Consider the following 56,632-nt stretch of genomic DNA (forward strand, 5'->3'; position numbering starts at 1 on the left):
CCTCGTAGCAGCTCACCACACCTGGCGCCCACCCCAGCTTCTCGGCCGCCCGAGCCCTGACCTTCTCGATCAGGCCCAGTAGCCCGGCGTGATCGCCTCCCTCCAGCTTGTGGCGCGAGAGCCGGTCGCGATCCGGACTGTGCAGCGTCACCAACCAGGTCTTCTGACTCAGTTCGATCGCAACAAAAATTGTGCCACTATGCCCGGCGGTGGGCGTGCTCTCGGTCGATGCTTGCATCAGACTCTCCGATGGTTCGAGTGTGGTAACCCAAACCTACCGGATAGGGCTCGCTCACCGCCCCATGGAATCTACAAGACTATGCCTCGGTGAGGCGTCTCAGTAATTAATCCGCAAGCCGACGCCGCCGTGGATGGTGTTGCCGACGGGCTGCGGGCCGAGCGTGCCGTTGGCGAAGAGGTCGACGATCCACCCTTGCGCGAAGCGGAAGCCGAGGCGGCCGCCATATTCGAACCAGCCTTGATTGCCCATGGTCGGCACCACCGTGCCATTGCCGGTGACGGTGGCGACGATGCCGGAATGGGCGCCGAACGACTGCACCCAGCCGCCGTTGACGTTGGCCTCGACCGTGCTGCCAAACAGATGCGTCCATTGTCCGCCGAGCTTGACGAGGCTGGTGCGGTCGGTGCCGCCCGCGATCGTCGCATCGAACGGATTGATCGCGACGGTCGGATCGCTGTAGCCGGACACCCGCTGCCACAATTGCCAGAACTCGACGGAGGCGGCGACCTCGTCGCGCGGCGACAGCCGGCTCATCCAGCCGGCCCGGCCGTAGACGGCGTAGTTCGAGCTGTCGGTCGAGCCGGTCACGGTGACCGCGCCGAGGCTCGATTGATAGCTGCGGGTGTAGCGTGCCTTCTCCCAGGGCGTGAGCACCGTGCCGATGTCGAAGAAGGGGCGTGACGAGCCCCAGTCGGTGAAATCGTAGCGCAGCGCAAAGGCGCCGATCGGCGCGCTGGTGATGTGGTAGCCACCCTCATTGTATTGCGTATAGGCGAGGCCCGCGAGCAGCGACAGGTTGCTCGTGAGCTCCTTGCGGCCATGGACTCCGGCGGAGAACGAGCCGGCCGAGCCGAAGGCGCTGATGCAGTCGCTGCAATTGACCTGCTCGTTGACACCAAGCAGCACCGAGCCGAGCACCCGGTTGGTGATCATCTGGTTGAAGCGCTGGTTGGCGAGGTCGCCGATCGAGCCGGCGCTGGAGTCGGCTCCGGTCGGCCCATTGCCCGGACTGTTCGTCGTCGTCGGCGGCGTAGGCGACGGAGACGGAGACGGCGTTGGCGTTGGCGTCGATGTCGTCGTCACGCACTCGCCGTCGCAGCTCGCCGCTGCGGCCGGGCGCGCGTCCGCGCAGAGCAGCGCAAGAGTGGCGCTTGCGGCCAGCGCGACGGCGAGAAGCAGGCGATGTGGCCGGAATATCGCCATGGTCACCGTCCGCACAGCATGCCGTCATCATGGACGGCGGGCGTGATGGTGGGAGAGGCGTCGGCATATTGGTTGACCGAGCAGAGGCCGGCCGCCGCGGTGCAGGTCGCGGCAAAGGTCCAGGGCGGCGTGCTTGTCTTGGTGATCCTGGTCTTGCCGCCGGTCGAGGTAATGATCGCGGTATCGCCCGGCTGGGTAAGCTGGATGCACTGGAAGCCTAGCGTGCAGACGCTGGCAGCGCCTTCCTGCAGCACCACGACCGAGCGGCCGCGCTGGGAGAGGATGTCGAGCGTGGTGCCGCGTACGCCGATGGTCGCCAGCGGCGTCGTGATCTTGTAGGCGGCCTTCTCCGAATGCCCGGTCACGAATCGGAAGGCGCCGGTCGTCATCTGGATCGCGACGTCGCGATAGCTGTGCTCGTCGTTGAAGACGGTGCGGTCGAGCTTGAGCGTGGCGCTCGGTCCGAGTGACAGGTTGGTGCTGTCGGCCATGACGAAGCGCGCCGCGCTGCCTGCGCCGGTGCGCACGGTCTCGTCGCGTAGCATGCTGTCGCCGACGTTGATCTGCGTCGCCGTCGCCGCGACGCGAACGACTTCCTTCTGGATCACCACGGCTTCGCCGACGCGCGTCTGCGCTTGTGCGGCGGACGCCGTGCAAGAGAGAGCCGCAAGCAATAAGGGAAGAACAACGCGAAGTCGCAAATTCATATCATAGCCGATCGATCTGTCCCGTATCGTACCGGATCGCGCTCGTCTGCGATGTGGTATAGTTATCACACGTACCGCATCACGAGCGTCATGGTTAGTGACAGTTGCGCCAGAATACGTTCAATGCGCTGAGCAAAGATATTTTTCTTCGCGGTGAAGCAGATTTGCCACGCAAAACAGCCGTACAACGACAGCACCAAGTGACTTCTGCGTCGCCGATGTCGCGGAGCGCAGTGATCTCTGTCGTTATTTTCCTGGTCGCGCATCTCGTGCTTCTGATTGGCGTCTCGACGCCGGACAAATTCGTGTTCGACGAGGTGCATTACGTGCCGGCCGCACGGCAGATGCTCGAGCCGGTCATGCCGAAACCCGTGCTCAATCCGATGCATCCGCCGCTGGCAAAGGAGCTTATCGCGCTGTCGATCGCGGCCTTCGGCGACAATTCGCTGGGCTGGCGCTATCCGGCAACGCTGTTCGGCGCGCTCGCGGTCGTCGCCGTCTATCTTTGCGGCCTCGCGCTGTTTTCGGCCGAAGGCCCCGCGATCGCGGCGGCGCTGATCGCTTTCTTCAACCAGATGTTGTTCGTACAGTCGCGCATCGCGATGCTCGACATCTTTGCGCTTGCCTTCGGCCTGCTGGCGTCGGCGGCCTTCATGCATGGCTTTCGGAGAGAGCGACCGCACCGGTTGTTTGCGCTGGCCGGCGGATTGTTCGGTTTTGCCGCCGCCTGCAAATGGAGCGGTCTGTTTCCGCTGGCGGCCTGCATCGTCATCGTCGCGGCGATCCGCTTGATGCAGAGCTGGCGCACACTGTTTGCCGACGCGAAGCCGACCGACTGGTATCGGCCCGACCTCTGGCCGGATTTCAGGGCGCAGCATTTCGCGCTCTGCTTCGTCCTGTTGCCGGCGGTGTTCTATCTCGCCGCGTTCCTGCCGCTCTATGGACTATCGCCATCCGATCTGATCGAGGCCCAGCGGCGCATCTTCGCCGACAACACCACGACCGCGATTGCCGGGCATACCTATATGAGCTCATGGCCGTCCTGGCCGTTTCTCGTACGTCCGGTGTGGTTCCTGTTCGACAAGGTCGGCGACAACAGCATCTCCGCAGTCGTTTTCCTCGGCAATCCCCTGGTGCTGTGGCCGGCGCTGCTCGCGCTGGCGGTCGTGTTGCGCGACTTCGTCGTCACGCGGCGCTGGGATGCGTTCCTGATCTCGGCATTTTATTTCGGGCCGTATCTTGCATGGGCGCTGCTGCCGCGCACGCTCGGCTTCATCTACTACTATTTGCCGGCCGCGACCGCGTCCTCGCTCGCACTGGTCTATGTGCTGCGACGTGACAAGCTTCCGCCTTGGGTGCTGTGGGCCTATGTCGCGATCGCAGCCATCGGCTTCGCCGTCATGCTGCCGATCTCCGCCGCCTTCGTCGGCACCTCGATGCAGACCTTCAACCGGCTGATGATCTTCCAGAACTGGATATGAAACTCGCCCGCCGCGGGCGCGGCGGGCGAGTTTTCGGATCGGACGCCGCAATCACTTCGAGGCTGTCGTCTTGGTTTCCATGTTCACGACCTGGACGCGACGGTTGACCGGGTCGGTGCCGTTCGCGGTGTCCTTCAGCTTGGTCTTGCCGTAGCCGACGGTGACGAGGTCACCGGAGCTGAGGCCGTAATTCTGGACCAGATACTTCTTGATGGTATCGGCGCGCTTCTCGGAGAGATCCTGGTTGAAGGGATCGCTGCCGATCGCATCGGTGTGGCCGGCGACCACGAAGGTCGAGCCCTTCAGCGCCGGGTCGGACAGCGCCTTGCCGAGCGCCTGCACCGACCCCATTGAGGTCTTGGCGATGTTGGCCGAGTTGTAGTCGAACTGGATCTCCAGATCGATCTTCGGCTTGCTCGCCGCGAGCTCGGCGATCTGCTCACGCTCGCCCATCGACAGCGACCGGGTCTGCCGGTTGCGCACGGTGTTGAGGAAGCTCGCCTCCTTGGCCTGATTCGGGGTGTCGGTCTGTGGACCGGTGGACAGCCCGCGGGTCAGGGGCTTCGACTTCAGCGCATCCAGGATCTGGTTGGCGGTGACGTTGTTGTCGCCGGCGAGTGCCAGGCCCGCCGTCAGGGACAGCGCGGCCGAGATGGTAATCGCCTTCAATCCGAAAAATGTGTTGAAACGGGTCATTGTCGTAAATCCTCGCTATGACGCCTGATGGCGATTTGATGCTGCGAGCCTAGGTCAGGTTCAAACACCCTGATGTGATGCGGATCACATTCAGAAAGGATTGATCTCGATGCTTATTCTAGCGCCGGAGCCGGTCAGCATCCAATCGCATGTAGGTCCACGGCAGCGGCCGACCACCGACAAGACAGGGACGTTTGCGTTGGTCGGGAAGCACGCCTGTCTATTCGAGCTTCGAAAGAGCGCTGCGGATCGACCGTCGACTTTTCCCGGCGGCCTCTTCGGCGGCATATGGGCGGATCGTTCGGCCGCCGCTGACGAGCAAACAGGCGAAGCAAAGGCGGCCCGATCCGGGCCGCCCTTCGTTTTGGACACCCTCGCTCGACGATGGTCGCAAAGCGGTCGTCGCGCGGCCCGGCTGCGAACAAGAAATCGGCCAGATGGGCGCCTAGCAAACCCCTTCACCCCGGAAGAAACGCTAGCCCCGCGAAGGGAGCCGGTTCGGAACAGTGCCAAGGCCGAGTGACTATCAGTTCAATCGTGGCGGCCCGCCGGATCGGACGACTTCGCAGAGTTCAATGCCGATCTATATCGGCGCGGCGATGATCGCGGTCGCGATCCTGCTGTCGACATTGGTCACGGGTCTCACCAATCGCTATGTCGGCCTGGAAGGCGTGACCGAGGACAATATGTGGCTGGTCGATCGCCTGACCGGCAGCGTCTATCGCTGCCAGGCGACCGACCGCGGCAAGGCCGCCTGCGAGCCTGATGTTGCGACCGGCAGCATTGGGGACCGTCCCAAGGGGGCGAAGCGCGGGCCTTGAGCCGGGCCCTCCTTGCACTGCAGCAATGAAAGTGTCCTTCTCCGCGAAACGCTCCTCGCAGACAATACGTAGTTGCGAAGGCCGGCACGACGCCGGTTTCGTTTTACTTGAGGAGACTTTTCGATGAAGACTTTGCTGACCGCCGCCGCCTTTGTCGCACTAGCGCTTTCGCCCGCTTCGGCGAAGATGATGGCCTGCACGAGCGCCAATATGGGCGCCACGCTGACGACAGTGGCTGCCATGCCCGATGGTTCGTCCAAGATGGGCATGAACAAGGAAATGGCGATGGCCAACACCGACATGAGCAACGGCAAGATGCCCAGTGCCTGCAAGCACTACATGAAGGCGCAGATGATGAAGTAGCACCGGCCTTCGTGCCGGGGCCGGCCGCGCTGTCAGCAGGTGGCAGCGCGGCTTTTTCGTTGCCGTTGTTTCTTTGCTTGCTTGCGAATCCCGCTACATTGCCGCTCGCAATGTCCCGCACGCCCAAACCACTCCCGCTTCAGACGTCACAGGCGCGACAGATCTGGCTGCGCGCGCAACGGCTCGATACCCGCGAGCCCTTTGGCGCGGGCGCGCAAGCGGTTGCCGATGCCATCGCCCATCTCGGCTATGTGCAGATCGACACCATCAACGTCATCGAGCGCTGCCATCACCACATTCTCTACAGCCGCATCCCGTCCTATCGCCGAGCCGACCTGAGCCACGCCCAGAGCGTCGACAGGAGCGTATTCGAATACTGGACGCATGCGCTGTCCTACGTGCCGTCGAGCGACTTCCGTTTCTTCCTGCCGGCGATGCGCGAGCACCGCCGCGAGGGGCACAAATGGTTCGCGTCGGTGACGGCGGCCGACATGCGCAAGGTAATGCGGCTGGTGCGGGCTGGCCCGCTGACGATCCGCGACATCGAGGATGACGTCCTCACCGAGAAAGAGCATCTGTGGCAGAGCCGCAAGCCCTCGAAGCGGGCGTTGCAACTCGCCTTCTACACCGGCGTCGTCACAATCAGCGAACGCCAGGGCATGCTCAAGACCTATGAGCTGATGACGCGCCATTTCGGCTGGGACAAGCTGCCGAAGCCGGCCTCAGCGAAGGACGGTATCACCTACCTGCTCGACCGCGCGCTGCGCGCTCAGGGCGTCGTGAGCCTCGATTCGATCTGCCATCTCGACGCGCCGAGCAAGAAGGCGGTGGCGCGCCTGATCGCATCACGGGTCCGACGCGGCGAACTCGTGTCGCTTGCTTTGGAAGGCGCGGCCAAGCAGGAGCATTGGGCGCCGCCGTCGGCGCTGGAGCCGGGCGAGGGGGCACCGCCCGATCTCGTGCACATCCTCTCGCCCTTCGATCCCCTGATCATCCAGCGCAAGCGCACCAATCTCATCTTCGGCTACAATCACCTCTTTGAAGCCTATGTGCCGAAGGCCAAGCGAAAGCTCGGCTATTTCGCGCTGCCGGTGCTCGTCGGCGACGAGATCGTGGCCGCGCTGGACCTCAAGACCGATCGGCAAAACAAGAAACTCCTGATGCAGAAATGGACCTGGGTCGGCAACGGCAAGAAGACGGCCGGCCGCAAGGAGCTGAAGCGCAGGATCGAGGACGAGCTCGATCGCTTCGAGCGGTTTCAATTGGCTGAGGAAGTCGCGGCTTCGTAGGGTGGGCAAAGCGAAGCGTGCCCACCGCTTATGTTTCGTTGAGGCAAGATGGTGGGCACGGCGCTAGCGCGCCTTTGCCCACCCTGCGATCTGATCGAGCCAGGCGCCGACAACAATACCCACGACATAGGCCAAAACATTCCACAGCGAAAAGATCCGCCCCAGGAGCAGCGCGCCGGCGGTCGTGAGGCGGAACGCATCGAGCCACGGTGTATGCACCAGCCGGGACAACTCGACCAGAACCGCAATCGCCGTCGCAATGGCCGCAATCTTCGTCCGTGTCAGGTGTGGCAGCACGGCGCCGACCAGCAAAAACACCATGGTCGCCCATAGCAGCGAGCCGCCATACTTCACGGCGAAAGCGGGCAGCCCAAGCGGAAAGCCATACCAGCGCAGGGTGAGGCCGCAGGCGATCACGACGAGAGCGAGGGCGGCGCGGACCAGCGATACCTGCAAAGGCGCAACAGGGGTGGTCGATTGCGTTCCGTGCATTGCTCGCTCCATTGACTCTTTCGCCGCGATGCTCAAAACCGCCCTCGGACCTGAGAAAAGCAACAACCAAGGGGGACGCCATGAGCCAGACCACTACCTTTGCCGGTTCCGCAGGCACTGCCAAGAACCCTAACAAGAGCGCGGTCGAGACCTCGACCATCCGCGCCATCTCCTGGCGCCTGATTCCTTTCCTGGTGCTGGCCTACTTCTTTTCCTATCTCGACCGCGTCAATCTCGGCTTCGCGGCGCTGACCATGAATGCGGAGTTGAAGTTCACGCCGCTGATCTTCTCCTGGGGCGCCGGCATCTTCTTCATCGGCTATTTCATCTTCGAGGTGCCGAGCAACCTGGCGCTGGAGAGATTCGGCGCGAGCCGCTGGATCGCCCGCATCATGGTGACCTGGGGCGTGATCTCGGCGCTGATGGCGACGGTCAACGGCGTCACCAGCTTCTACGTCCTGCGCTTCTTGCTCGGTGTCGCCGAAGCCGGCTTCTTCCCCGGCATCATCCTTTATCTCACCTATTGGTACCCTGCCGAATATCGCGCGCGCTTCCTCGCGGCCTTTGCCATTGCGGTGCCGGTCTCGACTGTGATCGGCGCGCCGATCTCGGGCCTGCTGCTCGGGCTCGACGGTGTGCTGGGCCTGCAGGGCTGGCAGTGGCTGTTCATCATCGAGGGCGTGCCGTCGGTGCTGCTTGGCATCGTCACCTGGTTCTATCTCACCGACAAGCCGGAGAAGGCGGATTGGCTGTCGGCCGAGCAGAAGGCGTGGCTCAAGGCCAGGCTTGATTCGGAAGTCGCAGCCAAGCAGGCGGTGAAGCACCTCTCGCTCGGCGAAGCCTTGTCGTCGCCGAAGGTGATAGCGCTGAGCCTGATCTATTTCGGCTTCGTCGGTGCGCTCTACGGCATGCAGTTCTGGCTGCCGCAGATCGTGAAGGCTTTTGGGCTCACAAATGCGCAGACCGGCTTCGTCACCGCGATTCCGTACCTGTTCGGCACCATCGCCATGATCCTGTGGGCGCGGCATTCCGATGCCACGCGCGAGCGTGTGATGCATGTCGGTGCGCCGCTGCTGCTCACTGCCGTCGCGCTCGGCGTCTCCTCATATCTCACCGATCCCACCCTGACGATGGTGGCGCTGACGGTGGCCGCGATCGGCGTATTCTGCTGCTTCGGCGTGTTCTGGACCCTGCCGACCGCCTGGCTCTCCGGTATGGCGGCCGCCGGTGCCATCGCCCTGATCAACTCGATCGGCAATCTCGCCGGCTTCGCCGGGCCCTATTTGATCGGCTGGGTCAAGGAAGCCACCGGCCAGACCTCGACCGGCCTCCTGGTTCTCGCGATCCTGCCCCTGATCGCCGGCATCCTGGTGTTCGTCGGCGGCCACGAGAGCAAGCACGAATTCGCCGAAGAGGGGCGGTGAGGGGCCGCTAACGAAGTCATTCCGGGGCGGTGCGCAGCACCGAACCCGGAATCTCGAGATTCTCAGGTACGCAAGTGCGCACCGTAGTTCGCGCTTCGCGCGCCCCGGAATGGCTCCCGACGTGACGGGGCTCCTCGCGCCCCGCTTACGTGACCAGACGTCACACCCAAGCTAACCCTTTGACCGATTTTACCTCCTTACCTTCCCTTAACGCTCACGTTTTTCTGATGACTGACGATTATTGACTTTTATCAGTGATTAGTCGACATTTCTCCGGAACACAGCCGCAGGAGTGTCCGATGTTCGTCCGGTCGATTTTGTCGAGCTATTCCAGGCTCTTGGCAGGTGCTTCGCTGGCCCTGATGGCCGTGGCGCTGGCCGGATGCAATGACACTGTAGCGCAAAAGGCCGAGCCACCGCGGCCGGTTCTGGTCGCAACCGCCCATTACGAGGCCGACACGCCGGAGCGCAGCTTCGTCGGCACCATCCGGCCCCGCATCGAGAGCGATCTCGGTTTCCGGGTCGCCGGCAAGGTGGCCAAGCGCCTGGTCGAGGTCGGCCAGACCGTCGAGGAGGGCCAGCCGCTCGCGACCCTCGATGAAGTCGATCTGAAGCTTCAGGCCGAGCAGGCCGTGGCCGAGCAGACTGCAGCGACCGGCGTGCTGGCCCAGGCTGCCGCCGCAGAGCAACGTGCCAAGGACCTCAAGGCCAAGGGCTGGACCACCGACGCGCAGATGGATACGAGCCGCGCGGCCGCCGACGAGGCCCGCGCGCGGTTGAATCGCGCCGAGCGCTCGGTCGAGCTGACCAAGAATTCCCTTTCCTACGCGACGCTCAATGCCGACGCCCGCGGCGTCGTCACCGCAACGCTGATCGAGCCCGGCCAGGTGGTCGCCGCGGGCCAGGCTTCGATCCGCGTCGCCCGCTTTGCCGAGAAGGAAGCGGTCGTCGCGATCCCTGAGACGCTGGTCGGACGCGCCAAGTCGGGCGTCGCCAGCGTCACTCTTTGGTCGGAGCCGAACAAGAAGTACGCCGCCAAGCTGCGCGAGATCGCGCCTGCCGCCGATCCGGCCACGCGCACCTATCTTGCGAAATTCTCGCTGCCGGAAGCCGACGACAAGGTCGCGCTTGGCATGACCGCGACGCTGACGCTGTCGGATGCCGCCACCGAGCGCGTCGCGCGGCTGCCGCTGTCGGCGCTGTTCAACGAAGGCGGCAAGCCCTCCTTCTACGTCGTCGACGACAACGGCGCCGTCGCGCTGAAGCCGGTCACGGTGAAATCCTACGAGAGCAACGACGTCGTCATCGCCAGTGGCGTGGAAGAGGGCGCGAAGATCGTCGCGCTCGGCGTGCAGAAGCTCGATCCGAACCAGAAGGTCCGGATCGTGTCCTCGCTGTCGTTCTAATACGGTCCCGTCATTGCGAGGTGAGTTTCGGCCGTCGCGCGAATGCGATGGAAGAAGCGGCGAAGTGATCCAGAACCTGCCCAGCCCCCTGGATCGCTTCGCTACCTCGCAATGACGGGTTGAACAGGGTTGGTTGTTTTGTTCTTGGCAATTGGGTCATCTCTGGAGAGAGTGCGATGAAGCGCTTCAACCTTTCAGCCTGGGCCGTCAGCCATCCGACGCTGGTCCTGTTCCTGATGATCGTGCTCGGCGCCGCCGGCTTCTTCTCCTATCAGAAGCTCGGCCGCGCCGAAGATCCGTTCTTCACGGTGAAAGTGGTCAACGTCTCGGTGATGTGGCCGGGTGCGACGGCGCAGGAGATGCAGACCCAGGTCGCCGATCCCATCGAGAAGAAGCTTCAGGAGCTGCCCTATTTCGAGAAGGTGCAGACCTACTCGAAGCCCGCCTTCACCGCGATGCAGGTGACCTTCCGCGACAACACGCCGCCGAAGGACGTGCCGTATCTTTTCTATCTCCTGCGCAAGAAGCTCGTCGACGTGCAGGGCCAGCTGCCGTCGGGCATTCTCGGCCCCGTCGTCAATGACGAGTTCTCCGACGTCGATTCGATTCTCTACATGATGACCGGCGACGGCGCTGATTATGCGCAGCTCAAGAAGACCGCCGAAGGTTTCCGCCAGCGCCTCCTCAAAGTTCCGGGCGTGACCAAGGTCGACGTCTACGGCACACAGGACGAGCGCATCTATGTCGAGTTCTCGCATGCGAAACTCGCGACTCTCGGCATCACGCCGCAGGCGCTGTTCGATTCGCTGGCCAAGCAGAATAACGTGACCCCCGCCGGCACGGTCGAAACGTCCTCGCAGCGCGTGCCGCTGCGCGTGACCGGCGCGCTCGACGGCGCCAAGGCTGTTGCCGAGACGCCGGTCGAAAGCAATGGCCGCGTCTTCCGCCTCGGCGACATCGCAACCGTCACCCACGGTTACGTCGATCCGCCCAGTTTCGTCGTGCGCCAGGAAGGCAAGCCCGCGATCGGTATCGGCGTCGTCACTGCCAAGGGCGCCAACATCCTCGAGCTTGGCAAGGAGGTCGAAAAGGCGACCAGCGAATTCATGAAGGCGGTGCCGCAGGGCATCGACGTCGAGCTGATCGCCGACCAGCCCCACGTGGTCGAGCATGCGGTGGGCGAGTTCGTGCACTCCTTCGTGGAAGCGCTTGCGATCGTGCTGTTCGTGTCCTTTGTTGCACTCGGCTGGCGCACCGGCATCGTGGTCGCCCTCTCGGTGCCGTTGGTGCTCGGCATCGTGTTCATCGTCATGAACTCGATGTCGCTCGACCTGCACCGCATCTCGCTTGGCGCGCTGATCATCGCGCTCGGCCTTTTGGTCGACGACGCCATCATCGCAGTCGAGATGATGGTGGTGAAGATGGAGCAGGGCTGGGACCGCATCCGCGCGGCATCCTTTGCCTGGGAATCCACTGCCTTTCCGATGCTCACGGGAACGCTGGTCACGGCTGCCGGTTTCCTGCCCATCGGCTTTGCCAATTCGGCGGTCGGCGAATATGCCGGCAGCATCTTCTGGATCGTGGCGATCGCGCTGGTCGCGTCCTGGTTCGTCGCGGTGATCTTCACGCCCTATATCGGCGTCAAGCTGTTGCCCAACATCAAGCTGCACCACAACCACGATCCGCACGCGGTCTATGAGACCCGCATGTACCGCGGCCTTCGCGCCATCGTGCAATGGTGCGTCAACCACCGCATCACGGTGGTGGTCGCGACCGTCGGCGTCTTCGTCGCCTCGATCGTCGGCTTCGGCCATGTGCAGCAACAGTTCTTCCCGCTGTCCGAGCGGCCCGAGCTGTTCCTCCAGCTCCGCCTGCCGGAAGGCACCGCCTTCAACGTCACCGAAAAGGCGGTGAAGGATGCCGAGAAGCTGTTGAAGGATGACCAGGACATCGCGACCTACACGGCATATGTCGGGCAGGGCTCGCCGCGCTTCTGGCTCGGCCTCAATCCGCAGCTGCCGAACGAGGCCTTTGCCGAGATCGTCATCGTCGCCAAGGGTGTCGAGGCGCGCGAGCGCATCAAGGCGAAGCTCGAGAACGCCGTTTCCGACGGCGCGCTCAACGAAGCCCGCGTCCGCGTCGACCGCTTCAATTTCGGTCCCCCGGTCGGCTTCCCCGTGCAGTTCCGCGTGATCGGCCCCGATCCCAACAAGGTGCGCGAGATCGCCTACCAGGTCCGCGACGTCATGCGTCAGAACAAGAACGTCAAGGACGTCCAGCTCGACTGGAACGAGCAGTCGCCGTATCTCAAGCTCGTCGTCGACCAGGACCGCGCGCGTGCGATGGGCCTCACCCCGCAGGAGGTCTCACAGTCACTTGCGATGCTGATCTCCGGAGCGCAGGTCACGACCGTGCGCGACGGCATCGAGAAGGTCGGCGTGGTCGCCCGTGCGATCCCCTCCGAGCGGCTCGACCTCGCCCATGTCGGCGATCTCACCATCACCTCGCGCAATGGCGTTGCCGTGCCGCTCCAGCAGATTGCCAAGATCGAGTATTCCCACGAGGAGCCGATCCTGTGGCGGCGCAACCGCGACATGGCGATCACCGTGCGCTCCGACGTCGTCGACGGCGTCCAGGCGCCCGACGTCACCAGCCAGATCACGCCGAAGCTGCAACAGATCAAGGACTACCTCGAGCCGGCCTACCGCATCGAGCCGGGTGGCGCGTTCGAGGAATCCGCCAAGGGCAATGCCTCGATCTTCATCCTCTTCCCGGTGATGGTCATGGTGATGCTGACGCTGTTGATGATCCAGCTCCAGAGCTTCTCACGCCTGATCCTGGTGTTCCTCACCGCGCCGCTCGGCATCGTCGGTGCGTCCCTCGGGCTCAACGTCGCCAACCAGCCGTTCGGCTTCGTGGCGCTGCTCGGCCTGATCGCGCTCGCCGGTATGATCATGCGCAACGCAGTCATCCTGGTCGACCAGATCGAGACCGACGTCTCCCATGGCCTGACCCGGCGCGAGGCGATCGTGGAGGCGACCGTCCGGCGCGCGCGTCCGGTGGTGCTGACCGCGCTCGCCGCGATCCTCGCCATGATCCCGCTGTCGCGCTCGGCGTTCTGGGGCCCGATGGCGATCACCATCATGGGCGGATTGTTCGTTGCGACCTTCCTGACGCTCCTGTATCTGCCGGGCCTCTACGCCCTGTGGTTCCGCAAGAGCCTCGACGAGGCTGGAACGGCCGAGCAGCCGGAGGTTGCGCCGCAGCATGGCAGCGATGCCGAGCCCGCATTTCCGCTTGCTGAAGCGGCTGAATAAATGAAGAGTGAGTTTTGACGAGTCCTGACAGATGACACTGGTTTCGGAACATATCGAAGGCGACACCCGGGAACGCATCCTCGAGGTGGCCGAGCGGCTGTTCCGCCAGATCGGCTACCAGAAGACCACTGTCGGCGACATCGCCAAAGAGCTCCGGATGAGCCCGGCCAACGTCTATCGCTTCTTCGAATCGAAGAAGGCGATCCATCAGTCGGTGGCCCGGGCGTTGATGGGCGAGGTCGAACTCGAAGCGCAGCGGATCGTGGCCCAGCCCGGTCCGGTGCGCGACCGCTTCCGGCAGCTTCTGACCACCATCCATCGCATGAACACCGAGCGCTATGTCGGTGATTCCAAGCTGCATGAGATGGTCGAGATCGCGATGCAGGAGGATTGGGACGTCTGCGTCGCCCATATGGAGTGCATCGCCTCGATCATCGGCCAGATGATCGCGCAAGGTGCCGCCTCCGGCGAATTCGAGGCGCCGGACCTGCAACTGGCCTCGCTCTGCGCCTGCACAGCGATGATGCGCTTCTTCCATCCCCAGATGATCGCTCAATGCGCCACCAAGCCGGGCCCCACGATCGATCAGATGATCGATTTCGTCATCGCAGGCCTGTCGCCGCGTCACTGACGCGTGGTGCAATTGCCCCTATAAGCAAGCTGGACGTCAGTCTGGGATCGGTCTTGCGGACCTACCCCGGAATGACCGGGCGATTGGCGCGCAACACGGACCAACAAACTCCGTCATTGCGAGCGCAGCGAAGCAATCCAGGATCCCGCCGCGGAGACAGTCTGGATTGCTTTGCTGCGCTCGCAATGACGATCAGGGAAAAAGCAACGTGACCGAGAAAGACCTGCACTTCTACGAGCCCGCCAAGGGCCATGGCCTCAAGCACGATCCTTTCAATGCCATCATCGCGCCGCGGCCGATCGGCTGGATCTCCTCGCGTGACGCCACGGGCCACGTCAACCTCGCGCCCTACAGCTTCTTCAACGCCTTCTGCTACACCCCGCCGATCATCGGCTTCTCCTCCACCAACTGGAAGGACACCGTCGGCAATATCGAGACGACGAAGGAGTTCGTCTGGAATCTCGCCACCATGGACCTGGCGAAGCAGATGAATGCGACCGCCGCCCACGTCGCGCCCGAGGTCGACGAGTTCAAGATCGCGGGGCTGTCAGCCGTGCCTGGCAGGCTCGTCAACGTGCCGCGCGTCGGCGAGAGCCCGGTCGCCTTCGAATGCAGGGTGTCCGACATCGTGCGCCTCAAGGGCGCCGATGGCCGGCAGGCCGATGCCTGGCTGACGCTCGGCGAGGTCGTCGCCGTCCACATCGACAAGGCCTTCATCAAGGACGGCGTCTACCAGACGGCTGCGACTCGTCCGATCGTCCGGGCGGGACGGCGCGGCGACTATTTCGAGATCAAGCCGGAAAACATGTTCGAGATGGTCAGGCCGGATTAGGTCTTCCGTCATTCCGGGATGCACCGACAGGCGCAGGCCCGGAATCCATTCATCTACAATCTCTGCGGTTCAATGGATTCCGGGCTCGCGCTTTGCTGCGCTCCGGAATGACGGTGTTGATATTTGCGCTTTCGGCTAAGCTAGGCACCCATCAATACCTGGAAATTTTCAAACGAGAGAGGCATGACCGAACAGACCAGCACCGAACCCCGCGGCGATCTCTGCATCCGCACGCTTGCGATGCCCGCCGACACCAACGCCAATGGCGACATATTCGGCGGCTGGCTGCTCAGCCAGATGGACGTCGGTGGCGGCGTGTTCGCCTCGAAAGTCGCGAAGTCGCGCACCGTGACGGTCGCGATCGAAGCGATGAATTTTCGCAAAGCGGTCTACGTCGGCGATCTCGTCTCGGTCTACGCCACGCTCGTGCGCGTTGGGCGCACCTCGCTCACGGTGCGTCTCGAAGCCTGGGCGCTGCGCCGCGGCGAACAGCATCCGTTCCTCGTCACCGACGGCAACTTCACCTATGTCTCGATCGATGATCACGGTCGCCCGCAGACCGTCAACCGCACCGCGCCGCCGATTGCGACGTAAGCGCGCGGAGCCTTAACGCATGTGTTGCCTTAACGCATGTGGTGATCGTGCGCCGCGGATGTCGCGGCTTCGCCAAGAACAAGTCACAAAACGGATGAGGTCGCAGCGTACTCCATTGCGTGTCGATTCGGGGTGGAAACGGCCGCATGCCCATAGGAACCATTGGGCAGGAGCACCGTTATTTGCCCGCACTCGAGGAATCACGGGCAATGCCGGACAGCTACATCATTGAAGTCGATTCACAGACAGCAGGTATCGTCGTACGCAACCCGGAAGGATACCGCTTCTTCGCTTCCTCCCACCGCTTCAACCGCCTCGAAGGCCAGATCTTCCGCAACGCACGCGAAGCGGAACGCGCCGCGCGGAGGTTGGTGAATGGAGATTTGAAGGAAGCGGCGTGATTGGAATTTATGCCGTGGAATCCGCGCGCCCGTTGCAGGGCGATGCAGCATCCTCAGGTCATTCCGGGCTCGCGCCTTACGGCGCGCCCCGGAATGAAGTGAATTACATCAAAGCTTCGTCGCGGCGCGCGACAGCAGCTTCCAGTCGTCGCCCTGCTTCTGCCAGTTCATCAGGATGTGAAGGTTGGTCGGCACTTTTTTCCCATCGGCCGCCATCTCCTGCTCGGCGATCCAGTGGAAGCGCACGATCGCGGCGGGGCCGACGACCTTGATGGTCGGGTCCTTGTACTCGATCGACAGGAATTTCGATTTTCCATCCGTGGCGTTGGCGATGAAGGTCGCCTTGTCCTCGACCTTGCCGCTGGAATGGCTGTAGCTGAGATCGTCCCAGCAGAGCGCGCCGAGCGCCTTTGGATCCGCCGCAATCTGGGCGAGACGAAAAGCCTCGACCTTTTTCGCAACCGCCTCATCGTCCACTGAGGCGGCCAGCGCGGGAGCCGCGCCGAGAGCGGCAAGTGCCAGGGCCGAGACGGCCAGTTCGCGCCGATTGATGGTCATCGTTTTCTCCTTTTTGCTCTTGCAGGTAGTGTTGCAGCCGCGCGCCGATTTGTCGAGTGTGCTCACTCGTCATTCGGGCCGCAGCGTGTGCGATTGGATGGATTCCGGGCCCGCGCCTTGCGGCACGTCCCGGAATGACGGACGAGAAATTCTCGGCTATTAGTGCGCCCCGGCGAAGAGGAATCATTTGAAATGTCGCAAACCACGGGCCAGGCTCTGCTGTTCGACATCGACGGCACGCTCGCCGATACCGACGCGCTGCATCGCGAGGCGTTCAACCAGGTGTTTGGCCCGCGCGGTCACGTGTTCGATCATGCACGGTTTTCGAAGGAGTTGCAGGGCTTCTCCAATGTGTCGATAGGGGAGCGATTCTTGAGCGACGTGTTGCCGGAGCGGCGCGCAGCCATTCTCGACGAGAAAGAGCACATCTTCCGCACGCTGGTGGCCGGACAGATCAAGCCGGTACCGGGCCTGATGGCGCTGCTCGACAAGGCGGACGCGACGGGCATTCCCATGGTCGCCGTCACCAATGCACCGCGACTGAATGCGGAGATGCTGCTGTCGGGGCTCGGCATCATGGACCGCTTCAAGGCGATCGTGATCGGCGACGAACTGCCGCACGGCAAGCCGCATCCGCTGCCTTATCTGGAAGGGCTGCGCTTCGCCGGTGCCGCCGCCCATGCCTCGATCGCGTTCGAGGATTCCCGCTCCGGAATTCAATCGGCCTCGGCCGCGGGCATACCGACGATCGGCATGCGAACCTCGCTCAGTCACGACGATCTGGTGGCCGCCGGTGCCGTCGCCTCGGCCGGCACTTACGATGATGACGCCCTGATGAAGCTGGTCGCGGCCGCCATGAAGTGGTGAGGGCAGGGCGCCGGCACGCTGTTCGTTAACTTTACCGTGCTCTCTCGTTGACCTCGGCGTCGAACCGCCGCACCATGCAGAACTCTGATTGAGGTTGCCGCCCGTGACTGGATTGACCCATCGCCAGGCCGAAATCCTCAACATCGCCCGCGCCTCGGGCCGGGTGATGGTCGAGGAACTCGCGCGCCGCTTCGAGGTTTCGGCGCAGACCATCCGGAAAGATCTCAACGATCTCTGCGAGCGCCGCTCGCTGACCCGCATCCATGGCGGCGCCATCATCGCCTCGGGCGTCGAAAACCTCGCCTACGAGGCGCGGCGCTTCGTCGCCGCCGACGAGAAGAAGGCGATCGGCGCTGCGGCCGCCTCGCTGATCCCGAACGGCTGCTCGCTCTTCATCAACATCGGCACCACGACGGAAGAGGTGGCAAGCGCGCTGACCTCGCACGAGGACCTGCTCGTCATCACCAACAACCTGAACGTCGCGATGCTGCTCTATCGCCATCCCCGCATCGAGGTGGTGGTCGCCGGCGGCACGGTGCGGCGCGCCGACGGTGCGGTGGTCGGCTCGACCGCGACGCAGCTGATTGGCCAGTTCAAGGTCGACTACGCCATCATCGGTGCGTCCGCGATCGATGAAGAAGGCGCGCTGCTCGATTTCGACTATCGCGAGGTGCAGGTGGCGCAGGCGATCATCGCGAATGCGCGCAGCGTGATGCTGGTCGCCGATTCAACGAAGCTTCGCCGCAGCGCGCCGGTGCGCATCGCCCATATCAGCCAGATCCAGACCTTCGTCACCGACCAGGAACTGCCCGAGCGCCTCGCCACGATCTGCCACAGCAAGGGCATCGAGGTGGTCGAGGCGATGCCGAAAGGCTCCCCCGACGACGACGCTGCAACGGAGCCCACTCAGGATTCCGCGCCCGAAGCGGCGCCGGTGGTGCGGTTGAGGTAGTCGCCTCAGCCTCGGCCCACCCCGGAGGGTGAGGGTGGGGGCGATGCCCACCGTTTCATCCTGTTGCCCAGGAAAAATCATCGGTTTGCCCACGAAAAAAGTTCCATTTTCGCTTTCTTTCGCCTTGCTTTCGTTTTCGGTTCTGATCTAATCGAAACCGAAAGCAAAATCGCCTAAGCGAATGGGCGATCGCCGGGGGATGCGTCAGTTGGAGCGTGTTTTCGACCTCGCCATCATTGGAGGCGGTGTTAACGGTTGCGGCATCGCGCGCGATGCGGTCGGCCGGGGCAACACGGTTTTCCTGTGCGAAATGAACGACCTCGCTAGCGGGACGTCGTCCTGGTCGACCAAGCTCGTGCACGGCGGCCTGCGCTATCTCGAATATTACGAATTCCGCCTTGTCCGCGAAGCGTTGATCGAGCGCGAAATCCTCTGGGGCGTCGCGCCCCACATCATCCGTCCCCTTCGTTTCGTTTTGCCGCATCACGCCGGCCTGCGCCCGGCCTGGCTGCTCCGCCTGGGCCTTTTCCTCTACGATCATATCGGTGGCCGCCATCTGTTGCCGGCAACCCGTTCGGTCGATCTGACCAAGGACGAAGTCGGCCGTCCGCTGATCCCGAACCGCTATTCGCGCGCTTTCGAATATTCCGACTGCTTCGTCGATGACGCCCGCCTCGTCGTGCTCAATGCACGCGATGCCGCCGACAAGGGCGCCGACATCCGCACCCGCACCCGCGCCACCGAGATCCGCCAGTCCGACGGCGTATGGACCGTCGGCCTGGTCGACACCATTACCGGCGCACGCTCGACGATCCGCGCCCGCGCGCTGGTCAATGCCGGCGGTCCCTGGGTCGAGGACGTGCTCGGGCGCGGCGCCGGCGTGAACGCGAAGGCAAAAGTCCGCCTGGTGCAGGGCTCGCACATCGTCGTCAAAAAACTCTACGACCACGACCGCGCCTACATGTTCCAGAACGCGGACGGTCGCATCATCTTCGTCATTCCCTACCAGGACGATTTCACGCTGATCGGCACCACCGACCGCGATTATGATGGCGACCCCGCCAAGGTGAAGGCGACGGCCGAAGAGATCCAGTATCTCTGCACCGCCGCGAGCGAATATCTCGCCAAGCCCGTGAAGCCTGAGGACGTCGTCTGGACCTATTCCGGCGTGCGCCCGCTCTATGACGATGGCGCCAGCGAAGCCAAGGCTGCGACCCGCGATTACGTGTTCGAGCTCGACACGCCCGGCGGCGCGCCGCTGCTGTCGATCTATGGCGGCAAGATCACGACCTACCGGCGTCTTGCCGAGGAGGCGCTCGAGCGTCTCGCGCCCTATTTGCGCAGCGCCAAGGCGCGCGAGGGCTGGACCGGCAAATGGCCGCTGCCCGGCGGCGACATGGACGTGTCGGCGGTCGACGCGCTGATCGCGGACCTCCAGCGCGGCTATCCCTTCCTCTCCGTCGAGCATGCCCGCCGCCTGGCGCGGGCCTATGGAACCCGCGCCATCAAGCTCCTCGGCGACGCCAAGTCGGCGGCCGATCTCGGCCAGTCCTTCGGCGCCACGCTGACGGAACGCGAGGTGCGCTATCTCATGAACAACGAATGGGCGGTGACCGCCGAGGATATTGTCTGGCGGCGCTCCAAGCTTGGCCTGCGACTAAGTGCCGATCAGATCGCGGCACTTGACGACTGGATCGCCAGCCATGCCGTGCCGCAAAGTCCCCTGCTCGAAGCGGGAGGACGCTCATGACCGTCACACTGGATCACGTCAGCCGTTCCGTGGACGGCGTTCCGCACATCAGCGACGTCTCGCTGACGCTCGACGGCGGCACGCTTAACGTGCTGCTCGGGCCGACGCTGTCGGGCAAGACCTCGATCATGCGGCTGCTCGCAGGGCTCGACAAGCCGACCACGGGCAGGGTGCTCGTCAACGGCAAGGACGTCACCGGCATCGATGTGCGCCAGCGCTCGGTGGCGATGGTCTACCAGCAGTTCATCAACTACCCCTCGCTCACGGTCTATGAGAACATTGCCTCGCCGCTGCGTGTGCAGGGCAAGCCGCGCGAGGAAATCGAGAAGCGCGTTGCGGAGGCCGCAAGGCTGTTGCGGCTCGAGCCGTTCCTGAAGCGCACGCCGCTCCAGCTCTCCGGCGGCCAGCAGCAGCGCACCGCGATCGCGCGCGCGCTTGTGAAGGGCGCCGATCTCGTGCTGCTCGACGAGCCGCTCGCCAATCTCGACTACAAGCTCCGCGAGGAGCTGCGCGCCGAGCTGCCGCGCATCTTCGAGGCCTCGGGTGCGATCTTCGTCTATGCGACGACGGAGCCGTCCGAAGCGCTGCTGCTCGGTGGCAACACCGTCTGCATGTGGGAGGGCCGTGCGCTCCAGATGGGCGAGACCTCCAACGTCTACCGCCGCCCGCAGACGCTCCGCGTCGCGCAGGTATTTTCGGACCCGCCGCTCAATCTGGTCGGCATCGAGAAGAAGAACGGGCAGGTCGCATATGCCGGCGGCAGCTTGGCGCCGGCCTCCGGCCTCTATGCCGGACTTGCCGACGGACCCTATCGCGTTGGCTTCCGCGCCCATCAGCTCGGGCTCGCCAATGGCCAGACCGATCGCCACGCCTTCCACGCCACAGTGACGGTGACCGAGATCACCGGTTCGGAGAGTTTCGTGCATCTGACCCGCGACGGATCGAACTGGGTTGCGGTGCTGCACGGCGTGCACGAGTTCGAGCCGGGCCAGACGCTCGACGCGGTGCTCGATCCGCAGAATGTCTTCGTGTTCGACGCGGCCGACCGCCTGGTCGCCGCGCCCAGCTCCATAAATACGTGAGGGAGGTGCGCCATGGCCCGCATTGACCTCGTCGATCTCGCTCACTCCTACGGCGGCAATGATGCGCCGGCCGAAAGCTTTGCGCTGAAGCCGGTGACCATGACCTGGCGGCAGGGCGGCGCCTATGCGCTGCTCGGGCCATCGGGCTGCGGCAAGACCACGCTGCTCAACGTCATCTCCGGCATCATCACTCCTTCGCGCGGAAAAATCCTGTTCGACGGCAAGGACATCACACCGCTGTCAACCCAGAAGCGCAACATCGCCCAGGTGTTCCAGTTTCCGGTGATCTACGACACCATGACGGTGGGGGAGAACCTGGCGTTTCCGCTGAAGAACCGCGGCGTGCCGAAGGCCGATATCGACAAGCGCGTGACCCAGATCGGCCGGCTGCTCGACCTCGAGCCGTATTTGAACCGCAAGGCGACGCGGCTCACGGCCGACGCCAAGCAGAAGATCTCGCTCGGCCGGGGCCTCGTGCGCAACGACGTCGCCGCCGTGCTGTTCGACGAGCCACTGACGGTGATCGATCCCGAGCTGAAGTGGCAGCTGCGCTCGAAGCTGAAGGCGCTGCATCGTGAGCTCGATCTCACGATGATCTACGTCACCCACGACCAGACTGAAGCCCTGACCTTTGCCGACACCGTGGTGGTGATGCATGACGGCCGCGTGGTGCAGAGCGGTACGCCGGCGGAGCTGTTCGACAAGCCCGCGCATACCTTCGTCGGCTACTTCATCGGCTCGCCCGGCATGAACATCATGCCGGCGGAGGTGAAGGGCCGCGAGGCGCGGATCGATGGCCACATCATCGCGCTCAACCGCAGCTACGACCATCTGCCTGCTGGGGCCAAGATCGAGATCGGGGTGCGGCCGGAATTCGTCGACGTGGTCGCGCCGGCTCCCGGGCTGCTCACCTCGAAGATCGACCGGATCGATGATCTCGGCCGCATCCGCTTCGCCCGCGTGCGCGTCGGCGATGCCAAGCTCGCTGCCCGCGCGCCGGGCGGCTTCACCAGCCCCGACGGCTCCGCCGGACTGAAATTCGATCCGTCGCATGTCCACGTCTATGCGGACAGCCTTCTGGTGGAAGGAGCCGCTTGATGGACAAGACCATTAATCAAAAAGCCTGGTTCCTGGTCCTGCCGGTGTTCCTGGTCGTCGCCTTCTCAGCGGTGATCCCGCTGATGACGGTGGTGAACTATTCGATGCAGGACACCTTCGGCAACAACCAGTTCTTCTGGAACGGCGTCGGCTGGTTCAAGGAGCTGCTCGATCCCTCGACCGACCTCGGCGGCCGCTTCCTGGCCTCGCTCGGCCGCAACCTGTTCTTCTCGCTCGTCATCCTCGCGATCGAGGTGCCGCTCGGCATCGTCATCGCGCTGTCGATGCCGCGCGAGGGCTGGACGGTGGCCGCCTGCCTCGTGATCCTGGCGCTGCCGCTGCTGATTCCCTGGAACGTCGTCGGCACGATCTGGCAGATCTTCGGTCGTCCCGACATCGGCCTGCTCGGCTATGTCCTGAACTCGATCGGCATCAACTACAACTACGTCTCCAACGCCGTCGATGCCTGGATCACCGTCATCGTCATGGACGTGTGGCACTGGACCAGCCTGGTTGCGCTGCTTTGCTACGCCGGCCTGAAGTCTATTCCTGACGCCTATTACCAGGCGGCTCAGATCGACGGCGCCTCGCGCTGGGCGGTGTTCACCGCGATCCAGCTTCCGAAGATGAATCGTGTGCTGCTGATAGCGGTGCTGCTGCGCTTCATGGACAGCTTCATGATCTACACCGAGCCGTTCGTCGTCACCGGCGGCGGCCCCGGCAACTCCACGACCTTCATCTCGATCGAGCTCGTCAAGATCGCGCTCGGCCAGTTCGACCTCGGCAAGGCCGCGGCCCTGTCGCTGGTCTACAATCTGATCATCCTGATCGTCTGCTGGGTGTTCTACACCGTGATGACCAATGCCGGCGTCGAGCGCAAGACGCAGGCCGAGAAAGAACCCGCGGCGGAGCGCAAGCCCGCCGGTGCGCTCCAGCCAGCGCATGCGCTTCAGCCCAAGGAAGGAGTGGCCTGATGCACTCGATCCCCGGCCGTCGCGTCATCATGGCGCTGTTCCTCATCTTCCTCTTGTTGCCGATCTACTGGCTCGTCAACATGAGCTTCAAGACCAACAGCGAGATCGTCTCGACGATGACGCTGTGGCCGCACGCGCCGACGCTTCAGCACTACAAGCGCATCTTCACCGACGAGAGCTGGTATTCCGGCTACATCAACTCGCTGGAATACGTCGTTCTCAACACCATCATCTCGATCTCGGTGGCGCTGCCTGCGGCCTACGCCTTCTCGCGCTACCGTTTCCTCGGCGACAAGCACTTGTTCTTCTGGCTGTTGTCGAACCGCATGGCGCCGGCCGCAGTCTACGCGCTGCCGTTCTTCAACCTCTATTCGGCGATCGGCCTGTTCGATACGCCGTGGGCGGTTGCGCTCGCGCACTGCATCTTCAATGTGCCGCTCGCGGTGTGGATCCTCGAAGGCTTCGTCTCCGGCGTGCCGCGCGAGATCGACGAAACCGCGTTTCTTGATGGTTATTCCTTCCCGCGCTTCTTCGTGAAGATCCTGATCCCGCTGATCGCAAGCGGCATCGGCGTCGCAGCCTTCTTCTGCTTCATGTTCTCCTGGGTCGAGCTCTTGCTCGCGCGTACCCTGACCTCGGTGCAGGCCAAGCCCATCGCCGCGATCATGACGCGCACGGTGTCCGCCGCCGGCATGGACTGGGGGCTGCTGGCTGCCGCCGGCGTGCTCACCATCATTCCGGGCGCGCTCGTGATCTGGTTCGTCCGCAACTATATCGCGCGCGGTTTCGCGCTCGGCCGGGTGTAAGGAGGCGACCATGGAATCCATCGCATGGATGGCCTGGACGATACCAACCGCGATCTTCTTCGGCGCGCTCGCCTGCACGCTCGCGGTGATGACGTGTCTCGCGGCGGTCTATCCCGAGGCGGAGCGCGTCGGGGTCCTGCGCATTCCGACCACGCGCGGCGATCGCCTGTTCATCTCGCTGATCGCGGCCGCCGTCATCCATCTCGCGTGGATCGGCCTCGTCGGGACCGACACGATCGGCACGCTGCCGGTTGGCGAGGAGGGGGTTGAGTTGTCGAGCCTGTGGCTCGCATCAGGAATTTCGCTTGTCACGGCCGCGCTCATATTCCGCACGGTCTGAAGCTCGCGAAGAAGACCAGATCCGGGGTCAACCCGGGCCTGTTAGAGTTTGTCGCTGCAACGGAGGAACAACATGCGACAGTTTAGGAGAAGGAAAGGTCCATTGACCAAGATCAGCTTTCTGACGGTATCTAGTGCCGCAGCTATCATTGCGGCTGCATTCGCGACATCGGCGCCGGTTCGCGCCGCCGATGACGCCACGATCCAGAAGTGGATCGCGGAATTCCAGCCCTCGACCCTGTCGAAGGACGACCAGAAGAAGGAGCTCGAGTGGTTCGCCAAGGCTGCCGAACCCTTCAAGGGCATGGAGATCAACGTCGTCTCGGAGACGATCGCGACTCACTCCTATGAGTCGGAGACGCTGGCCAAGGCGTTCTCCGAGCTCACGGGCATCAAGCTCAAGCACGACACCATTCAGGAAGGTGACGTGGTCGAGAAGCTGCAGACCCAGATGCAGTCGGGCAAGAACGTGTACGACGGCTGGATCAACGACTCCGACCTGATCGGCACGCATTTCCGCTACGGCCAGACCATCGTGCTGTCGGATTACATGACCGGCGAGGGCAAGGACGTCACCGACCCCATGCTCGACGTCAACGACTTCATCGGCAAGTCCTTCGGCACGGCGCCGGACGGCAAGCTCTATCAGCTGCCCGACCAGCAGTTCGCGAACCTCTACTGGTTCCGCTACGACTGGTTCACCAACCCCGACTACAAGGCCAAGTTCAAGGCCAAGTATGGCTACGAACTCGGCGTGCCCGTGAACTGGTCCGCCTATGAAGACATCGCCGAGTTCTTCACCAACGACATTAAGGAGATCAACGGCGTCAAGGTCTATGGCCATATGGACTATGGCAAGAAGGACCCCTCGCTCGGATGGCGTTTCACCGACGCCTGGCTCTCGATGGCCGGCAATGGTGACAAGGGCATTCCGAACGGTCTGCCGGTCGACGAATGGGGCATCCGCATGGAAGGCTGCCGTCCGGTCGGCTCGAGCGTCGATCGCGGTGGCGACACCAACGGTCCGGCCTCGGTCTACGCCATCACCAAGTACCTCGAGTGGCTGAAGAAGTATGCCCCGCCGCAGGCCCAGGGCATGACCTTCTCGGAGTCGGGTCCGGTGCCGGCGCAGGGCAACATCGCCCAGCAGATCTTCTGGTACACGGCCTTCACCGCCAACATGGTGGAGCCCGGCATCGCCGTGATGAACGCGGACGGTACGCCGAAGTGGCGTATGGCTCCGTCGCCGCACGGCTCGTACTGGAAGGAAGGCATGAAGCTCGGCTACCAGGACGCCGGCTCGCTCACGCTGTTGAAGTCGACCCCGGCTGACCGCCGCAAGGCGGCCTGGCTCTATCTCCAGTTCATCGTCTCCAAGACGGTGTCGCTGAAGAAGAGCCATGTCGGTCTCACCTTCATCCGTGAATCCGACATCTGGGACAAGTCGTTCACCGAGCGTGCGCCGAAGCTCGGCGGCCTGATCGAGTTCTACCGCTCGCCCGCTCGCGTGCAGTGGACCCCGACCGGCAACAACGTGCCCGACTATCCGAAGCTCGCGCAGCTCTGGTGGCAGAACATCGGCGATGCGTCGTCGGGTGCCAAGACGCCGCAAGCCGCGATGGACTCGCTCGCTGCTGCCCAGGACGCCGTCATGGAGCGTCTTGAGAAGTCCGGCGTGCAGGGCGCCTGCGGTCCGAAGCTGCACAAGAAGGAGTCGGCCGAGTTCTGGTTCGCGAAGGCCGAGAAGGACGGCACCATCGCGCCCCAGCGCAAGCTTGCCAACGAGAAGCCGAAGGGCGAAACGATCGACTACGACACGCTGATCAAGTCGTGGCCGGCCACCCCGCCCAAGCGCGCGGAAGTGAAGTAAGCCTCGCGCATCACGTCATCCAACATGAAAGGCCGGGAGCGATCCCGGCCTTTTTCTTTTGCGGCGTGCGCTGCGCTCGCGATGCGGTGTGCGCATTGAAGCGCATTGCCTCCCCATCGTCGTCCTGGCGAAAGCCAGGACCCATTACCCCGACCGCCGGTGTGGCGCGATGCTCGGACCACGCGCCTGCCCATTTCCACAACCGGTGGTTATGGGTCCTGGCTTTCGCCAGGACGACCCCGGGAGACACCCGCTTGACTCCGCCCGGCCTCAAATCCATGATCAGCATAATGCGATTGAAGTAATCGCATAGCAATTAAGATCAAACAGGCGGTCGGGGCCACTGGCGGTCCCATCCGGGAGGCCGGTTGATGGCATTGATCGAGGCGTTCAAGCGCTTGCTGGGCGACACGGCCGTGCTTGTTCGCGAGGAGGATCTTGCTGCTGTCACCGAGGATTGGCGCGGTCGTTATCGTGCGCCGGCGCTCTGCGCCGTTCTGCCGTCCACGACCGAGCAGGTCGCTTCCATCGTTCGCCTCTGCGTCGAGAGCGGCACGCCCGTGCTGCCACAGGGCGGCAACACCAGCCTGTGCGGTGCCGCGACGCCGACCGGGCAGGGCAAGCCGCCGGTCATCATCGCGCTGACGCGCATGCGGCGGATCAGGTCGATCGATTCCGTCAACAACACCATGGTGGTCGATGCCGGCTGCGTACTGGCCACGATCCAGGAGGCCGCGGCAGCCAGCGGGCGGCTCTATCCGGTGAGCCTCGGCGCCGAGGGCTCCTGCCAGATCGGCGGCAACATCGCCACCAATGCCGGCGGCACCGGCGTGCTGCGCTATGGCAATACGCGCGACAACGTGCTCGGTCTCGAAGTCGTGCTGCCGGACGGCGCGATCTGGGACGGCCTCTATGCGCTGCGCAAGAACAACACCGGCTACGACCTCAAGCATCTCTTCATCGGCTCCGAAGGCACGCTCGGCATTATCACCGGCGCGGTGCTGAAGCTGCATCCGCTGCCGACCGCCGAAGCCGTCGCCTGGCTCGCGGTCGACAGCCCGCAGCAGGCGCTCGACGTGCTCGGCCTGTTCCAGGCTTCTTGCAATTCGCGGCTTTCCGCCTTCGAACTGATGAACGCCAAACAGATCCAGCTTGTCCTTGAACAAGTGCCGGGCCGCCGTTGCCCGGTCGCGCAAGTCGATAGCTGGCATGTCCTCGTCGAACTGTCCGACACCGGCGATGCCGGGGCGCTCAACGCCACCATGCAGGCGGTGCTCGAGCGCGCGTTCGAGGCCGGCTTGATCAGCAACGGCGTCGTCGCCGCGAGTGAAGCCCAGCGCAAGGCGATGTGGCTGGTGCGTCACAGCGTGTCGGAAGCCAACAAGAAGGCGGGCGTTGGGCTGACGTCGGACAGCGCCGTTCCGGTGTCAGCGGTGCCCACCTTCATCGCGAAGGCGATGCAAGCGGTGCACGCGATCATTCCGGATCTGCCGTTCGTGATCGTCGGCCATATGGGCGATGGCAACATCCACCTCATTCCCTTCTTTGGCTTTGCCGAATGGGATGCCCTGCCGGACCGCGACGCGGTCGGGGAACACATCCGCCATGCGGTCAACGATGTTGCGGCATCGCTCCGTGGCACTTTCAGTGCCGAGCACGGCGTCGGCCGCACGTTGATGGAGCAGATGACCCGCTACAAGCCGCCTGTCGAACTCGCGCTGATGCGTGCCGTGAAGCAGGCCTTCGACCCGAGTGGGCTCTTCAATCCCGGCCAGGTTCTGCCGCCGCCATCTGCGGACGCGCACGTTTCTTCACCATCCATCGCAACATCGCATAGAGGGGACTGACCATGACGCATCTTCCGAAGATCATCACCTCCCGCCGCCGCCTGCTGCTCGGTGCCGGCACCGCAGCCGTCGCGCTCGCTGCGCCGGCCGTCTGGTCCCCGTCACGCGCCGCAGGAAAGCGCATCGTGGTGCGCGACGACGGCGGCATCTACACCAAGGCTTATGGTGCGGTGTTCTACCGTCCGTTCACCGAGGCAACCGGCATCGAGGTGGTCGGGGTGCAGGCCAATGCCGAGCCGGTCGCGCAGATCAAGACCATGGTCGACACCAAGAACTACACCTGGGACATGGCCAAGATTAGCTGGCCCGCGATCCTGCTCTTGACCACCGGCAGCAAGCAATATCTCGAAAAGCACGGCCTCGAATCCGAGCCCGTCATCAAGTCGATCCCCGCCGAATTCATGTCGCCCTACGGCGTCGGCACCAACGTCTACACCACCGTGCTGGCCTACCGCACGGACGCCTTCAAGGGCCGCAAGGCGCCGCAGTCCTGGGCCGACTTCTGGAACGTGGCGGAGTTTCCGGGACGCCGCGCCGTGCGCAAGCATCCGTTCGACACCATCGAGGAGGCCTTGATGGGCGCCGGCGTGCCGACCGCGCAGGTCTATCCGTGCGACCTGAACAAGGCGTTCGCCTCGCTCGACAAGATCAAGTCTTCCGTCGCGGTGTGGTGGACCAGCGGCGCGCAGGTCGAGCAGATGCTGACCTCGGGCGAGATCGATCTGCTGCCGACCTGGGTGTCGCGTCCCCAGGCCGCGCAGGCGGCCGGCGCACCGGTCGAGATCGTCTGGAATCAGGGCATCTGGGGCGGCGATAACTGGTCGATCCTCGCCGGCACGCCGAACGCGGATGCCTGCCGCGAGTTCATCAAGTTCGCCTCCGATCCGAAGCGCCAGGCGGCGCTGATGGAGTATTTCCCCGCCGGCCTCACGCAGCCGGAGGCCTTCAATTACGTCAAGCCGGAGCTCGCCAAGAACTGTCCGACCTATCCGGACAACATCAAGGCGGGCCTGAAGATCGATGCGAAGTTCTGGTACGACAACCAGGCCGCTGTCATCGAGCGCTTCAATAGCTGGATCCTGGCTTGAGCCTCGCGATTGGAGCAGGGCATGACCTCGTCGAGCTTGCGCGTCAAAGGCCTTACCAAGCGTTATGGCGACTTCGTTGCGCTGGCGCCGACCAGTCTCGATGTCGCGAAGGGGGAATTCCTCACGCTGCTCGGCCCTTCGGGGTCGGGCAAGACGACGCTGCTCAGCCTGATCGCGGGGCTCGCGCATCCGGACGAAGGTCAGATCCTGGTCGACGATGCCGATGTGACGCACAGCCCGGCCTATGACCGGGACATCGGCGTCGTGTTCCAGAACTACGCGCTGTTTCCTCACATGACGGTGGAGGACAACATCGCGTTTCCGCTGAAGATGCGGAAGGTCGCCGACGCCGACGCGCGCCGGCGCACGGCGGAGGCGCTGGAGACGGTTCGCCTGCCGCATGTCGCAAAACGCTATCCGCGCGAGCTCTCGGGCGGCCAGCAGCAGCGCATTGCGCTCGCGCGCTGTATCGTTTACCGGCCGGCGATCATCCTGATGGACGAGCCGCTCGGCGCGCTCGACAAGAAGCTGCGCGACCAGATGCAGCTCGAGATCAAGCGCATCCATCGCGAGCTCCGCACCATGATCATCTACGTCACCCACGACCAGGAGGAGGCGATGACGATGTCCGATCGCATCTGCCTGATGAACGCAGGCGCAATCGAGCAGCTCGGCACGCCGGAGGATCTCTACTTCCGGCCGCAATCGGTCTTCGTCGCGGACTTTCTCGGCGAGTCCAACCTGCTCAGCGCAACGGTGCGGCATGTCGATGCGCAGGGGCTCGACATCGTGCTGGCCGACCAGACGGCGCCGTCGCGCGCGGTCGGCAACGGCGCGAGCTTCACGGCCGGCGAGCCGATCAAGCTCATGGTCCGGCCCCAGAACCTTCATGTCGCGGACGCGGCGGACGGCAAGCTCACCGGCAGGCTGGTCGACGTGATGATCAGCGGCAGCATGACGCGGCTCTACATCGCGCCTGAAAAGGCCGACATGCCGCAGCTCGTCGCGGCCTATCCGACGCGAGCGAGCGCAGCGCCTTACGAGATCGGCCAACGCGTTTCGCTCGGCTGGAATTCCGCGGATGCCGTGGCGATCCGCGACGGCAGGGGACGGTGACGCCATGGCATTGGCCAAAGCGCCTGCGATCGAGTCGGGACAGATCCGGACCGCGACGCGCTCTCGCGCCCGGTCGCAGGCCTGGACCTGGGCCGCGATGGGGGGCCCGCTCGTCCTGCTGCTCGTCCTCTTCCTGGTCTACCCCGTCGGCCAGTTGCTGCTGCTCAGCATCCACAACGACAGCGGATTCACGCTTGCGCCGTACCGCCAGCTCTTCGCCTCATCGGTCTATATCGATGTCCTCCTCATCACGCTGAAGATCTCGCTGGTGACGACGCTGGTGTGCGTCGTCACCGGCTACCCGATCGCCTATCTGATTTCCGTCGTCGGCAAGGAACGTAAGGCGACGCTGCTGTTCTGGGTGCTGCTGTCGTTCTGGACCAGTTTTCTGGTGCGCGCCTTTGCCTGGATCGTGCTGCTCGGGCGCAACGGCGTCATCAACAAGCTCCTGCTGTCGCTCGGCATCATCTCGAGCCCGGCGAGCCTGCTCTATAATTTCGGCAGCGTCCTCGTCGGCATGGTGAACGCGCTGCTGCCGCTTGCCGTGCTGACCATGCTCTCTGTGATGGAGAACATCGACCGCAACCTGCCGCGCGCGGCGGCGACGCTCGGGGCGCGGCCGGGCATGGCGTTCTGGAAGATCTATTTTCCGCTCTCGCTGCCCGGGGTCGCCGCGGCTGGCATCATGGTGTTCGTCACCGCGATCGGCTTCTTCATCGTCCCGGCGCTGCTCGGCGGACGCCGCGAGACCATGATCACGCAATTGATCATCGACCAGGTCCAGCAGACCCTGAACTTGGGATTTGCCGGCGCAATCTCCGTGCTTCTCCTGATCGTCGTGCTCATCGTCTTTGCGGCCTACGACCGGCTGCTCGGCCTGTCGACGATGACGGGCGCGGCAGCGCCGCGCAGCGTGGCGCCCTCGCGCCTCGCCGGGCCTGTCCAGAGGATCGGCGATGCCGTGCTGACGCTGCTCGGCATGATCTCCGATCGCATCATTCTCGCGCTGCCGTCGCGCCGTCGCGACCGCAATCCGGATCAGGCGGGCCTCGGCTTGCAGGCCTTCGTCTGGACCATGCTAATCATCATCAGCGCGCCGACGCTCCTGATGATCCCGCTGTCGTTCGGCACCGGCGGCCTGAACTGGCCGCCGCAGGGATTTACGCTGCATTGGTATGAAACCGTGCTGCATTCGCCGGTATGGACCCAGGCGTTCCTGCGCTCGCTGCTGGTTGGTCTGGGGACGGGTGCGCTCGCCATGCTGATTGGAACGCCGGCGGCGTTTCTGCTGGTGAGGAGCAACATCCCCGGCAAGGCCGCCTGGCTCGCCTTCATCCTGTCGCCGATCGTCGTGCCGCGCATGATCATTGCGGTCGGCATGTTCTACGTGTTCGCGAGCATGGGCCTCGTCGGCAGCGCCTTTGGCCTCATTCTCGGACATACCGTCGTCGCGGTGCCCTACGTCGTCATGACCATGATGGCCGTGCTGCGCAACTACGACACGCGGCTCGACCATGCCGCGCAAAGCCTTGGCGCGCGCCCCTTTGCGACGCTGCGCCACATCACCTTTCCGATCCTCGGCGCGGGCATGTTCTCCTCGTTCCTGTTCGCCTTCGCGACCTCGTTCGACGAGCTCACCATCGCGTTGTTCGCGACCGGCGGGCTTAACGCCACGCTGCCGAAGCAGTTCTGGGAGGAGGTGACGCTTCAGGTCTCGCCCGTGATCGCCGCCGTCTCAACCTGCCTGTTCATCTTCATGGGTCTCTTGATCTTCGTCGCCGAACGCCTGCGTCGGCGCGCTGCCGCAAGGTAGTCATCCCGCGTTCTAACCAGAGGTTCTCGTCATGCTCACTGCAAATCGTCTTCGCGGCCTGCTCCCCGCCATTCCGACCCCGGTGAAGGCCGACGACACGATCGACGCCCAGGCGGTCTCGGCGCTGTTTGCCTGGCTGCTCAAGCAGGGCATCGACGGCGTGGTGCCGCTCGGCGGCACCGGCGAATATGGTGCACTCGCGCGCGCCGAGCGCATCCGGATGGCGGGCCTGTCGGTGAAGGCCATGGCGGGCAGGGGGCCTGTGATCGCCGGCGTGCTCGACACCGGCTTCCACGACGCTCTTCAGGCGGGCAAGGAATTCGCCGCCGAGGGCGTGGACGGCCTCCTGGTCCTTACGCCATATTATACCAATCCGACTCAGACCGGCATTCGCGACTATTTCCTGCGCTATGCCGATGCCTCGCCGGTGCCTGTCCTGATCTACGAGATTCCCTACCGCACCCGGATCGCGATCGAGCCCAGGATTTTGCATGAGCTGTCGAAGCATCCCAACATCATCGGCATGAAGGCCTGTAATCTCGACATGTACCATTTCCTTCAGGTCGTGGCCGGCGTCGACGACAGCTTTGCAGTGCTCAGCGGCGAGGACAGCCTGTTCCCGCTGCATCTTGCGGGGGGCGCGACGGGCGGCATCGTCGTCACCGCCTGCCTGTTGCCGCGCGCCTGGCGACAGATTTACGAGACGGCGATTGCTGGCCGGACGGCGGAGGCACTGAGCCTGCATCGCCGTCTGATCCCGTTCATGAACATGGCGTTTGCCGAGACCAATCCGGGGCCGATGAAGGCGGTGATGGACATGGTCGGCGTCGACGCGCCGCGGATGCTGGCTCCGCTGGTGCAGCCGGCGCCCGCGCTGGTCTCGGCATTCCGGTCAGAGCTCGGCAAGCAATTGGCGATCTCGGAAGGGATTGCGTGAGGCAAGGGAATGGCAGATGACGCGTAGCGGCGAGGGCGGCACGAAGAAGGTGCGCAAGGCCAGGAGCACTCGGAAAAGCGCCGGAAAGAGCGCCGAGCTGGCGCGCTCGTCGCTGTTCGTCGGCTCGACCGAGAAGGCCTTTCAGGTCCTGCACGCCTTCGATGGCCCGCGACGCTTCATGACGCTCGCCGACATCGCGCGCGCGGCCAATCTCGACCGCAGCGCCACCCAGCGCCTGGTCTATACGCTGGAGACGCTCGGCTATCTCAAGCGCATCGAGGGCACGCGCAATTACGGGCTGACCTCGAAGGTGCTGCAGTTCTCTCACAGCTATCTCAAGGCCAACGAACTTATCGACAAGGCCTCGCCCTATCTTCTCGACATGAGCCGTAATCTCGGCGAGACCTGCAACCTGCACGAGCTCGACGGCCACGAGGTCGTGTTCGTGGCACGCTTTCCCGGCCGGCACCTCATCCACATCGATTTCGTGATCGGAAGCCGGTTGCCGGCCTATTTCACGGCGTCCGGCATAGCCATCCTGTCGGCTCTTCCTGAGGAGATGCGGCAGGATCTGTTGAAGCGTACGCAACTCGAGCCCCTTACGCCGTATACGATTACAGATCCAGATAAGCTTCTGGAGCAGGTGCGCGTCGCCGCCACGCGCGGCTACTCGATCCAGATCAACCAAAGCGTCATGGGTGACATTTCCGTCGCGGCGCCGATCATCGACGAGCACGGCCGCGCGGTCGCCGCGGTCAACATCTCCGTGCCGACCACGCGCTGGACCAAGGAGCGCGCCGAGGCCGAGCTCGTGCAGCATGTCCATGTCGCCGCGACCTCGATCTCGAAGTCGAAATTCAACCGCTACGCCGCCTGATGCGGATGCTGCTGAATGCCGACGACTACCGCAGCCGTGCGCAAAAGTTCCTGCCGCGCGGCTTGTTCGACTATATCGATCGCGGCACGGAGGATGAGGTCGCGCTGAGGCGCCTGCGCGCCTCGCTCGACGAGATCACGCTCATGCCGTCGGTGCTGACCGGGCACGACGGGCGATCGTTCGACGCGACGCTTCTTGGACAGCACCTCGCAGCACCCCTGGTCGTGGCGCCGACCGCGCTCGCCGGTCTTGTAGCGCATGATGGCGAGACCAAACTGGCGCGCGCGGCCTCGCGCGTCGGCATCCCCGTCTGTATCTCGACGCAATCGGTGACGACGGTCGAAACCATCCGGCGCGGCGCGCCCGATGCGACGCTGTGGTTTCAGCTCTATGTCTGGCGCGACCGGGCACTGACGGCAAGACTTCTGGAGCGCGCCCGCGCCTGCGGCTGCGAGACCCTGGTCGTCACGGCCGATACGTCGGTCTCACCCAACCGCGAGTACAACAAGCGCAACGGCTTCGGCATTCCGTTGGTGCCCAGCCTGCGCAGCACGGTCGACGTCGCACTGCATCCGCGCTGGCTCGTCGGTGTTCTCGCGCGCTATCTCCTGAGCGAAGGCATGCCGACCTATGGACATTATCCGGACGAGTACCGCACGGCGATTACCCGGCCAAGCATTGCTGAGGCCGTGTGGCTCGACCATCGTCTCAACTGGGACGACGTGCGCTGGCTGCGCCAGATCTGGCCGGGCAAGCTGATCATCAAGGGCGTCTTGGCCGTCAAGGATGCGGAGACCGCGGCCGGACTCGGTTGTGAGGCAATCGTGGTTTCCGCCCATGGCGGACGCAATCTCGATTGCCTGCCTGCACCGGCGGAGTGCATTCAGGCTATCGCGGATGCCGTGAAGGGACGACTGACGGTGCTCGCCGACAGCGGCGTCCGCCGCGGCACGGACGTGTTGAAATATCTCGCGCTCGGCGCCGAGGCCGTTCTCCTCGGCCGCTTGCCGCTCTGGGGCCTCGCCGCCGGCGGCGAGGAGGGTGCGGAAGCGGTCTTGCGGATGATCATCGGCGAGATGGACACGGCGATGGCGTTTTTGGGCGCGGAGCGCGTGGCAGAATTACGGGCGATGCTTCGATAAGACAAAAGGCCGGGCGCGATCCCGGCCTTCCGCACTTGTTGCGCTCACGGTTTTCTCGGAAGTCATCGTCCGCGAAGGCGGACGATCCAGCACGCCGCGGCCTATCGGTTGAATCTCGCCGCCGGTGGCTACTGGATGCCCCGCCTTCGCGGGGCATGACGAGCTGAGATGCGGATCTACTCCGCCGCGTCGGCAGCCTCCAGCGTCGGATAGTCCGTGTAGCCCCTGGCGCCGCCGCCGTAGAAGGTGTTCTTGTCCCATTCGTTGAGTGGCGCGCCTTTCTGCAAGCGCTCGACCAGGTCGGGGTTGGAGATGAAGGGCTTGCCGAACGCGATGAGGTCAGCAGCGCCGGCATCGAGCACCTTCGTCGCCAGCTCGAAATCGTAGCCATTGTTGGCGATGTAGGCGCCGGAGAAGCGCTTGCGCAGGTCAGCATAGTCGAACGGCGCGAAATCGCGCGGGCCGCCGGTCGCGCCTTCCACGACATGCAGATAGACGAGCTTGAGCGCATTGAGCCCGTCGACGATGTGGTCGAACAGCGCTTGCGGATTCGAGTCGGAGATGTCGTTCGCCGGCGTCACCGGCGAGATCCGGATGCCGGTACGGTCGGCGCCCGCTTCGGCGGCAACCGCCTTTGACACCTCCAGCATCAGCCTGGCACGGTTCTCGATCGAGCCGCCGTAGGCATCGGTGCGCTTGTTGGCGCCGTCTTTCGCAAACTGGTCGAGCAGATAGCCGTTGGCGCCGTGGATCTCGACACCGTCAAAGCCGGCCTCGAGCGCGTTGCGCGTGACGCGCTTGAAATCGTCGATGATCCCTGGAATTTCGGCAAGCTCGAGTGCGCGCGGCTCGGAGACGTCGGCGAAGGTGCCGTTGACGAAGGTCTTGCCCTTGGCGCGGATCGCGCTGGGAGCGACCGGCGCGCCGCCATTGGCCTGAAGCGCGTTGTGCGAGATGCGCCCGACATGCCAGAGCTGGATGAAGATGCGCCCGCCGCGCTCATGCACGCGATCGGTGACCTTGCGCCAGCCGGCGACCTGGTCTTTCGAGTAGATGCCAGGCGTATCCTGATAGCCCTGGCCCTGCTGGGAGATCTGGCTTGCTTCGGTGACGAGGAGTCCGGCGGAGGCGCGCTGCGCGTAGTAGTCGGCCGCAAGCGGGCTCGGCACGAAAGTCCCGGGCGCTGCGCGATTGCGCGTCAGGGGCGCCATCACGAAGCGGTTGGCCAGCGAGATCGGGCCAAGCTGATAGGGCTCATACAATTTGGTCGGACGGCTCATGGGAATGTTTTCCAGCGGTGACAGGTAGGGCACACTTGTGCATCGCCACACACCGCGCAAGGCCGGAGTCATTCCGAAAGTGCAGGTGAGCTGCGCGACGGGACGGCGGGGAAGCTGAAAGAGGATCGTTTTTCTTCAATGTCATCCGCGGCAGCGGAGTTGATCTCCGTGCCGCGGAAAATATGGATCACAAATCTCAGGTCATGCCGAGGAAATCGCGCTTGCCGATCTCGACACCGTTGTGACGCAGAATCCCGTGCGCGGTCGCGGCATGGAAATAGAAGTTCGGCAGCGAGACCGAGCTGAAGAATTGCTGCCCCTTCAATGTAACGGTCCGGTCGGGGCCGGCCGGGAATGTGACGTCCTTGGCATCGGCGCCCTCGAACTGCTCGGACTTGAACGACTTCACGAAGTCGATCGTCTTTGCCAGCCGCTGCTTCAATTCCGCGAACGTCGTCTCGGTGTCCGGCATCGACGGCAGCTCCGTGTGCGTGAGCCGTGCACAGCCCTTGGCTGCGAAGTCGCTGACGAGCTGGATTTGCTTGCTGAACGGCAGCATGTCCGGGAAGAGCCGAGATCCGATCAGCACGCTTGGCTCGATCTTCCTGGCCGCGCAATGGGCCTCCGCCTTGGTGAGCAGGCCGGTCAGGCTGTTCAGCATCTGCAAATAGGCGGGGACGACGGCGTCATAAAAGGACATGTGATGCTCTCTTCTCGTTGGGATGTCAGGAGGTATCCTGGTCCCAAGAGATGGGAGCACCGCAGGAAAATACAACCGCCGAAGTGGCGTTCGCGGGTTAAAAATTCTACCGCACGATCGCTTGCGGCTGCGCCTGCGCGGTGCCGCCGCGCATGCGCGCGAGCAGTTCCGCCGTCGGCCAGGAATCCGCGGGCAGGCCGTACTTGATCTGCATCGCCTTCACCGCGCTGCGGCTCTGCTGGCCCAGCACGCCGTCGACCTTGCCGACGTTGAAGCCTGCGCGCACCAGCAGCTGCTGCAACTCCTTCAGCTCATTGAACGGCAGTTGCGCCACCGGCTGCGCCGGCTTGCGCATGGGAGCTGCGCCCGCAATGCGCGAGGCGAGGTAACCGGCGGTGGTGGAATAGATCAGCGAATTATTCCACTCAGTGTAGGCCGCGAAATTCGGATAGGCCATGAAGGCCGGCCCCGACCGCCCCATCGGCAGGAGCACGGAGGCGGCGAGATTGTCGTTCGGCAGCGGCCGGCCGTCGGGGTAGGTCACGCCCAGCTGCGCCCATTTCGAGCGCGGCTGCTGCACCGAGAGATCAGTCTGCTCCCAGGGCAAATTTGCGGGCACCTTGATCTCTTCCAGCCACGGCTCGCCGCGCCGCCATTTCAATCCGTTGGCGATATAGTTCGCGGTCGAGCCGATCACGTCGGGCCCGCTGCGGAGCAGATCGCGCCGGCCGTCGCCGTCATAGTCGACGGCGTAGTTGACGTAATGCGTCGGCAGAAATTGCGTCTGCCCGAGCTCGCCGGCCCAGGAGCCGATCATCTCGGCAGGGCTGAGATCGCCGCGGTCGATCACCTTGAGCGCCGCGATGGTTTCGCCCACGAACATCTCCGAGCGTCGGCAGTCATAGGCCAGCGACACCAGCGATTTCAGCGTCGGCAGATTGCCCATGTTGGCGCCGAAATCGCTCTCCAGCCCCCAGAATGCGGCGATCACCGCCGGCGGCACACCGTATTCCTTCTCGGCGCGCGCGAACGCCGCCGCGTATTGCTTGATGTGCTGCTGGCCGTTCTGCATGCGATAGGTCGCGGCCATGCGGCCGGCGAATTCGGTGAAGAGCTGGCCGAACACGCGCTGGCCGCGGTCGCGGTTGACGATGCCCTGGTCGTAGACGAGGTAGGGCGAGGCCTCACTGATCGCGCGCTGCGACACGCCCGCGGCGATGGCCTGCTGTTTCACCTCAGTGAGGAAGCGGTCGAAGCTCGCGCCATTGTGGCACGAGGCTGCGCGCGGCGCGGCCGGCCTCGGCGCGGCCTGTGGTTTTACGGGCGGCGGCAGCAACTGGGCGGAAGCGGTGGCGGAGAGTGCGAGCAGTGTGACGGCCGCGATCGCGAATCGGGTCTGGAGCATAGGGTTTCCGGCAGCGGGAAGGGCGAGAGGAATCTCCCGAAGTTTAGGTGAAGAACCGGCCTCACGCCACCCCGTTGCCGCTAGCCGAACAACCGCAGCATCAGGGCTTTCCCGACTGGCAGCGCCTTGATGCCGCGATAGGCGCGCACATATTCGCCGGCATAGAACGCCCGGACCGCGTGCACGCGCGTGTCCATGCCCTCTTCGAACCGCACGGCAAAGCCGTTCGTGGTCCGCCGCACCATGGTAGCCGCGATGGAACGGCCATAGATCTGGCATTCGATCGCGCTGCCGATCGCAGGTGGGTCGGGATCGATCAGCCGCGCGCCGGTGATCGAGATATCGGCGAGCCGGACGAGGTGCGACTTGCCGCCCTGGCGCAACAGGATGGCCTCGTTGCGGACGAAGCGTTCGGCCTTGCGCTTGCGCGGCTGCTCGATGCAGACGAAGCAGACCACGGTGAGGATGAACGCGTTGTACAGGCTCCAGGCCAGCGCCAGCCCGCCATAGGCAATGCTCTCGCCGCGCAAATGCAGGATGAAGGCATAGGCGATCGCCGCGAGCGTGATCAGAAGCGCGGTGCCGTAGAGCCGCAGCAGCGGCCATTCGACGAATTTCTTGTCGCGGTCGCCGCCTTTGGCAGTGACCTTGAACTTGTGCCCCTTGGGCCTCAGCAGGCCCGTGGTGACGGCCTTCAGCACGGCGGGCGCCGCCACGAGCTGCGACACGTCTGTCATCATGGCAAGCGAACGGCCGTGCGACAGCCAGGCCATCGTCAGTCCATGCCAGACGTAGAACGGCAGGAAGAAATGCAAGAGCTCGGCGAGGTCCGCCTGCACCGCCTTGATGCCGAACAGCAGGAACAGCCAGGGCACGACCAGCCCGAACATCTTGGCGAAATAGACTGTCGTCCAGCTCATGAAGGCGTCGACCAGCGACAGCCGGTCGATAAGCGGGAGCTTCGATGTCTGCGACAGCGGACTACTGCGGCCGCGCACGATCTGCATGAAGCCGAGACACCAGCGGCCGCGCTGGGTGATGTATTCCTTCAGGCCCTCCGGCGCGAGCCCGATGGTCAGGCGCTCATTGAGATAGACGGTCTTGAGGCCGCGCTCCTTCAGGCGCAGGGTAACGAGATAATCCTCGGTCACCGAGTCGGTCGGGAATCCGCCGATCTGCATCAGCCCGGAATAGCGGATCAGGGACGAAGTCCCGCAGCAGAACGCGACGCCCCAGGCATCCTTGGCCGGCATCAGGATGTCGAAGAAGAACCGCTGCTCGTCGGGCCACACGTCAGACGCGGCGAGGTTGGTCTGGATCGGATCGGGATTTATGAAATGCTGCGGCGTCTGCGCCACGCCGACGGATGCATCGTCCATCAAGCTGATGGTCCGCGCGAGAAAATCCGGACGCGGCACGAAGTCCGCATCGAGGACGGCGATGAAGTCCGGCCGTTCCGGCAGCCCGCCGACATACTTGAGTGCGTGGTTGATGTTGCCCGCCTTGGCATGGCGGTTGTCGGGACGCGTGAGGTAGTGGCAGCCGAGTTCGCTCGCGAGGTGCCGCAGCCACAGCCGGCGTCCGTCGTCGAGCACCCAGACGCGGTAATTGCCGTACTCCATTCCGGTCGCGCCGATGATCGTGCGCTCGAGGATCGATCGCTCCTCGTTGTAGGTGCAGATGAAGACGTCGATCAGCGGCGCCTTCGGATCGGTGGCGCGGCCGTCGACCTCCGTGGTGCGTCTGGTGGTGCGGCTGAGGAACAGAAGCGACAATGCGACCGCGACCAGCGAAGCCGCTTCCGCCAGCATGAAGGGATAGCCGAAGAAAAAATCCGCCGTCAGGCCCGGTGGAGGCAGGGTCTTGGTGACGCGCCAGTAGAAGTAGCGCAGCAGGAGGACGAACGACACGCCGGTCAAAAGCGAGCGCGCCAGCGTGTTGTCACGTCTGAGAAGTGGCACCATCGCCATGAAGGCGCCGAGCGCGAGAAAGCCGGGCGCCAGTGCCGCCATCATGGCGTGGTCTCGTTCCGGCCAAAGACGACCCGCCCGGTTCGGCCGACCGTGCAGTCGTGAGCGGCGGCATCGGCCGGTGCGACCGTGACGCGATAGGGCTCCTTGTTCAGCGCATCGGGATTGATGGCGAGATTGGCGGGCGCACCGGCGGAACCTGTCAGATTGACGACGGTGCCGGAGATCGGCTCGCCGCCGTCATTCGGCTCGAAGGTGGCGTGGTCGCCGAGCCGCAGCCGGTTATAGACGCTCTCCATGACGTTGGCGGTGACGACGGCGCCGCTGCAATCGAGCACCTTGAGCAGCGGCTGGCCTGCCTGCACATCCTCGCCCGGCGAGGTCATCATCTCCCAGACGCGGCCTGCGACCGGCGTCTTGATGTTGGCTTCGGAGAGGTCTGTGAAGCGGATCTCCTCCGTGATGATCTCGTTCGCAAGCCAGGCGATCTCCGTGTCGATACGCATCAGATCGGCTTCCAGGTCCTTGGCGCGCTGGCGCATCTCCTCCTCGCGCTGCACCGAGCTTGGCCGGTCGTTGTAGCTGTCGCCGAGGAACGAGCCGCTTTGCGCCGCGGTCAGCTCGACCTTGGCCGCATCCAGCCGCTTGCGCGCGCCGAGCTCGGTCTGCTGCGCAACCGAAAGCTCACGCGTCAGCCGCGCGAGCTCGACCGTGGAGATGTTGCCGGATTTCGCCAGCGATGAGGCGCGATCCACCGCTGCGTTCGCTTCCTCGCGCCGCGCCGCCGCTGCCTCGATCGAGGTCTGGATCTCGGCGATGCGTGCCTCGAGCTGCAGGACGCGTCCATTCTTGAACTGCTCGGCCTGCCGCGCGAGGTCCTGCTGTGCTGCCTGTGCCGTCGCCAGCTTGGCCGCGAGAGACGGTCGCTCGTTTTCCAGCCGCGATTTCTGCCGCCGAAGGTCATCGAGTCGCGTACGATCACTGCGCGGGTTGACCACCCGCAGCACGACCGCGTCGGCGTCAAGCCGAGCCCGATCCTTGATGGGATCGGAGGCTGCGACGATGCGTCCACCGATCGGCGCACGCAGGGTGACGAGGCGGGAGTTCAGCACGGCTTCGACGCTGGAGTTCTGCAGCATGGCGCGCAGCGGCAGCCAGCCGAACACGGCAATCACGGCAAGGCCGGCTGCGATCTTCAAGCCCCGCCACAAATACGGCCAGCGTGACGCCGGTTCCGCGGCCTCCATCCGGGCAGCGGGTTCCTGCGGATGTTCCTCGTCGGCAAACAGGCGTTCCTGCAGCGCCTGCTGCAAGCTCCTGGCATCCGAACTCCTTGCATCCGAGCTCCTTGCTTCGGGGGCACTTTCTGCCTCGCGCGCGGGGGTCGGGGATGTATCACTGGCGGAAATTGCTCGAGACCGGTCCATCATGAACAGTCACCTTGCTGACTGGTGGCAATGGAACCGAGTAATGCCCAGGCAGGCCTGGGGTGCCCGGTTGTCCTCGATTAAGCGGCGGCTGCCTTTCCAACGGGTAAACTTCGGCGTGGGGTTTGGTGCAAATGCGCCGTAAGGTTTATGAGTGCCGAATTTTCCTCGCCAACACCCGCCGCGGCTCTCCGACGCAGCGGCCTGTCTTGCGGCGCGACGGCGTCGCCATACTTTGATTGCGCCGGCTGAAGGCTTGGCCACGGCCGGCTCACGGAGGCGGCCATGAACTATCTTCGCACGGCAATTCTCCTCGCAGGCCTCACCGCCCTGTTCATGGGCGTCGGCTATCTCATCGGCGGCGCCACTGGGGCCATGATCGCGCTGGTCATCGCGGCGGCGACCAATCTCTTCACCTACTGGAACTCCGACCGCATGGTGCTCTCGATGTACGGAGCCCATGAGGTCGACCGCGCCAGCGCGCCGGAACTCGTCGGTCTCGTCGCCGAGCTTGCGGGCCGTGCCGGGCTACCGATGCCGCGCGTGTTTGTGATGGACGAGCCGCAGCCCAACGCGTTCGCCACGGGTCGCAATCCGCAGAATGCCGCGGTTGCCGTCACTGCCGGCTTGATGCATCAGCTCAGCCGCGAGGAGCTCGCCGGCGTGATCGCGCACGAGCTTGCGCACGTCAAAAACCACGACACGCTGCTCATGACCATCACCGCGACGGTCGCGGGCGCGATCTCGATGCTGGCACAGTTCGGCATGTTCTTCGGCGGCCATCGCAACAGTAATTCCGGCCCCGGCATCGTCGCCTCGATCCTGATGATGATCGTGGCGCCGCTCGCTGCAATGCTGGTGCAGATGGCGATCAGCCGCACCCGCGAATATGCCGCCGACGATCTCGGCGGCCGCATCGTCGGCCAGCCGATGTGGCTCGCATCCGCGCTTGTCAAGATCGAGAATGCCGCACATCAGGTGCCGAACTTCGACGCGGAGCGCAATCCTGCGACGGCGCACATGTTCATCATCAATCCGCTGTCGGGGCACGGCGTCGACAGTCTCTTCGCTACCCATCCCTCGACGCAGAACCGCATCGACGCGCTGCAGCAGCTCGCGGCCGAGCTCGGCGCGAACGGGGCGCCATCGCTCGGCGCCAACGAAAACTATCCGCCGCAAAGTCCATGGGGCCGCTCGTCCAGGCGCGGACCGTGGGGATGAGACCAGTTGGCTCAGCCGTCGCGGATGTGCCGTGATGGCGTCACAATTGATGCGGGAAACCAGCCATTCAACCTCGCATTGGTGACGGTGTTCGAGCTCTGCGTCCGCGATTTACGCTTATCCTTGTCCCAAAAGACTCTTGCGCTTTGTCGCGCATTGATTCACACCAATGCGACTCGCCTTTTTCGGCGAGTCGCAGGCCGGACGGCTTGCCGGGTGTGACAATTGTTTAAACGTAATTGCCGGAGGTGCGCATGTTGCACATGAACCGGTCCGTGCGGGATGAGGCAGCTTCGCACGAGAGTTTTCTGGTCAATGCGGAAGGCGCGCTCCTTCTGACGTCCTTCGCACTTGCTGCAATCGGCTGGTGTTGTCTGCTGGCAATGTGGCTGACGAGGGCGCTTTCTTGGGCGTCTGACTGGGCGACCTGAGGCCGGCACAACCGAGATTGTGGTCGGCTTTGTGAGCTGGCGCACACAAGATCGTCTCCGCCGGTGCTAACACCGGCCCAGACCTCAAGCGTCTGAAAGGGGATGCGTGGCCGGCCTGTTGCCGGCGACGGCTGACGATGACCAGATTAGCTGCGCCATTGTTGATCGTGTCGGGCATTCTCGTCGGATTGTCGTTGCACACCGTCGTCAATTGCGGCGATGCTAACGAGCCCGACGTCTGCTCGGCCGTGATCGGCTTCAGCCCGTTCCGCGGCTCGCTGATCGCGTTCGCCTATGAGGGGCGCGGCCGCATCGCGCTGCGGCACGGCGACGCCAAACGGGCGATCGTCGATTTCGACCAGGCCATTCATCTCAACCCGAACCGCGCCGCCACCTTCCGCGACCGCGGCCTGGCCCACCGGCAGAACGGCGAACTGGATCTGGCGGTCGCCGACTACGACCAGGCAATCGCGCTCGATCCGAAGCTTGCGGCGTCGTATTCCGAGCGGGGGCTCGCCCTTGCGGCCAGGGGCGATCTCCAGCGCGCAATCCTGAGCTACAACACCGCCATCCGCCTCGCGCCCAATGATCCGGACGCGCGCGTCAATCGCGCCCTCGCGTTCCTCGCGAGCGGACGGACGGACGATGCCCGCGCCGATTTCGAAGCCGTCCTCGCGCTGCCGGAGCGCCCCGACGGCGCCGCCCATCAGCTCGCCCGCACCAAGCTCGGCGAGCTGGGCGAACCAAGGCCGACCAACATCTCTGCGCCGCTGCGGTGAGTTTTTTGTGCCGCCTCGGCAGTGCACCCTCTCCCCTTGCGGGAGAGGGTGGCTTCGATGCGCAGCATCGAAGCCGGGTGAGGGGTCTGTCTCCGCGTATTCGACTGCGTGAGATTCATTCGCGGAGACAACCCCTCATCCGGCGCTTCGCGCCACCTTCTCCCGGAAGGGGAGAAGGGAAGGCAGCGAGTGTGCCTTACGCCTTCTTTTTCTTCTTCGCGGATTTCTTCTTGGCCACCGGCTGCTCCTTTGCCGGCTTCTTCTCCGCCGCCTGCTGCTTCTCAACCGTCTCGGCGGCCGCACTGGCTGCGAAGCGCATCGACCTAGCGTAGCTGTCGGCGACGTTGTCGGCGGACATCTGGAGGCGCTTGGCCGCAGTGCTGGCCTGCTCCATGGTGTTCTTCGCGATCAGCTTGTAGCGCTCGCGGGCGTCCTTGCCCTTGGCCTTGGCCGCGAGGGTATTTAAGCGATCCCGCCGTTCCTTGGCGCGGGCCATCAGGCCCGTGTGGAGCTGTCTTGCCAGTTGCCGGATCACGACATCCAGGTCGGCGTCCGCCATGTCTTTTGTCCCCTTCGTAACGGTCACGATTGTTGCGCGCGGACTATGCAGATGCCGCATCCGCTTGGCAATGTGAAGGGGCAGGAGGATCGCTTGCACAACTTCGCGCGAGGGCGTGGATCGGCCACGCGCTTCGGCGTAACATCGCCGCAGGGCACCAGGCCCCACATCAGCGAGCCGGAAGGAGGACCCCATGTATGCCGCCATCCGTCAGGCCAAGGCGAAAAGCGGGAGCGCGGAGGAGCTGGCGCGCCGCATCAAGGAAGGCGCCGTTCCGATCATCAGCGATGTCGATGGCTTCCGCGCCTATTACGTGGTCTATGCCGGCGACGACACGGTGACCGCGATCTCCATCTTCGACAAGTTCGAGCAGGCGGAGGAGGCGAACCGGCGCGCGATCGCCTGGATCGAGAAGGATCTGGGCCCGCTGCTCGCGGGCCACGCCAGTGCCGCCGCGGGGCCGGTGATCGTGCATACGCTGGCGTAGGAAACGGTCACTGCGCTCCCGCCCCAATGTCGTCCTGGCGAAAGCCAGGACCCATTCCCCCAGGGAGTAGTTTTGCGACAATTGTCCGCCACCTTTGTTCACAGCGAACGCCGGTGGTAATGGGTCCTGGCTTTCGCCAGGACGACCACCAAAAATGTGTCGCGTGCAAACTGCAACAAATGCAGCCGCCGCTTCACAACTCCCGCGCATTCGAGAACGCGAAACTCGACACCCGCCTTGTCGTCTCATCCAAAATAAGCGTGCGCGTGATCGGCGGCTCGGCGCGCTGGGCGCAGTTTTCGCGTTCGCAGAGGCGGCAGTTGACGCCGATCGGCGTGCCCTCGGCCTTCTCAAGATCCATGCCGGCGGCGTAGACGAGGCGCGAAGCGTGGCGGATCTCGCAGCCCAGACCAATGGCAAAGCGCGGCTGCGGCAGAGGGTGGGGCGCGACGGGCCGGCGCACCATCTGCGCGATCGAGAAGTAGCGCGTGCCGTCGGGGAGCTCGATCACCTGCTTCAGAAGCCGGTCCGGCGTGTCGAAGGTCGAATGCACGTTCCACAGGGGGCAAGTGCCGCCGAACTTCGAGAACGGGAAGGTGCCGGAGGAGAAGCGTTTTGAGACGTTGCCGGCATTGTCGACGCGGAGCAGGAAGAACGGGATGCCGCGTGCGTTCGGCCTCTGCAGGGTGGTGAGGCGATGGCAGACCTGCTCGAAGCCGGAATTGAAGCGCTGCGCCAGCACGTGGATGTCGTAGTTCAGCGCGTCCGCTGCGGCCAGGAATGGCTGGTAGGGCATCATCACGCTAGCTGCGAAATAATTCCCGAGCGTAATGCGGAACAGGCGTCGCGGCGCATCGTCCAGCGGCCCGGCGCGGCCGATGATGGTTTCGAGATGCTGGGTGCATTCGCCGAGCCCGAGCTGGAACGCAAGCTGGAACGCGCGGCCGGGCGGATCGACGAGCTCGGAGATCAGGAGCTGGCGGCGATGGCGGTCGAAGCGCCGCAAGGTCTCGCGCATCACGTCGACCGGCATGATGCGGGTCTGAACCGAATGCTTTTCGCGCAAGCGCGTCACGAGGGCGGCATAGAGCCCTTCGGCCGGCACGTTCAGTTCGTCGCGCAGGGCTTCGGCGGCCTGCTCGAGCTCCGGAAAATAATTGCGGTTGGCCTCGATCAGTTCGCGCACGCGCTCGACCGGATTGGCCTCATAGCGCGTGCCGACGTCGCGGTCGGCCATCTGCGCCGCGGCCAGCGTCTCGCCCTGGCGCGCCTCGGTATAGGCGGCGTAGAGCCGTTGCAGCGCATGGGTGACGCCGGGACAGAGCTCGGCGAGGTCGCGCAGCTCCTGCTTGGGGACGTCGATCTGGCGGAACAGCGGATCGGAAAAGATCTCGTTCAGCTCGGCGAAGAAGCGGTCCTCGTCGGCGGTCGCAAGATCCCGCAGGTCGAGATCGTAGGTCTCGGCCAGCCGCAGCAGGATCTGGGCGGTCACCGGGCGCTGGTTGCGCTCGATCAGGTTGATGTAGCTCGGTGAGATCCCGAGCCCCTCGGCGATCTGGGTCTGCGACAGCCCCAATTGCTGCCGGATCCGCCGGAAGCGCGGGCCGACGAACAGTTTCTTCCCGGAATCGGTGGCCATCAGCGCTTCTCCAAAGCCGGTAGGGACAGCTTCGCTGACCCATATTTTTTACAAACTTTACAAAATAACACGTGTGACATGTTCTTATGTTACATGACATCACCATTCAAATACAAGCCTACTATACGAGCTAGGGATTCTCGCGTTTAGCTCTCACCACGCATTTCGCAATGCACTGTCAAAAATGTCGACAACCAACACTGCAGTTTGTCGCGAGCCAAGGGATCACGGATATGAATTTCCAACCGCGTGAGATGAGCGACCGGGCGCTCCAGGGTCCGGCTTCCTATCAGAGCGAGATTGAGGCGGCCGAAGCGCTCCTCAAGACCAAGGAGACCTGGAACGGCGTTACCGCTGAAGCCGTGGCGCGCATGCGCCTGCAGAACCGCTTCAAGACCGGCCTGGATGTTGCCCGCTACACCGCGGCGCTGATGCGTGCCGACATGGCCGCCTATGACGCTGATAGCACCAAGTACACCCAGTCGCTCGGCTGCTGGCACGGCTTCATCGCCCAGCAGAAGCTGATCTCGGTCAAGAAGCACTTCGGCAACACCGATCGCCGCTACCTCTATCTCTCCGGCTGGATGATCGCGGCGCTGCGCTCCGAGTTCGGGCCGCTGCCGGATCAGTCGATGCACGAGAAGACCTCGGTGCCGGCCCTGATCGAGGAGCTCTACACCTTCCTGCGTCAGGCCGACTCCCGCGAGCTCAACGACATCTTCCGCAGCCTCGACAAGGCGCGCAAGGAAGGCGACAAGACCAGGGAGAAGGAGCTGATCGAGAAGATTGACAACTTCCGGACCCATGTCGTGCCCGTCATCGCCGACATCGACGCCGGCTTCGGCAACGCCGAGGCGACCTATCTGCTCGCCAAGAAGATGATCGAAGCGGGCGCCTGCGCTCTTCAGATCGAGAACCAGGTCTCCGACGAGAAGCAGTGCGGACACCAGGATGGCAAGGTCACCGTGCCGCACGAGGTCTTCCTGGCGAAGATCCGCGCCTGCCGTCACGCCTTCCTCGAGCTCGGCGTCGAAGACGGCATCATCGTGACCCGTACCGACTCGCTCGGCGCAGGCCTCACGCAGCAGATCGCCGTCAGCCACAAGCCCGGCGACATCGGCGATCAGTACAACAGCTTCCTCGATTGCGAGGAAGTGACGGCGGCGAACGCCCGCAACGGCGATGTCATCATCAACCAGAACGGCAAGATGATGCGTCCGAAGCGGCTGCCCTCCAACCTCTATCAGTTCCGTCCCGGCACCGGTGCAGATCGCTGCGTGCTCGACTGCATCACCTCGCTGCAGAACGGCGCTGACCTGTTGTGGATCGAGACCGAGAAGCCGCATATCGAGCAGATCGCCAGCATGGTGGACCGGATCCGCAAGGTGGTTCCGAACGCGAAGCTGGCCTACAACAACTCGCCGTCCTTCAACTGGACGCTCAACTTCCGTTGGCAGGTCTACGATGCGATGAAGGAAGCCGGCAAGGATGTCAGCAAGTACAACCGTGCGGAGCTGATGAAGGCGGAATACGACGACACGCCGCTGGCGATCGAAGCCGACGAGCGGATCCGGACCTTCCAGGCCGACTCCGCCAAGCGCGCCGGCATCTTCCACCATCTGATCACGCTGCCGACCTATCACACGGCCGCGCTGTCCACCGACAATCTCGCCAGGGAATATTTCGGCGAGCAGGGCATGCTAGGCTATGTGAAGAACGTCCAGCGCGCCGAGATCCGTCAGGGTATCGCCTGCGTGAAGCATCAGAACATGGCGGGCTCCGACATCGGCGACGATCACAAGGAGTACTTCGCCGGCCAGGCTGCCCTGAAGGCGGGTGGCGCGCACAACACGATGAACCAGTTCGGCTAACGGTGGAATTGAGGAGGACTGACAATGAGCAAAGGCAGCAATTTCTGGGTGATCGGCGGCGAGTTCGGTTCGATGAACTTCCACAAGCTCGTGGAAGGCTCGGCCCAGGTCAAAGGCCCCTTCAAATCCCGCAAGGAGGCCGAAGACTGCTGGCGTGAAGTGTCGGAAGAGAACCGCCACAAGGCCGGCGTCCGCTTCTCCATCGTGGAAGAGCCGCACCGCGCTCCGGCAGCCTAGAGCATGATCCGGACCCGGAGGGCCGCGTTAGCGCAAAGTGTGCAGCGGTTTTCCGGAAGATCATGCTCAAAACAATAACGGCTTCTGACGGCCCAAAATCGAAGAAGACGTCCAAGGACGGACGGTCCCATCCAGGCTTTGCCTGGGTGGGATCGTCTGTTCTTGGACAGGGAAAACTGACCCCCGGGGCCTTAAGTATCTGGAATTGTACGGCCTTTGCGGCGATCATGGTTGCTGATAGGTTAACGGACCTCGTCCAGGAGCCGAACCATGTCCGAGCCCGAGATCGCCGGGACCCATGCCCCTCAACCGCGCACCGTGCGGCTGCGCGATGCGCTTCTGAAGGCGCGGATCGAGGCCGCCGACCGGACCGGCGTCGTGGTCGACCTGCGCGATGCCGAGGTGGCGCGGCTGGAGATCCTCAACGACGCGCTCGATCCCCTGTTCGCTCAGGTCCCGGAGCAGATCGACCTGTTCGACCGCGGCGTCAGCCAGGGCGAAACGCCGCGGCTGTGGATCGACGTCGTCGCCCACATCATGATGGGACGCGACAAGCGGATGTACCGCTTCGTCCAGGACACCCGCTTCGGCCGTATCGTGCTCGCCGAGTCGCACGACACGGCCGTGATCGTCGAGGCGGTGACGGATTACGTCGCGCGCCGCATGATCGAGCGCGAGCACGCGATGGTCGTGCCGCCCGAGCCGAAGGCGGCGGAGCCGGAGAAGCCGCGTCGCTCCCGCATCTGGCCCTTCGTTTTCGGCTTCGTCCTCGGCGCCGCCGCCCTGTTCGGCCTCGCCTTGCTTGCGGCGTTGCAGAGCTGGTGAAGACCTCGTCATTGCGAGCGCAGCGAAGCAATCCAGGAATGTTTCCGCGGAGGGATTCTGGATTGCTTCGCTGCGCTCGCAATGACGGCGAAACTAAACCAGCCGCACGTGCTTGATCTGCCGAACCTGCAACCCATGATCCAGACTGTGTACGGCCTGCTCGCAGCGCCAGCCGGCATTGTCCTTTTCGATCGCGAACAGATTATACGCCGCCGCCGGGTAGCGCCCATGCGCCAGCGCCGAGGCCGAGGGAACGCCGACCGCGGGCACGTTGCCGTTGGGCCCTTCGAACCACATCGTCGAATGCACGTGGTCGTGGCCGTGCAGGATCAGCTCGACGCCGTGCTGCCTGATCAGCGCGAGCAACGCATCCGAATCGGTCAGCCGCTTGTGGCGCGACTTCGACCTGAGTGGATGATGGACCAGGAGGATGCGAAACACGTCTTCGCTCGAAAGCCGCGCCAGCACCTCTGCGAGCGCTGCGAGCTGGTCGCGGCCGAGCGTGCCCGTCGCCATCAACGGCGCCGTCGGCACTGCCGTCGACAGGCTGATCAGCGCCGCCGGTCCGCGCCGGCGCACGGCGGGAAAGAAGCTCGCCGCAGGCTCGTCGCCGGCAATGTAATCCAGGAAGGTTTCGCCAAAGCGCTGGCGTGTCGCACTGACATAGGCGTCGTGATTGCCGGGGATCGCGGTGACGCGATCCGGCGGACCGACGCCTTCGAGCCAGGCCAGCGCTGGCGCGAACTCCGCCTCCAGCGCCAGGTTGACGAGGTCTCCCGTCACCGCGATGTGGTCGGGGCCTTGCGCCTTCATGTCCGCGACCAGTGCGTCGAGCACCTCGCGGCGCTGGTATTTGTGGCGGTTGCGCGCCCAGTTGACGTAGCCGAGGGCACGCTTGCCTGCGAGCTCGATCAGCCGGGGCCTTGGCAGCGGCGCCAGATGCGGATCGGACAGATGCGCGAGTATGAACGGTGCCATCAGATGCGCGATTGCCTCGCTATTCCCGTGCTGTAATGGCAAGGTCTGTCTTGCGACGCAAGGAAAGCTTCAAGGAAAGCTTCAAGGAAAGCTTGCAAGGAGTTTTGGAAGGAGCCTGATGGCAGGACGTCTGGACAAGATGCGACGGAAATACGAGTACCTGCTGCGGCGTGTCTTTCACTCCTACTTCCTGCTCGCCCGCGGCATGACGCTCGGCGTCCGCGCCGTGGTGCTGGACCGGGACAATCGCGTGTTCCTGGTCAGGCACAGCTATGTCAACGGCTGGTATCTGCCGGGCGGCGGTGTCGATCTCGGCGAAACCATGGAAGCTGCGATGCGGCGCGAATTGAAGGAGGAGGGCGACATCGACCTCACCGGGGGTGCGGCGCTGCACGGCATCTTCCTCAACAGCCACGTCTCGCGCCGCGACCATGTCGCGGTCTATGTGGTCAGGGAGTTCAGCCAGGAGCGCCTGCCGGAGCCCAACCGCGAGATCATCGAATGCGGGTTCTTCGCAAGCTCAGCCCTCCCCGAGGGCACCACGCCCGGCACGCGGCTGCGGATAGCGGAGGTGCTGGAGGGCCGCCCGCCGATTGCGACGTGGCGATGAGGCGCGGCTATGCTAAAGCAAGGATGAGTCTGGGTTGAATGGATGGGGCCCCGGGCTCGCTCAACCTCTTCCGCTTGCGGGGGAGGTCGGCGCGAAGCGCGGGTGGGGGCTCTCTCCACATTGGGAGTATCGATTGCGGACACACCCCACCTTCCCACGCAAGCGGGAGAGGGGCGCACCTGCTTCGTGGCTCGCAATCAGACCCGATATTTTGGCAGGGCGCCGCGTCCCCAGCGCGCCAGGGACAACGGATGAAGAGCCTCAAAATTACCTTCGGCCTGATCTGCCTTGCGATCCTCGCCAGCAACATCGTGACGATGTCGCGCTGGAACGAGGCGCGCGGCGTCTACGACGACATCTGCTATCTGCGTCAGGCACATCTGTTCCAGCGCTTCGGGCTCGGTGGCATCGACACCGATATTTCACGGAATGACGACCACTTTCTGGAAGGCAAGTTGAAGGAGATCGAGTTCCCCGACTGGAATACGCAGAGAATGGCGCCGTGCCATACCTCGCAGCCCGACAACAAGTTCGTGCTGCAATATCCGCCGGGCACCGGCTTTCTGCTGGCGCTGTTTCCGGAAGGACATCAGGTGGCGCCGCTCTACGTTTTTGCAAACCTGATCGTGTGCGTCCTCGCGCTGCTCGGCATCCTCGCGGCGCGCACCCTGCCGTTGACCGTGGGAGCAGGTAGCTTGGGCGCGCTCGCAAGCTACCTCATGATTAATCCGGCGAAGGCCAGCTACTCGATCGCACCGACCATGGCGCTCTGCGCCATCGCTGGATTGCTGACCGCGCTGTGGCTGGTCAAGGCGAAGCGCAATCTGTGGCTGGTGATGTCGATCGGGCTCCTGCTCGGTCTGTCCGTGAATTTCAGATTGTCCAATCTGTTTCTGGTCTCCGGCTATGTCCTGTATCTCGGCATCTCCTTTCTTCGGACGCGCAAGCTTGCGGAGTTCGTGCAAAGTTCGGGCTTCGGTGTTGCCTTCGTCATCGGCATGGCGCCGACGCTGATCGCGAATGCGATCAATGCCGGTAGTCCTTTCACCACGACCTATGGCGGCGCCGACGTGTCCGCACCCGAATTCAATGTGAGCGTGCTCGGCCAATACCTCGGGGACCCGCAGCTCGGGCTGACCGCGCTCGCGATCGGCTCGACCGCCTGGCAGCTCCGGATGGGCGAGGGCGGCGTGCGCCAAGTCGCTCTCATTGCCGCCGGCAATCTGCTGGTCAATCTCGTCTTCTTCCTAAGCCACCCGGTCTTCACGCCCTATTACGTCGTGCCGATCGCGATGCTGACGCTGTGGAGCCTGTCCTTTGCCGAGCTGATGCAGCCGGTGGAAGCCTCTCAAGAGGCGCCGCTATGTGAAGGGGCGGCAAGCGTTGGAGCGCTGTCGCCATGACATCGACAGCGCTTCGCATCGCCGTGCTGGTGCCCTGCTACAACGAGGAGGCGGCGGTCGCGACCGTCGTCGCCGATTTCCGCAAGGCGCTGCCCTCGGCCGAGATCTATGTCTACGACAACAACTCGCGCGACCGCACCGCAAGCGTCGCGCGCGAGGCCGGCGCGATCGTGCGCAGCGAGCGGCGGCAGGGCAAGGGCCACGTGGTACGCCGGATGTTCGCCGACATCGAGGCCGACGTCTATGTGCTGGTCGATGGCGATGCGACCTATGATGCGCCGAGCGCATCCCGCATGATCGACAAGCTCCTCGACGAACATCTCGACATGGTCGTCGGCCTTCGCGTCGATCAGACACAGGCCGCCTACCGGCTCGGCCACCGCACCGGCAACCGCATGCTGACGGGCTTCCTGTCGTCGAGCTTCGGCCAGGCCTTCAAGGACATCCTGTCCGGCTACCGCGTGTTCTCGCGCCGGTTCGTCAAGTCCTTCCCCGTGCTCTCCGACGGTTTCGAGATCGAGACCGAGCTCGCGGTCTACGCGCTCGAGCTGTCGCTGCCGGTCGCCGAGGTCGAGACGCCCTATTACGCGCGCCCCGAGGGCTCGTTCTCCAAGCTCAACACCTGGCGCGACGGTTTTCGCATCCTCGGCACCATGCTCAAGCTCTACCGCTCCGAGCGGCCGCTGCGCTTCTTCACGCTGATCGGAATTCTGCTGGCGCTGATGTCGATCGTCCTGGCGATCCCGATCGTGATCACCTTCATCGAGACCGGTCTCGTGCCGCGCTTCCCGACTGCCTTTCTGGCGATGGGCCTGATGATCATGGCACTGTTGTCGGTGTCGTCGGGGCTCGTGCTCGACACGGTCACGCGAGGACGGCGGGAAATGAAGATGCTCGCCTACCTGTCCCAGCCGGCGCTGAAAAGGAACGGAAGCCTTGCCGGTGGACCTTCGCACTCCCAGATGCTAACCCGCGAACTGACATGAACGATCTCTCAGTCACCATCCTTCCCGAGGCTGCCGGCGACGCCCAGGCGATCGAGCGCCTGCACGAGCGCACCTTCGGGCCCGGACGCTTCGTGCTCAGCGCCTACCGCATCCGCGAGCACGTCGATCACCTGCTCGAGCTCTCCTTTACCGCCCGCATCGGCACGCTGATGGTAGGCTCGGTGCGCCAACTGCCGATCACGATCGGCGATACCAAGGCGCTGCTGCTCGGTCCGCTCACCGTCGAGCCGCCGTTCCGTGGCCGCGGCGTCGGCCACTTACTTCTCGAGCGCGCGCTCAAGGACGCGAAGGCGCAAGGTCACGCCCTCGTGCTGCTCGTCGGCGATGAGCCCTATTACACCCGCGTTGGCTTCAAGCCGGTGCCCAAGGGCCGCATCACCATGCCGGGCCCGGTCGACGCCAGCCGTATCCTCGTCTTCGAACTCGTCGATGGCGCGTTCGAAGACGTGTCGGGCCCTGTCGGTCCCGACTGGAGCAAGGCGCGGGGGTAGGAGAGGGCGTGGGTTCATCCAACGCCGATTGATCGATCCTGAATGCGAAAGCCGGATACGCTATACCTTCGGCGCGGTTTGTGCCAAAACCGCGGGCACGAAGCTGACGAAGGACATGTGAAGTTTGGCCGCATCCAAGAAGGGCGCCGAGCCCGCGGAACGCCAGAACGGGATTGATCGGACCATCGATCTCCTGGAAGCGCTGCTGCATTTGCGCGCGCCCTCCAAGCTCAGCGACCTCGCGAAGCAGATGGGCGCGCCGCGGTCGACGGTCTATGCCATCGCCAACCGCCTGATCGAGGCGGACCTGCTGGAGAGCGTCGGCGAGGGCGGTCAGGTCTATTTCGGCAAGGCGGTGCATCTCTACGGCCGGGCCTATGCGGAGGCCAATCCCCTGCATCGCCGATGCCGCGAAGCCCTCGACCGGCTGGCGACCGAGCATAGCGCGACCGCGCAACTCTGCGCGCTACGTGGCCGCAAATACGTGGTGGTCGATACAAGGGACGGGTCGGGCCTGTTCCGGATCACTACGGATGTCGGCATCGAGGTGCCGCTGCCGTGGACTGCATCCGGCAGGTTGCTGCTGGATCACATGAGCCCTTCGGAGATTCGTGCGTTCGTTCCGAAAGAGGATTTTCGTCTTCCGGACGGACGCCTGCTCGACGTCGGTGATTTCATCAAGGACGTCGCGCGCGCGAGGCGCGAAGGCAGATGCGTGACGACGGCACTGTCCGATCGGTTTACGTCGTGTCTTGCCGCGCCCATCCGCGACAAGAAGGGGGTCGCGGTCGCGACGCTCTGCTTCGTCGTTCCCGCGGACTCGCTGAAGGAACGCAGGACCGCGCTGCTCGACGATCTCGTCGCCACCGCAACCGAACTCTCAGATCGCCGCTGAGCCGAGCCGACAGGCAGCGTACGCACGATGCATCCGCATCGTTTCGTGCGCTGTCCTCGCGCGGCTCTCGCCGCGTGCGCGACGCATTCAGGTGAGGCGGTCCGGAACGTCCAGGCTTGACATCACGGCTCGGGAATATCTAGCATGACGCTATAAGATACTATTGTCCACTATAAGAGACTATAACAATGGCCGGCGCGACGAGGTTTCTCTCGGTTCCGTATTTCGACGGGACGAAAGACATGGTCCCGCGGCTTGGAGAGGATTCGAAATGACGAACGCAGGCCGACAAGTACCCGGGCGACGCTGGCTGATCGGTTGTCTCCTCGGCGTCGGAATCCTCATCAACTACATCGACCGTGTCGGGCTCTCTGCCGCGACGCCCGAGCTCACCAGGGAGCTTGGCCTCACCGCCACCGACATCGGCCTGCTCGGTAGCGCGTTCTTCTGGACCTATTCGTTGCTGCAAGTCCCGGGCGGCATGGTGCTGGACCGCTTTGGCGTCACCGCGGTCGGCCGCGCCAGCAGCTTCCTCTGGGCGGTCGCCGCCACCATCACTGCGCTCGCCAGCGGACTTTGGGGTATCGCCGCCGCGCGTCTGTTGCTCGGAGTCGCGGAAGCGCCGGCATTTCCGGCAAGTCAGAAAGCGACCGGCCACTGGTTTCCGCTCGACGAACGCGCGCGTTCGACCGCGATCTTCGATTCTGCCGCCAAATTCTCCAACGTGATCGGCGTGCCGCTGGTTGCCTATGTGATCTTTCTCTACGGCTGGCGCTGGGGTTTTGGCGTCACGGCGCTGCTGAGCTTTGCGTATTTCATCGCCTACTACGTCATCTATCGAAATCCGAGCGAGGATCCGAAGCTGTCCAAGGCGGAGCATCACTACATCGTCGCCGGCGGCGGCACGCCGGAAGGCCCGGCCACGGCGGGGCAGAGCCGCATGCTCGGCTACCTCTTGCGCAACCGCAAGGTCTGGGGGCTGACCATCGGGTTCTCAGCCTATGGCTATACCTTCTATCTCTTCCTCACCTGGCTTCCGGGCTATCTCGCCCAGACCATGCATATGAATCTGATGTCGGCCGCGGGCTATTCGACGATCCCCTGGATTTTCGCGACGTTGTCGGACCTCCTGATCGGCGGGTTCCTGGTGGATCATTTGATCGCGCGTGGCTACGACAGCACGAGGGTGCGCCAGTCGGTGATCATCGTCGGCATGCTGATGGGGCTTGCCGTGATCGGCGCCGCGTTCACCGTGAAGCCAGGCTGGGCGCTGCTGTGGCTGTCGATCGCGATCTCGGGGTTATCAGCCGCGGCGCCCGTCGGGTCCTCGATCGTGTCGCTGATCGCGCCCAAGGGCGGCGCGGGAACGGTCGGCGGCATTCTCAATTTCACCAACAACATGA

Annotated in this window: 52 protein-coding genes and 1 pseudogene (1 of these 53 cut by a window edge); 39 read left to right on the forward strand and 14 right to left on the reverse strand. The window is 64.0% G+C overall.

Annotated features, from left to right (window positions below; all coding sequences use genetic code 11):
- The 3 genes and pseudogenes from Q2941_RS23335 to Q2941_RS23345 form a co-directional block, all read right to left on the reverse strand.
- Nucleotides 1-238, reverse strand: a pseudogene (locus Q2941_RS23335) (hypothetical protein); the annotation flags it as partial.
- A 99-nt stretch (nt 239-337) separates the two neighbouring features.
- A complete protein-coding gene (locus tag Q2941_RS23340; protein ID WP_458193856.1) occupies nt 338-1,444 on the reverse strand; it encodes a hypothetical protein in 1,107 nt (368 codons plus the stop codon).
- Nucleotides 1,445-1,446: 2 nt separating this feature from the next.
- A complete protein-coding gene (locus tag Q2941_RS23345; protein WP_458193857.1) occupies nt 1,447-2,151 on the reverse strand; it encodes a FecR family protein in 705 nt (234 codons plus the stop codon).
- A gap of 218 nt (nt 2,152-2,369) precedes the next feature.
- On the opposite strand from Q2941_RS23345, the gene Q2941_RS23350 reads away from it, so the two are divergent.
- On the forward strand, nt 2,370-3,632 hold the full coding sequence (locus Q2941_RS23350) for a phospholipid carrier-dependent glycosyltransferase (protein WP_458193858.1): 1,263 nt from the start codon (nt 2,370-2,372) through the stop codon (nt 3,630-3,632).
- A gap of 51 nt (nt 3,633-3,683) precedes the next feature.
- On the opposite strand, the gene Q2941_RS23355 is transcribed toward Q2941_RS23350, so the two are convergent.
- Complete coding sequence (locus tag Q2941_RS23355) at nt 3,684-4,328, reverse strand: OmpA family protein (protein WP_027522766.1); 645 nt, start codon at nt 4,326-4,328, stop codon at nt 3,684-3,686.
- A gap of 575 nt (nt 4,329-4,903) precedes the next feature.
- On the opposite strand from Q2941_RS23355, the gene Q2941_RS23360 reads away from it, so the two are divergent.
- The 3 genes from Q2941_RS23360 (at nt 4,904) to Q2941_RS23370 (ending at nt 6,801) form a co-directional block, all read left to right on the forward strand.
- A complete protein-coding gene (locus tag Q2941_RS23360) occupies nt 4,904-5,149 on the forward strand; it encodes a hypothetical protein (RefSeq protein WP_027522767.1) in 246 nt (81 codons plus the stop codon).
- Between the two features lie 123 nt (nt 5,150-5,272).
- Nucleotides 5,273-5,512 (forward strand): hypothetical protein, encoded by a 240-nt coding sequence (locus Q2941_RS23365; RefSeq protein ID WP_027522768.1) that lies wholly within the window; start codon nt 5,273-5,275, stop codon nt 5,510-5,512.
- Nucleotides 5,513-5,622: 110 nt separating this feature from the next.
- Entirely contained in the window at nt 5,623-6,801 is a 1,179-nt protein-coding gene (locus tag Q2941_RS23370; RefSeq protein ID WP_458193859.1) for a winged helix-turn-helix domain-containing protein, read from the forward strand.
- Nucleotides 6,802-6,864: 63 nt separating this feature from the next.
- On the opposite strand, the gene Q2941_RS23375 is transcribed toward Q2941_RS23370, so the two are convergent.
- Nucleotides 6,865-7,293, reverse strand: coding sequence for a ribosomal maturation YjgA family protein (locus Q2941_RS23375; RefSeq protein WP_458193860.1), 429 nt, complete (start codon nt 7,291-7,293; stop codon nt 6,865-6,867).
- Between the two features lie 80 nt (nt 7,294-7,373).
- Between Q2941_RS23375 and Q2941_RS23380 the strand changes: the two genes are divergently transcribed.
- The 7 genes from Q2941_RS23380 to Q2941_RS23410 all read left to right on the forward strand — a co-directional run bounded on the left by Q2941_RS23380 (nt 7,374) and on the right by Q2941_RS23410 (nt 15,898).
- Entirely contained in the window at nt 7,374-8,717 is a 1,344-nt protein-coding gene (locus tag Q2941_RS23380; protein ID WP_458193861.1) for an MFS transporter, read from the forward strand.
- Between the two features lie 299 nt (nt 8,718-9,016).
- Entirely contained in the window at nt 9,017-10,123 is a 1,107-nt protein-coding gene (locus Q2941_RS23385) for an efflux RND transporter periplasmic adaptor subunit (RefSeq protein WP_254107975.1), read from the forward strand.
- Between the two features lie 176 nt (nt 10,124-10,299).
- The gene (locus Q2941_RS23390) at nt 10,300-13,440 is read left to right on the forward strand and encodes an efflux RND transporter permease subunit (RefSeq protein WP_027522773.1); all 3,141 of its coding nucleotides are present in this window, start codon (nt 10,300-10,302) and stop codon (nt 13,438-13,440) included.
- A 31-nt stretch (nt 13,441-13,471) separates the two neighbouring features.
- Complete coding sequence (locus tag Q2941_RS23395) at nt 13,472-14,071, forward strand: TetR/AcrR family transcriptional regulator (protein WP_254107971.1); 600 nt, start codon at nt 13,472-13,474, stop codon at nt 14,069-14,071.
- A 208-nt stretch (nt 14,072-14,279) separates the two neighbouring features.
- Nucleotides 14,280-14,903, forward strand: coding sequence for a flavin reductase family protein (locus tag Q2941_RS23400; protein ID WP_254107969.1), 624 nt, complete (start codon nt 14,280-14,282; stop codon nt 14,901-14,903).
- Between the two features lie 183 nt (nt 14,904-15,086).
- Nucleotides 15,087-15,497, forward strand: a complete 411-nt coding sequence (locus Q2941_RS23405) for an acyl-CoA thioesterase (protein ID WP_027522776.1) — start codon at nt 15,087-15,089, stop codon at nt 15,495-15,497.
- A 209-nt stretch (nt 15,498-15,706) separates the two neighbouring features.
- A complete protein-coding gene (locus Q2941_RS23410; protein ID WP_254113350.1) occupies nt 15,707-15,898 on the forward strand; it encodes a hypothetical protein in 192 nt (63 codons plus the stop codon).
- A gap of 108 nt (nt 15,899-16,006) precedes the next feature.
- Here Q2941_RS23410 and Q2941_RS23415 read toward each other — a convergent pair whose 3' ends face one another.
- Nucleotides 16,007-16,456 carry a nuclear transport factor 2 family protein gene (locus Q2941_RS23415; protein WP_254107967.1) on the reverse strand — a complete coding sequence of 150 codons (450 nt, stop codon included), beginning with the start codon at nt 16,454-16,456 and terminating at the stop codon, nt 16,007-16,009.
- Nucleotides 16,457-16,648: 192 nt separating this feature from the next.
- On the opposite strand from Q2941_RS23415, the gene Q2941_RS23420 reads away from it, so the two are divergent.
- From Q2941_RS23420 to Q2941_RS23495, 16 genes are all read left to right on the forward strand, one after another.
- On the forward strand, nt 16,649-17,323 hold the full coding sequence (locus tag Q2941_RS23420) for an HAD family hydrolase (protein ID WP_458193862.1): 675 nt from the start codon (nt 16,649-16,651) through the stop codon (nt 17,321-17,323).
- 103 nt (nt 17,324-17,426) lie between these two features.
- Nucleotides 17,427-18,275, forward strand: a complete 849-nt coding sequence (locus tag Q2941_RS23425) for a DeoR/GlpR family DNA-binding transcription regulator (protein ID WP_458193863.1) — start codon at nt 17,427-17,429, stop codon at nt 18,273-18,275.
- A gap of 199 nt (nt 18,276-18,474) precedes the next feature.
- On the forward strand, nt 18,475-20,025 hold the full coding sequence (glpD, locus tag Q2941_RS23430) for a glycerol-3-phosphate dehydrogenase (RefSeq protein WP_458193864.1): 1,551 nt from the start codon (nt 18,475-18,477) through the stop codon (nt 20,023-20,025).
- Nucleotides 20,022-21,107, forward strand: coding sequence for an ABC transporter ATP-binding protein (locus tag Q2941_RS23435; protein WP_458193865.1), 1,086 nt, complete (start codon nt 20,022-20,024; stop codon nt 21,105-21,107). The genes glpD and Q2941_RS23435 overlap by 4 nt, the downstream gene beginning before the upstream one ends.
- Nucleotides 21,108-21,119: 12 nt before the next feature.
- Nucleotides 21,120-22,205 carry an ABC transporter ATP-binding protein gene (locus tag Q2941_RS23440; RefSeq protein ID WP_458193866.1) on the forward strand — a complete coding sequence of 362 codons (1,086 nt, stop codon included), beginning with the start codon at nt 21,120-21,122 and terminating at the stop codon, nt 22,203-22,205.
- Nucleotides 22,205-23,179: a carbohydrate ABC transporter permease gene (locus tag Q2941_RS23445; RefSeq protein WP_458193867.1), complete on the forward strand. Its 975-nt coding sequence runs from the start codon at nt 22,205-22,207 to the stop codon at nt 23,177-23,179. The genes Q2941_RS23440 and Q2941_RS23445 overlap by 1 nt, the downstream gene beginning before the upstream one ends.
- A complete protein-coding gene (locus Q2941_RS23450; protein WP_458193868.1) occupies nt 23,179-23,985 on the forward strand; it encodes a carbohydrate ABC transporter permease in 807 nt (268 codons plus the stop codon). The genes Q2941_RS23445 and Q2941_RS23450 overlap by 1 nt, the downstream gene beginning before the upstream one ends.
- Nucleotides 23,986-23,995: 10 nt before the next feature.
- Nucleotides 23,996-24,325, forward strand: coding sequence for a DUF2160 domain-containing protein (locus tag Q2941_RS23455; RefSeq protein ID WP_458193869.1), 330 nt, complete (start codon nt 23,996-23,998; stop codon nt 24,323-24,325).
- A gap of 72 nt (nt 24,326-24,397) precedes the next feature.
- Complete coding sequence (locus tag Q2941_RS23460; RefSeq protein ID WP_458193870.1) at nt 24,398-26,194, forward strand: ABC transporter substrate-binding protein; 1,797 nt, start codon at nt 24,398-24,400, stop codon at nt 26,192-26,194.
- Between the two features lie 371 nt (nt 26,195-26,565).
- Nucleotides 26,566-28,041 carry an FAD-binding oxidoreductase gene (locus Q2941_RS23465; protein ID WP_458193871.1) on the forward strand — a complete coding sequence of 492 codons (1,476 nt, stop codon included), beginning with the start codon at nt 26,566-26,568 and terminating at the stop codon, nt 28,039-28,041.
- A 2-nt stretch (nt 28,042-28,043) separates the two neighbouring features.
- A complete protein-coding gene (locus Q2941_RS23470; RefSeq protein WP_027522790.1) occupies nt 28,044-29,129 on the forward strand; it encodes an ABC transporter substrate-binding protein in 1,086 nt (361 codons plus the stop codon).
- Nucleotides 29,130-29,150: 21 nt separating this feature from the next.
- Complete coding sequence (locus Q2941_RS23475) at nt 29,151-30,245, forward strand: ABC transporter ATP-binding protein (protein ID WP_458193872.1); 1,095 nt, start codon at nt 29,151-29,153, stop codon at nt 30,243-30,245.
- A gap of 4 nt (nt 30,246-30,249) precedes the next feature.
- On the forward strand, nt 30,250-32,058 hold the full coding sequence (locus Q2941_RS23480; protein ID WP_458193873.1) for an ABC transporter permease subunit: 1,809 nt from the start codon (nt 30,250-30,252) through the stop codon (nt 32,056-32,058).
- A 31-nt stretch (nt 32,059-32,089) separates the two neighbouring features.
- Nucleotides 32,090-32,995: a 4-hydroxy-tetrahydrodipicolinate synthase gene (gene dapA / locus Q2941_RS23485; protein WP_458193874.1), complete on the forward strand. Its 906-nt coding sequence runs from the start codon at nt 32,090-32,092 to the stop codon at nt 32,993-32,995.
- Nucleotides 32,996-33,011: 16 nt separating this feature from the next.
- The gene (locus Q2941_RS23490; RefSeq protein WP_458193875.1) at nt 33,012-33,872 is read left to right on the forward strand and encodes an IclR family transcriptional regulator; all 861 of its coding nucleotides are present in this window, start codon (nt 33,012-33,014) and stop codon (nt 33,870-33,872) included.
- Complete coding sequence (locus Q2941_RS23495; protein WP_458193876.1) at nt 33,872-35,014, forward strand: alpha-hydroxy acid oxidase; 1,143 nt, start codon at nt 33,872-33,874, stop codon at nt 35,012-35,014. The genes Q2941_RS23490 and Q2941_RS23495 overlap by 1 nt, the downstream gene beginning before the upstream one ends.
- Nucleotides 35,015-35,190: 176 nt before the next feature.
- On the opposite strand, the gene Q2941_RS23500 is transcribed toward Q2941_RS23495, so the two are convergent.
- The 5 genes from Q2941_RS23500 to Q2941_RS23520 all read right to left on the reverse strand — a co-directional run bounded on the left by Q2941_RS23500 (nt 35,191) and on the right by Q2941_RS23520 (nt 41,682).
- Complete coding sequence (locus tag Q2941_RS23500; protein ID WP_027522796.1) at nt 35,191-36,294, reverse strand: alkene reductase; 1,104 nt, start codon at nt 36,292-36,294, stop codon at nt 35,191-35,193.
- Nucleotides 36,295-36,490: 196 nt separating this feature from the next.
- Nucleotides 36,491-36,994 carry a DUF1993 domain-containing protein gene (locus Q2941_RS23505; protein ID WP_027522797.1) on the reverse strand — a complete coding sequence of 168 codons (504 nt, stop codon included), beginning with the start codon at nt 36,992-36,994 and terminating at the stop codon, nt 36,491-36,493.
- A 106-nt stretch (nt 36,995-37,100) separates the two neighbouring features.
- On the reverse strand, nt 37,101-38,399 hold the full coding sequence (locus tag Q2941_RS23510; RefSeq protein WP_458193877.1) for a lytic murein transglycosylase: 1,299 nt from the start codon (nt 38,397-38,399) through the stop codon (nt 37,101-37,103).
- A gap of 80 nt (nt 38,400-38,479) precedes the next feature.
- Complete coding sequence (locus Q2941_RS23515; protein WP_458193878.1) at nt 38,480-40,414, reverse strand: glycosyltransferase; 1,935 nt, start codon at nt 40,412-40,414, stop codon at nt 38,480-38,482.
- Nucleotides 40,411-41,682 carry an HlyD family secretion protein gene (locus Q2941_RS23520; RefSeq protein ID WP_458193879.1) on the reverse strand — a complete coding sequence of 424 codons (1,272 nt, stop codon included), beginning with the start codon at nt 41,680-41,682 and terminating at the stop codon, nt 40,411-40,413. The genes Q2941_RS23515 and Q2941_RS23520 overlap by 4 nt, the downstream gene beginning before the upstream one ends.
- A gap of 399 nt (nt 41,683-42,081) precedes the next feature.
- On the opposite strand from Q2941_RS23520, the gene htpX reads away from it, so the two are divergent.
- Together htpX and Q2941_RS23530 are read left to right on the forward strand one after the other, a co-directional pair.
- The gene (gene htpX / locus Q2941_RS23525; protein ID WP_027522800.1) at nt 42,082-43,017 is read left to right on the forward strand and encodes a zinc metalloprotease HtpX; all 936 of its coding nucleotides are present in this window, start codon (nt 42,082-42,084) and stop codon (nt 43,015-43,017) included.
- Nucleotides 43,018-43,585: 568 nt separating this feature from the next.
- Complete coding sequence (locus Q2941_RS23530) at nt 43,586-44,227, forward strand: tetratricopeptide repeat protein (RefSeq protein ID WP_027522801.1); 642 nt, start codon at nt 43,586-43,588, stop codon at nt 44,225-44,227.
- A 196-nt stretch (nt 44,228-44,423) separates the two neighbouring features.
- On the opposite strand, the gene Q2941_RS23535 is transcribed toward Q2941_RS23530, so the two are convergent.
- Nucleotides 44,424-44,786, reverse strand: a complete 363-nt coding sequence (locus Q2941_RS23535; RefSeq protein ID WP_027522802.1) for a hypothetical protein — start codon at nt 44,784-44,786, stop codon at nt 44,424-44,426.
- 193 nt (nt 44,787-44,979) lie between these two features.
- Between Q2941_RS23535 and Q2941_RS23540 the strand changes: the two genes are divergently transcribed.
- A complete protein-coding gene (locus Q2941_RS23540) occupies nt 44,980-45,273 on the forward strand; it encodes an antibiotic biosynthesis monooxygenase (RefSeq protein ID WP_027522803.1) in 294 nt (97 codons plus the stop codon).
- A gap of 193 nt (nt 45,274-45,466) precedes the next feature.
- Here Q2941_RS23540 and Q2941_RS23545 read toward each other — a convergent pair whose 3' ends face one another.
- On the reverse strand, nt 45,467-46,912 hold the full coding sequence (locus Q2941_RS23545) for a helix-turn-helix domain-containing protein (protein ID WP_027522804.1): 1,446 nt from the start codon (nt 46,910-46,912) through the stop codon (nt 45,467-45,469).
- 233 nt (nt 46,913-47,145) lie between these two features.
- Here Q2941_RS23545 and Q2941_RS23550 point away from each other — a divergent pair, with 233 nt between their 5' ends.
- The 3 genes from Q2941_RS23550 to Q2941_RS23560 all read left to right on the forward strand — a co-directional run bounded on the left by Q2941_RS23550 (nt 47,146) and on the right by Q2941_RS23560 (nt 49,845).
- Nucleotides 47,146-48,783 carry an isocitrate lyase gene (locus Q2941_RS23550; RefSeq protein ID WP_458193880.1) on the forward strand — a complete coding sequence of 546 codons (1,638 nt, stop codon included), beginning with the start codon at nt 47,146-47,148 and terminating at the stop codon, nt 48,781-48,783.
- A gap of 24 nt (nt 48,784-48,807) precedes the next feature.
- Entirely contained in the window at nt 48,808-49,020 is a 213-nt protein-coding gene (locus tag Q2941_RS23555; protein ID WP_027522806.1) for a DUF4170 domain-containing protein, read from the forward strand.
- 270 nt (nt 49,021-49,290) lie between these two features.
- Nucleotides 49,291-49,845: a hypothetical protein gene (locus tag Q2941_RS23560; RefSeq protein ID WP_027522807.1), complete on the forward strand. Its 555-nt coding sequence runs from the start codon at nt 49,291-49,293 to the stop codon at nt 49,843-49,845.
- 93 nt (nt 49,846-49,938) lie between these two features.
- Here Q2941_RS23560 and Q2941_RS23565 read toward each other — a convergent pair whose 3' ends face one another.
- Nucleotides 49,939-50,823 (reverse strand): metallophosphoesterase family protein, encoded by an 885-nt coding sequence (locus tag Q2941_RS23565; RefSeq protein WP_027522808.1) that lies wholly within the window; start codon nt 50,821-50,823, stop codon nt 49,939-49,941.
- Nucleotides 50,824-50,941: 118 nt separating this feature from the next.
- On the opposite strand from Q2941_RS23565, the gene Q2941_RS23570 reads away from it, so the two are divergent.
- The 6 genes from Q2941_RS23570 to Q2941_RS23595 form a co-directional block, all read left to right on the forward strand.
- Nucleotides 50,942-51,433, forward strand: coding sequence for an NUDIX domain-containing protein (locus Q2941_RS23570; RefSeq protein WP_027522809.1), 492 nt, complete (start codon nt 50,942-50,944; stop codon nt 51,431-51,433).
- A 251-nt stretch (nt 51,434-51,684) separates the two neighbouring features.
- A complete protein-coding gene (locus Q2941_RS23575; RefSeq protein ID WP_458193881.1) occupies nt 51,685-52,836 on the forward strand; it encodes a hypothetical protein in 1,152 nt (383 codons plus the stop codon).
- The gene (locus tag Q2941_RS23580; protein WP_254107942.1) at nt 52,833-53,822 is read left to right on the forward strand and encodes a glycosyltransferase family 2 protein; all 990 of its coding nucleotides are present in this window, start codon (nt 52,833-52,835) and stop codon (nt 53,820-53,822) included. Before Q2941_RS23575 ends, Q2941_RS23580 begins: the two co-directional genes overlap by 4 nt.
- Entirely contained in the window at nt 53,819-54,334 is a 516-nt protein-coding gene (locus tag Q2941_RS23585; RefSeq protein ID WP_458193882.1) for a GNAT family N-acetyltransferase, read from the forward strand. The genes Q2941_RS23580 and Q2941_RS23585 overlap by 4 nt, the downstream gene beginning before the upstream one ends.
- A gap of 124 nt (nt 54,335-54,458) precedes the next feature.
- Nucleotides 54,459-55,229 carry an IclR family transcriptional regulator gene (locus Q2941_RS23590; protein ID WP_027522811.1) on the forward strand — a complete coding sequence of 257 codons (771 nt, stop codon included), beginning with the start codon at nt 54,459-54,461 and terminating at the stop codon, nt 55,227-55,229.
- Nucleotides 55,230-55,500: 271 nt separating this feature from the next.
- Nucleotides 55,501-56,632, forward strand: the 5' portion of a protein-coding gene (locus tag Q2941_RS23595; RefSeq protein ID WP_458193883.1) for an MFS transporter. Its footprint extends 188 nt past the window's final position; the window shows 1,132 of its 1,320 coding nt (coding positions 1-1,132); the start codon lies at nt 55,501-55,503; the stop codon falls past the right edge of the window.

The sequence above is a fragment of the Bradyrhizobium sp. UFLA05-153 genome (assembly GCF_054185185.1).

Coding starts and splice junctions, on each gene's coding strand:
- Q2941_RS23535 (WP_027522802.1), bottom strand. CDS start 44,786: ATGGCGGACGCCGACCTGGATGTCGTGATCCGGCAACTGGCAAGACAG.
- Q2941_RS23405 (WP_027522776.1), top strand. CDS start 15,087: ATGACCGAACAGACCAGCACCGAACCCCGCGGCGATCTCTGCATCCGC.
- Q2941_RS23575 (WP_458193881.1), top strand. CDS start 51,685: ATGAAGAGCCTCAAAATTACCTTCGGCCTGATCTGCCTTGCGATCCTC.
- Q2941_RS23395 (WP_254107971.1), top strand. CDS start 13,472: ATGACACTGGTTTCGGAACATATCGAAGGCGACACCCGGGAACGCATC.
- dapA (WP_458193874.1), top strand. CDS start 32,090: ATGCTCACTGCAAATCGTCTTCGCGGCCTGCTCCCCGCCATTCCGACC.
- Q2941_RS23505 (WP_027522797.1), bottom strand. CDS start 36,994: ATGTCCTTTTATGACGCCGTCGTCCCCGCCTATTTGCAGATGCTGAAC.
- Q2941_RS23350 (WP_458193858.1), top strand. CDS start 2,370: ATGTCGCGGAGCGCAGTGATCTCTGTCGTTATTTTCCTGGTCGCGCAT.
- Q2941_RS23550 (WP_458193880.1), top strand. CDS start 47,146: ATGAATTTCCAACCGCGTGAGATGAGCGACCGGGCGCTCCAGGGTCCG.
- Q2941_RS23555 (WP_027522806.1), top strand. CDS start 48,808: ATGAGCAAAGGCAGCAATTTCTGGGTGATCGGCGGCGAGTTCGGTTCG.
- Q2941_RS23495 (WP_458193876.1), top strand. CDS start 33,872: ATGCGGATGCTGCTGAATGCCGACGACTACCGCAGCCGTGCGCAAAAG.
- Q2941_RS23380 (WP_458193861.1), top strand. CDS start 7,374: ATGAGCCAGACCACTACCTTTGCCGGTTCCGCAGGCACTGCCAAGAAC.
- Q2941_RS23475 (WP_458193872.1), top strand. CDS start 29,151: ATGACCTCGTCGAGCTTGCGCGTCAAAGGCCTTACCAAGCGTTATGGC.
- Q2941_RS23390 (WP_027522773.1), top strand. CDS start 10,300: ATGAAGCGCTTCAACCTTTCAGCCTGGGCCGTCAGCCATCCGACGCTG.
- Q2941_RS23375 (WP_458193860.1), bottom strand. CDS start 7,293: ATGCACGGAACGCAATCGACCACCCCTGTTGCGCCTTTGCAGGTATCG.
- Q2941_RS23515 (WP_458193878.1), bottom strand. CDS start 40,414: ATGATGGCGGCACTGGCGCCCGGCTTTCTCGCGCTCGGCGCCTTCATG.
- Q2941_RS23385 (WP_254107975.1), top strand. CDS start 9,017: ATGTTCGTCCGGTCGATTTTGTCGAGCTATTCCAGGCTCTTGGCAGGT.
- Q2941_RS23570 (WP_027522809.1), top strand. CDS start 50,942: ATGGCAGGACGTCTGGACAAGATGCGACGGAAATACGAGTACCTGCTG.
- Q2941_RS23540 (WP_027522803.1), top strand. CDS start 44,980: ATGTATGCCGCCATCCGTCAGGCCAAGGCGAAAAGCGGGAGCGCGGAG.
- Q2941_RS23565 (WP_027522808.1), bottom strand. CDS start 50,823: ATGGCACCGTTCATACTCGCGCATCTGTCCGATCCGCATCTGGCGCCG.
- Q2941_RS23340 (WP_458193856.1), bottom strand. CDS start 1,444: ATGGCGATATTCCGGCCACATCGCCTGCTTCTCGCCGTCGCGCTGGCC.
- Q2941_RS23460 (WP_458193870.1), top strand. CDS start 24,398: ATGCGACAGTTTAGGAGAAGGAAAGGTCCATTGACCAAGATCAGCTTT.
- Q2941_RS23355 (WP_027522766.1), bottom strand. CDS start 4,328: ATGACCCGTTTCAACACATTTTTCGGATTGAAGGCGATTACCATCTCG.
- Q2941_RS23465 (WP_458193871.1), top strand. CDS start 26,566: ATGGCATTGATCGAGGCGTTCAAGCGCTTGCTGGGCGACACGGCCGTG.
- htpX (WP_027522800.1), top strand. CDS start 42,082: ATGAACTATCTTCGCACGGCAATTCTCCTCGCAGGCCTCACCGCCCTG.
- Q2941_RS23440 (WP_458193866.1), top strand. CDS start 21,120: ATGGCCCGCATTGACCTCGTCGATCTCGCTCACTCCTACGGCGGCAAT.
- Q2941_RS23560 (WP_027522807.1), top strand. CDS start 49,291: ATGTCCGAGCCCGAGATCGCCGGGACCCATGCCCCTCAACCGCGCACC.
- Q2941_RS23410 (WP_254113350.1), top strand. CDS start 15,707: ATGCCGGACAGCTACATCATTGAAGTCGATTCACAGACAGCAGGTATC.
- glpD (WP_458193864.1), top strand. CDS start 18,475: ATGCGTCAGTTGGAGCGTGTTTTCGACCTCGCCATCATTGGAGGCGGT.
- Q2941_RS23490 (WP_458193875.1), top strand. CDS start 33,012: ATGACGCGTAGCGGCGAGGGCGGCACGAAGAAGGTGCGCAAGGCCAGG.
- Q2941_RS23445 (WP_458193867.1), top strand. CDS start 22,205: ATGGACAAGACCATTAATCAAAAAGCCTGGTTCCTGGTCCTGCCGGTG.
- Q2941_RS23365 (WP_027522768.1), top strand. CDS start 5,273: ATGAAGACTTTGCTGACCGCCGCCGCCTTTGTCGCACTAGCGCTTTCG.
- Q2941_RS23435 (WP_458193865.1), top strand. CDS start 20,022: ATGACCGTCACACTGGATCACGTCAGCCGTTCCGTGGACGGCGTTCCG.
- Q2941_RS23370 (WP_458193859.1), top strand. CDS start 5,623: ATGTCCCGCACGCCCAAACCACTCCCGCTTCAGACGTCACAGGCGCGA.
- Q2941_RS23480 (WP_458193873.1), top strand. CDS start 30,250: ATGGCATTGGCCAAAGCGCCTGCGATCGAGTCGGGACAGATCCGGACC.
- Q2941_RS23360 (WP_027522767.1), top strand. CDS start 4,904: ATGCCGATCTATATCGGCGCGGCGATGATCGCGGTCGCGATCCTGCTG.
- Q2941_RS23415 (WP_254107967.1), bottom strand. CDS start 16,456: ATGACCATCAATCGGCGCGAACTGGCCGTCTCGGCCCTGGCACTTGCC.
- Q2941_RS23345 (WP_458193857.1), bottom strand. CDS start 2,151: ATGAATTTGCGACTTCGCGTTGTTCTTCCCTTATTGCTTGCGGCTCTC.
- Q2941_RS23450 (WP_458193868.1), top strand. CDS start 23,179: ATGCACTCGATCCCCGGCCGTCGCGTCATCATGGCGCTGTTCCTCATC.
- Q2941_RS23580 (WP_254107942.1), top strand. CDS start 52,833: ATGACATCGACAGCGCTTCGCATCGCCGTGCTGGTGCCCTGCTACAAC.
- Q2941_RS23585 (WP_458193882.1), top strand. CDS start 53,819: ATGAACGATCTCTCAGTCACCATCCTTCCCGAGGCTGCCGGCGACGCC.
- Q2941_RS23545 (WP_027522804.1), bottom strand. CDS start 46,912: ATGGCCACCGATTCCGGGAAGAAACTGTTCGTCGGCCCGCGCTTCCGG.
- Q2941_RS23470 (WP_027522790.1), top strand. CDS start 28,044: ATGACGCATCTTCCGAAGATCATCACCTCCCGCCGCCGCCTGCTGCTC.
- Q2941_RS23510 (WP_458193877.1), bottom strand. CDS start 38,399: ATGCTCCAGACCCGATTCGCGATCGCGGCCGTCACACTGCTCGCACTC.
- Q2941_RS23420 (WP_458193862.1), top strand. CDS start 16,649: ATGTCGCAAACCACGGGCCAGGCTCTGCTGTTCGACATCGACGGCACG.
- Q2941_RS23530 (WP_027522801.1), top strand. CDS start 43,586: ATGACCAGATTAGCTGCGCCATTGTTGATCGTGTCGGGCATTCTCGTC.
- Q2941_RS23500 (WP_027522796.1), bottom strand. CDS start 36,294: ATGAGCCGTCCGACCAAATTGTATGAGCCCTATCAGCTTGGCCCGATC.
- Q2941_RS23455 (WP_458193869.1), top strand. CDS start 23,996: ATGGAATCCATCGCATGGATGGCCTGGACGATACCAACCGCGATCTTC.